The sequence below is a fragment of the Photobacterium sp. GB-36 genome (genome assembly GCF_003026135.1).
GTDB lineage: Bacteria > Pseudomonadota > Gammaproteobacteria > Enterobacterales > Vibrionaceae > Photobacterium.
Map to the genome: position 1 here is coordinate 1 of NZ_PYNY01000029.1, position 46,977 is coordinate 46,977.

Sequence of the window (46,977 nt, forward strand, 5' to 3'; positions counted from 1 at the left end):
GGGTTATTTCTTAGTTTATACTTATCATGAACGAAATTATTAATTATTTTTTCTTTTTTTGTTTCATTAAATTCATTTAATATAGAAATATCATTTTTTACATTCGAGTTTACTTTTGCCATAAACTCGTCAAAACCATCTATTTCAACTAAGAATACTTTATCGTTAGCTTGTATTAATTTAGAAAGCTTTTCACTTATTTGATCTCCTTTCCTAACACACCAATATATACCATTTTCAAAAAAATCAGTTTCGCTATCATTAAGCAAACTTTGTATACATTCCATAACTGAATTGTCATTTCCAGCATAACCTAAAACAATTAGACCGAAGTCTTTAGAAAACTCTCTAAATTTCGCTTCAGTGTTTTTTGTTAGTGACTCAGTCTCATTGTTAGTAGACTTAATTCCATCATAAAGGTAATCACCGTGCAATTTTATAATTTTAGGTCGTTCCGTATGAGTAGATAGACTTTTCACCGATGAATCATGTGCACATAATATTGGTCTATCCTGACCAAATTGGTAAAAAGAGTCATTTATTAAGTCATCAAAATTTGTTGTATAAATTGTATCAAAATACTTATTATTTTTATCACATAAAGAAACCAGATAAGCATATCCAATAGAAGGAACCTTACCATCTACCTGTGACTGTATAAACTTCCTTCTCTGGACAGGTAAATGATATATTTTCTCAAAAAAAGATGAATACTCATTATCAGATTTATACCAACTAGTTTGACTCTTAAGGTGATCTTTTAATTTTTGTTCTCTATATTCTTGATCTTCAAATGTAAGTTTAAAGTATTCTTTTTTCCAGTTTTCTACTAAGTCCACTCCTGTACCAATATCTGAAGTTACTGAGCAACCAGCACCAAGGAGTAAACTATAATTAGGAATTCTATCACTAATTTTGTTTTTTATAAAAAATATTAATTCAGATTCACTTTTTATTTTACTTTTTTTAAAAATTTCCATTTTATTTTTCTTTAATTATATTGAAAATTAACTTTGGTATTAAAAAACCAACAACCAATATTCTATCATTAATAGTGATAATCAATGTAATATATCATGCACATTGTAAACACACTTTTAATTATTTCTTGAATTAATATCACTATCAATTCTTGAACGCTCGATAAACTTTATTATTGAATAAATTAGATTATCTCTACTGACTCTTGATTGCTTACCCATTCCAAGGGTTATCGCAAATTGATTTAATGACTCAATACTTGGGAAAAACTCTCTATTACTTAAATGTATAGAAATATCTTCAATTGTCATAGTTTTTATATTATCTTCATTAAGAAGATGAAGTGTAAGTTCTTTTTTTATAGATTTTGTTTTTTTTATTTCTGAAATTATATCTTCATTATATTTTTTTACACTTTTAGCTTCAGTATGTTGTGAAGATACATTTTCATAATTACTCTCACACATAGTAATTATGTCATTTAATGCATAAATAACATCTTTGTCTTTATAAAAAGACATTATTTTTGCGCTTAATTCAAAAATTTGCATTAATTCTTTAGACTTCATAATCAGCCTCGTATTTTAGCAAGTAATTCGTCAACAATATCATAAAGATAATCAGCTTGTTTCTCTGCATTTTGCTTTGACTTAGGTAGAGATTCATAGCTGTAAACAGTCATATTATTATTCGCAGCTACAGAGATACCATCACCATCGGTTATATAATTTTCAAATACTAAATTTTTATGTTGTGAGTTAACACTATTAATTGTATCTTCATGAGTAGATTTTGGGCTACCGCGGTACTCATCAACCATGTTAAAAATTATCCCTAATATTTCAGCATCAGAGTAGTCTATTTTTGCTCCTGAATAAGAAATCATCCGCTTAAAATTATCATTTAATTTTTCCATTTCTGATTTTATCATTGATATACCTACAGTAGATAAAAAATCTGGAATAGCGGGAATTAGATAATGATTACTTGCAAAAAATGAATTCTGAGTCACTAAATTGATATTTGGCGGGCAGTCTAATATAATGTAGTCATAATCATTCTCTACTTGTTTAATTGCATTATATATAATAGAAACTTTATCTAACTCAAATTTAGTTTCCTCTTGATGTGTAGTACCACTCTTTCTTTCCCTTGCTAACCGCATATCAACCAAAACTAAGTCTGAATGTGAAGGGAGAATATCAACATTCAACCACACCTTATTTGGTCTTGAAGTTATCGGTTGGGAGATAATCACATCAGATGTTGATATTTCTTTACCTTCAAAATAACTTTCAAATATATTTTTTAACGTTAAATGCCCCTTCTTGTATACTTTATCAACGTAATTATTAACACCTAAAGCTAAATATGACAAATTACATTGGGGATCTAGATCTATGAGTAAAACTTTCGGCCTTTGCTTTTGCTTAAGCATTAAGCCAACCCCAAGATGTAGACTTAACGTAGACTTACCAACACCACCTTTCCAGTTAATCATACTTATTATTTCTGCAGCCATTCTATTCTTATCTCCAATAAATAGACAAAATCCAAATAAGATTCCTAAAAGGATTAAATAAACAATAACATCGAGCTGTAATATTATTGTGAGCATATAACATTACATAATAAACTAGACACAAAGAAAAGAAATATCACTTTTTTTGTAAAAAAAATCATACACACCTCATGATCTTTAATTTTGAGTAATTAAGCTATTGGGTTTGTTATCAGCACTGAAAATAAACTCAAAAAAAATACATTACTATATATACAATTTTCGATAACTGTATCTACTTGCTTCACAACCCAATAACAGGTAGAAATACGCCCAGCGATTTTCATCTTACATAGGTTGTTTACAGCATGATCGATACACCTGAAAAAGAACGCACTGCGTCTAGTTCACCAGCGTCTTCACCATTAACAACATCGTCCAAAGCCGAGCAATATGCCGAGTTAGTGCATAGCCGTCGTTCGGTACGTAAATATGATGCAGACAGTGCTTTTGATCATGAAGCAGTAACCCGTGCACTTAACCTCGCAACCTTGTCTCCTAACAGTTCAAACATGCAATTGTGGCAATTTCATCGTGTTGTCAGTGATGATAAACGCGAGCAGCTGGCAAAGCTGTGTATGGGGCAAAATGCGGCAAAAACGGCACGCGAGTTAATTGTTATCACTACTACGCCTTATAAGTGGAAACAACGTGCGAAAATGAATGCGGCACAAATTCGTGATGCTTTTAATGGTCGTGAAGATGCAACATCTAAACGCGCTGTTAAATACTATGAAAAGCTGATCCCGTTTTTATATCGTAACGATCGCTTTGGCATTATGGGCGCTATTCGTAAGGTAATTGTGGCATATTTAGGGCGTAAGAAGCCGATGGTACGTGAAGTGAGCAAAGCGGATTTACGTGTGTGTTTACATAAAAGCACATCCCTTGCGGCAATGACCTTTATGACGGCAATGCGCGCGGAAGGTTACGATACCTGCCCAATGGAAGGTTTTGATTCTAAGCGCGTTAAACAACTGCTTGGTTTAAACCCTAAAGCTGAAATCACTATGATTATTGGTTGTGGCACTCGTACTGAAGACGGCATTTATGGCGACCGCCATCGGGTAGACAACAGCGAAGTGATTATTAAGCACTGATCCCCTTACCTAGCAATATGGCGGAACGAATCAGTCTTCCGCCAGTTCTCCCCACCTTTTGCTCTCTCATCACAAGGTAATTTGTTACTTACCACAATAAATACCACCTACCGGCATGGGTATACATATTGGTGATCCCTTATGTGGGGTTAAGCTACAAGCCGACAGAAATAAAAAAGGTATTAGTAGTAATAGTTTCATAGTTAATGCGCGCTTTTTGTAATTGAATGGTGTTTTATCTAAAACTACTTCATTTAAAAAGCACTTGAATATAGCGCATAAACATCTTGTTACAGTTACGCGCTAATTCAATCTGCAAGTCAGCCTAGGTACAGAAAACAAAGTCACAACAGGCGTTTGTTATTTAAACGGCGTGAGATCGATACCTTCTATTTCACACACGGCTTTAATGGTTGGGTTATCACAAAGGTTCGTTAAGTACTTTGCAAGATATGGAAATGTCAGTGGTGATTGTTTTATTGGTAACGACCACTCTGCCAACATAAACAAGAAGTAGTCACAGGCGGTTAGGCTGTCACCAAGCAAATATGTATTGTGTTTAAGTTGGTTATTAATAATAGAGAGTGCATCGGCAATTCTGTCATCTTGCGCGGCCACAACATTCGGGATCGTCGCGGCATCATTGGTATGGCGGTGTGGGTAATACCGTACCATTAATTCAGCTTGTAAGGTGTTATTTAGAAACGCTAACCATTGATAAAACATCGGGCGTAAAGGGCTGCCAATTGCTGGCATTAACCCAGACTGTGGATGGAGTTCGCAAAGATGAATACATATAGCAGAGCTTTCAAAGATCGCTTGCTCCCCTATCACCAATGTTGGTATGCGTCCTGCTGGATTGAGTTTCAGGTAGTCGGCTGACTTCTGAACGTTGGACTTTTTATCCACCAGCAATAGTTGGTAATCCGCTTTTACATGATGAAGTAAAAAATGCGGCGCTAAACTCGCGTTATTGGGGTAATAGTAAAGCTTGAACAATCTTGGCTCCTTGCCTGTAAAACAGATCAATCATTCGTTTTAAAAATCACACATCTATCTTACTAAATAAAGCATGAATTTAATGAAACGATCGATTTATAACCCGTTGTAACCCGTGAGATAAATCGCATTTCTGTGTAGCTGTCATAAACATAGCAACTTGATTGCATCTCATTAAGGGCATTTATCGATGAAAAACAGATTGGATAATGTCTTGTTTACACATTCATTCACACGAAGATCATACCCATGGCCTGTTGAGTGAGTATAAGGTTCGATATTTGAGTTTAGAATGTTGCCAACAAAAGCGATGTTGCGCTTACTCTTCTCTTCATTGATGACGCATCGTGCTGAAAAATTCAGGCATAAAAAACGTGCTGTCACTGGCACGGCACGGCACGGCACGGCACGGCACGGCACGTTTTATCATTCTTACTTCAAACGTTAGCTCAATGTATTTATTTCCAGTTCGGATTTTGTAGCAACGCTTGTTGTAGTAGCCCTTTCATGTTGTCATCAGGATTACCAATAAATTGATAACTCGCGTATTCACTTGGCTTGGTAATAGCACCACTGGTATCTTTAACATGTACTATCATGGAATATGCTTTGTTGTCTTTACCCGTTAGGGTGATCATAAAGTTACCGGCACAATCATGCGGCTTACAATAAGAAACGGCTTTGTAAGTTTCATTGCCATCTACAATATTATCTAGCGGCGCTGTCACTTTATTTTCTGATACCCATTTAGGGATTTTTTGCGTTTCTGGCGCGACAGATTGGGTTTGCTCTACAACGGTTTCAGTTGTGGCGACAGTTTGCGTTTGATCGTTTGGCGATTGCTCTTTAGGTGCTTGGTCATTACAACCTGCAAGTAACAAAACAATGGAGGTGGCTAGTAATAGCTTTTTCATTTTATTCAGTCCTAAATTTGAGTACCGCTCAAATCATTTTACGCCTGCGGCACTAATACTTTTACAAGATAACGCTTATTAGGCTCACACCCTATCCAATATAAGAGCAAAAAGTATCTAAATTTTGGCAAACATTATTAAACAAGCAAAATACTGACGTTACACTTACATATGTGTGTGTTTTTCACTCAATTACTTGAATTAACATACCTTCTTTACCGTAATTAAGTTAAGGTATCAGCAATTAAATAAAAGAAGCGACGATATGCAGGTTATTACAGAACAACTAATTACTTTAAAAAACGCTTGGATGGCAAGCCATATTACTGATGCTGAGTTTCCAACACCGCTAAGTGTAAAGGGATTAGAACTGTATCAACTATCTCAAACTGATTTAACTACGCATTGCATCGATACTTCGTTACCGACACCCGAACCCTCTTTATCTTTCTACCCGGTTGATTGCCACCCTCTTACTATTCGCTATTCTTTAGTTCGTGCCTCTCAATGGGAAAATGAACAAGAAAAAGAAGCGGTTATTGAGTATTTAACTCAAATTATGTTTGAGCCTAATGCAGAAGCGACGCTTTATGTTGGCTTTTTCAAAGGTAAACCGGCCGCTTGTGGCATGATTTATACTCATGCAGAAGATGGTGAGCAATATAGCCTGGTGTCTGACGTGTATGCATTGCCATTACCGAACCAGCAGCAATTAATTACAGATATGGAAGATTACCTTATCCATTCTGCGCAGCAATTCTCGCAAGCTGTCATTATCCAAAAATAAAAATGATTACGAAGCTAATAATCAGCTTCGTAATTTAGCCCTTTCTTCAACAACTAACCTGTTGTTTTTGACGAACCTTCAATCTCTGCCATACTAAATTACAGACTTTAATTCCTTTATTACGTGTTTAAAGTCTGTATCTAGAATACATCGGAGAAGAGTATGAAAGGGATCATTTTTACTGAATTTCTCGATATTGTTGAACGTACTTTCGATCTAGAAGTGTGCCAGTCAATGCTAGATATGGCTGACGACCCAGGTGTTTATACCTCTGTCGGTAGCTATGAGCACCAACGGTTAGTCAAGCTGATTATTTGTTTACATAAGGTTACCGGCGTTTCCGCTGAAAGCCTTCAACAAACCTTCGGTCGCGCTGTTTTCCCTCGCTTACTCACTTTATTACCAAATCATGACTTTACCGATTCCAACACCTTCGATTTTATTCGCAGTGTGGAGTCATACATACATCAAGAAGTCAAAAAGCTTTACCCGGATACAACTCCCCCTCGCTTTGAATTCTCTAATGAAACAGAAACCACCCTGACAATGGATTATTATTCAGCGCGATGCATGGGTTATGTCTGTTTGGGGTTATTAGAAGGATGTGCCGATTATTTTAAGCAACATCTTGCTATCGAACTGGTACCAACAACAAGCAAAAACAGTGTCCGCTTTCATTTGTCATTGAGTGATAATTAATGATCGATCCTGAAAAACATATTGCTTTATTAAAACAAAAACTCCAACGCGAACATGCATCAAGATTAGCCGCTGAAAAGTTATTAGAAGCGAAAAGTCATGAGCTTTATAATGCAAATCAAATGCTTAATGATTCGTACGAAAAATTACAAATGCAGGCGAAGTTTGATTCTGAGCTTTTAACTTATCAGAACAAAATGGAAAACTTGTTACTTCTTTATGCCCGATTATTCTTAAAGCACAGTGCGACGAGGGAAAGTATTCAACAATTGTTAGACAGCCTCGTTGATGGTAATTACATATCAGGTTGTCATATCACCATTTACCCTGCCGATAATATTAATATATCAGGGAGCTACTCCAGCGGCCGTTTACAGCAATGGACACCTCCAGCTGAGCTAGAATCGACCCATTCATTATGGGATAAAGGCGGCCATACTCTTTGGATAAATATTGTTAATAACAGAGGGCAAATAGGTATATTAGCCGTCAGAATCATATGTACCGATGACCGATTGCCAGCGATTCAAAAACATATGGCGCTGTTTGGTGAGTTATTTCGATCCGCTATTGGTAGGCAAATAACGTTTAATCAAGCTATTGATGCTAAAAAACGGGCAGAAGATTCAGAGCGTTCAACCCGTGATTTTCTCGCTATGATCAACCATGAATTACGGACACCACTTAATGGGCTGCTTGGTGCTGCGGAATTACTGCAAGATACACCGCTTAATAACGACCAACAGAAATTGTTAACCACATTGAATCATTCAGGTGAATTGCTACGGGCGATCATTAATGACTTACTCGATTACAGCAAAATAAATGCAGGTATGTTGGAGCTGATTGAAAAACCCTTTGATTGCCATTTATTAGCAGTAAAATTGGAAGATATTTTTACCCATCGTTCCCACGAAAAAAGATTAGATTTTAACATTTATTACTCCCATGACTTACCAAGATTTTTCATTGGTGATGAAGATAGGATTAAGCAAATATTTGTTAATTTGATCTCTAATGCGATTAAATTCACCCCTGCAGGTTTTGTGCACGCTAAGTTCTGGTGGCAAAACAAACAGCTACAATTTACGGTAAAAGACAGCGGTTGTGGTATTGATCACTCAAACCAACACAAGTTATTCAAACCTTTTAGCCAAGTGGATAATACCAGCAAACGAAGCCATGAAGGCACAGGGCTAGGTTTAGTGATCTGCAAACAGCTATGTGAACAAATGGGTGGCTCTATCCGCGTTGAAAGCTCGCTCGGGCGTGGTGCATGTTTTAATGTTTCCTTACCCTTACCCACAAGTGATCATACTCATTTTAATGCCAAAGTGAGACAACCGCATAAAACGCCAATTAAGCATTTAAAAGTGTTAGTGGTTGAAGATTTAAAGACCAATCAAATGATCATTAAGCTGATGCTAAACAAAATCCAAATTGAACCAACCATTGTCGATAACGGACAAAAAGCATTAGATATATTAAATGCGGAATCCTTTGATGTGGTGTTTATGGATTGCAGAATGCCGATTATGGATGGCTACACCGCAACTAGAGAATTACGAAAGCAAGACTATTCCAAACCCATTATTGCCTTAACCGCCGGTACAACGAGCGCTGAACGTGAAGCCTGTATTCAAGCGGGTATGAATGACATTTTATGTAAACCTTATTTGGCTTCCGAGCTTCATGATATTTTAACCATTTGGGGCAGTGTGATTGAATAATCCTCTCTCTATTACGGTTTAAAAAATCACATCGCTAAAAAGTAAAAAAGGCCACTGACGTGACCTTTTCGTATTTTAATCAATGTGCGTTTATCGTCACTAGCTGGCCTTTATCTCAGCCGTTTTCGACACATCTACAGGCGTTTCAGCCTTCGTTTTATCACTCTTCGCCTGCTTCTGCACGGCAGGATCTAGGGTCGGTTTAACTAACACGTAATCCATGATTTTACGAGCAAGTGGTGCGGCGTTACGTCCCCATCCACCGTGTTCTAAAATAACGGATACCAGTACTTTAGGATCATGTAACGGTGCATAGCCAGTAAACAATGCATGGTCACGTAAATGCTCCGCAACTTCATTCGCATCGTAGTTTTGAGTATCAGACATGGTATAAACCTGACTAGTACCAGTTTTACCAGCAGCTTCATACGCTAAGTTTTTAAACTCTTTACGTGCCGTCCCTTTCGTCGTCACTAAGTGCATGCCTTCTTGTGCAATTTTCCAATCTTTTAATGGCACAGGCTCGACTTTTGGAAAGTCTTTAAATTTCACAATATCTTCTTTCTTGCCATCAAGAATCGCATATAGCAAGTGAGGGCGATGAACGACACCAGAATTTGCCACTACCGAGGTTGCTTTGGCTATTTGCATCGGTGTTGCTGTCCAGTAACCCTGACCTATACCAATAGGGATGGTGTCACCTTGGTACCAAGGTTGTTTGGTATGTGCGAGCTTCCATTGGCGAGTCGGCATATTACCGGATGTCTCTTCTTTAATATCAATACCGGTGAGTTCGCCGTAACCAAATTTGTTCATCCATGTCGATAATCGGTCAATGCCCATGTCATAAGCCACTTGGTAGAAGAAAGTATCTACTGATTGTTCAATCGCTTTATATACATCAACGTTACCGTGTCCCCAACGAACATCATCACGGAATTTACGACTTTTGGAATTAGGAATTCGCCACCAACCCGGGTTATTACGTACTGTGTTAGGTGTGATAACCCCTGTCGCTAATGCCGCAACCGCAATTTGTGGTTTAACCGTTGAACCCGGAGGATATACCCCTAATGTGGTTCGGTTTACCAACGGGTGCGCAGGACTATTCAATAATTTGCTGTACTCTTTGGACGTAATACCATGCACAAACAAGTTAGGATCATAACTAGGACTTGATACCATCGCTAGTACGCCGTCGTCCTGTGGGTTTAATACCACAATCGCACCACGACGAGTTTTCGTCACCATTTTACCTGTTTTGGGATCTTTGACTTCTTCCGTTAATAGCTTGTTGGCGAACAACTGCAAATTAAGATCGATCGTCAACTTAATATCTTTACCCGAAATAGGCGGAACATATTCTAAGGTACGAATAATACGACCACGGTTATTCACTTCGACTTTTTCATAACCAGATTGACCATGAAGTAAATCTTCATAGTAGCGTTCAACACCGAGCTTTCCGATCGTACGCGTGGCCTTATAGTTATTATAAATACCCTGTTCTTTTAATGACTTAATATCACGATCGTTGATTTTAGCCACATAGCCTAACGTATGTGTTAATGCTGAGCCATAAGGGTAATAGCGCTCTAAATGTGCATCAACATCAACACCTGGGTAATGAAATTCATTAACGGAAAACTCTGCAACTTGCTTTTCCGTCATCTGATCAATTAATGTCACCGGCATAAACGGACGGGTGTGTTTCTTATCCTTCATAAAAGAGTCTATTTCATCATCCGTTACACCCAGTAAGGTTTTTAAACTGTCGAGTGTTTCAGTGAGGTGTGCGACTTTTTCTGGAATAATTTCTAAAGAATAGACCGGTATATTCTCTGCGAGAATAACGCCATTTCGATCGTAAATACGGCCTCGATTCGGTGCCACTGGGATAATTTTAATGCGGTTATCATTCGAACGAGCAGTATATTCGCTGTAATCTTGCACTTCTAAGTGATACAAATTACCGATTAACACAAACGATAAAATGATAATCCCAATAAACCCTGCCAGCGCTCGACGCTTAAATAGCGACACTTCAGCTTGGTGATCACGAAATTGACTTCTTTCTTTCTTCATAGATGCTTATGAGATCTCAATGGCCATATGTGCCGTCGTTAACAAAGAATTGTACTTATACCCAATCCGTATAATGCGTGATCTCTCGCTAGAATGTAATAACTGGTTGCCTGTTTGACGATAATTTAACCTCAGTTATCGCGATATAATGTGTTTGAGGAGTTTACAAGCCCTCTACGACCATTAAAATGACCACCTTCTCTCTCTATAGGTTTTACCATGACCCTTTCTCGCTCCGCTGACAGCGTGGTTGTTCTCGATTTCGAAACGACTGGTTTATCTCCCAATCAAGGCGATCGCGCTATCGAAATTGGTGCTGTTAAATTAGTTAATGGCGAAGTTGTTGATCAATTCCAACAGCTCATGAATCCTGGTTTTCGTGTCAGTAGCTTTATTGAAGGTTACACGGGGATCAGCAATAACATGTTACGCACTGCACCACCGTGTAATGAGGTAATGGATGCCTTTGCTGATTTCATTGGTGATGCCAACCTTGTGGCGCATAATGCCTCTTTTGATCAGCGTTTTTTAGACGCAGAGCTGGCGGATATTGGCCGGCACTATACAGGTGCATTTGCCTGTTCAATGCTGATTGCACGACGTTTATATCAAGATGCACCGAATCATAAATTAGGCACGTTAGTGGATTACAAACACATTGAGCACAATGGTGTATTTCACCGCGCGTTAGCCGATTCTGAAATGACAGCTCGTTTATGGTTAGTCATGCTTGAAGATATTAAGCGACAATATCATCTTCACTCTGTCTCTTTTGAATTAATGATAAAACTAGCAAAAACACCAAAAGCCAAAATCGATACCTTATTTCACCGTTACGCTTAACAATAAGTCGTATATTCAACGTAACAAGTATGCTAAAACAGCTATACAGTTTTTAATAACTTCACTGAGAGTTCGATTTTGCAACAGTCAGATGCTGAACATTTCCCCCAAGTGCCTATCGCTCAGTCGGAGATCAAAATCGCAAGTTTTAATTTGTTGAATTATCTTGCTCCCCCTAATGCTTATTATGATTTTGAAAATATTTATAGCTATGAACAATGGCATAAAAAACAGCATTGGCTAACTTCGATTTTAGATGCCCAACAACCGGATATTATTGGTTTTCAAGAAGTGTTTAGCGCAGAGGATTTGCAAGTATTATTGCGCGATATTGGCTATCCCTATTTTGCAGTCGTTGATGAACCTAAGGTAGAAGGCGATTTTATTTATCGTAGCCCCGTTGTCGCCATTGCTTCTAAATTTCCCATCACTGAAGTTATCGCTGTTGAAGCCGATAAAGAAGCGGCACAATTACTAGGCTGGACTGAGTTTTCATTTAGTCGCAAGCCACTGCGGGCGACGGTTGATATGCCTCATATTGGCGCAACAGACTGCTATGTCACTCATTTAAAATCCAAGCGTTCTCTATTTGATGATCCACTACCTGAGACAATTGCGAAATCAGGCAGTGCGCTTTCTTCTTTTCTTGGTCAACGTTTAGGGAATTGGGGTTCATCCATGCTACGGGGCACTGAAGCGGCATTACTGCAACTTGCAATGGTGAAGCGACGTGAGCAAACCAGTCATCCGATGGTGCTGTGTGGCGATTATAACGATGTTATTTCGAGTAGTTGTTTAGAAGAGTTAACGGCAAGTCGTGTTTATGGGATGTCAGAAAGTGACACTGAGCGCTTAATTAACTTCTATTGCCTTTACGATGGTTGGCAGCTTTATACTCAAGTCAATCCACAAGATGAAGAAGCAACTCGCCCTTCTACCCATTACTTTAATGGCAAAGGATCGGTATTAGACTACATTCTGTTATCACAGGAGTTCAATGCGAGTTATTTAGGCTCATTATTTGAAGTTAGCCATTATCACACTGAAGATAAGCATTTGGTCAATTCAAGCTTTGATATTGACGGCTACAGTACTGATCACGCTATCCCTATTGTGACCTTATCACTGCGCTCCTAGTAAAAAGCTAACTTTCGGTTCGCTGATAACGGCTTATAACCACGGTTTGCTAAAATAAGCAGATAAAAAAACGACTGATATACCGTTTTTGTAAAAGGTATTTATCAGTCGTTTTTATTTAACGTGTTAAACGTTATTACGCTGTCGCTTTTGGTGCACGACTACGCTGTGGAGAGCGACGACGACCATCTGATTTCGGCTTTTCATCGTTGAAACGACGACGAGGCTTATCACCATTTGATTGTGGTTTCGCATCTGTGTTACGTGGCTTACGTGCAGGTCTTGCACCTTGCTCTGAACGCTTCTCGTTGTTTGTAGCATCAGTAGACTGACCCTGTGGACGACGAGAGGCAGGTTTACGCTTTGCGCCACCGTTATTATTGTTTGCGCTACGCTTTTCACCTGTCGCTGCACCTTCACGCGCCACAAACGTTTTCTGCTTTTTAGGCTTCTTCGGTTTAATCGGGCGTGTATCTAGCTTAGATTGTGGCAATGCGTTAGTCGGTTTAAAACCTTCAATAATTTCACGTTCAAACACTTGCTGTGTTAAACGCTCAATTGCAGCAAGATCTTTTGCTTCTTCTGCCGACACTAATGAAATCGCTTCACCAACGCAACCTGCACGACCAGTACGACCAATACGGTGTACATAGTCTTCTGCTACGTGCGGTAAATCAAAGTTAACAACTTGTGGTAGTTGTTCAATATCTAAGCCACGGGCTGCAATATCTGTCGCAACGAGTACACGAATATCACCAGACTTAAAGTTAGCAAGTGCCTTAGTACGCGCACCTTGGCTCTTATTACCATGGATTGCGGCTGCAGAAATTCCACGACTTTCTAAATGGGTAGCAAGCTTATTAGCACCGTGCTTGGTTTTAGTGAAAACAAGCACTTGTTTCCAATTACGCTCATTAAGTAGCTTAGTTAATAAGTTAGGTTTTTTCTTTTGATCAACAGGGCAAATCCACTGCTTCACAGTACGTGCTGTTTGGTTACGTGGGTTAACATCAATCTCTACTGGATTATTCACTAAGCCTTTTGCAAGCTCGCGAATTTCATCAGAAAAGGTTGCTGAAAATAGTAAATTTTGACGCTCTTTGGGTAGTAACGCTAAAATTTTACGGATATCACGGATAAAGCCCATATCTAACATACGGTCAGCTTCATCAAGAACCAAAATTTCAACATCACGGAATTTCACAGCATTCTGGCTATGAAGATCCATTAAACGCCCTGGTGTTGCCACCAATACGTCAGCACCTTTACGCATACGCAGCATTTGTGGGTTTACTTTAACGCCACCAAAAACAACGGCAGAGCTTAAACGTAAGTTTTTACCATAAGTCGCAACACTCTCCCCTACTTGAGCGGCTAGCTCACGTGTTGGGGTTAATACAAGTGCGCGTACGTGATTTGAACGAGCAGGTCGACCATTCGCTAAACGTTCTAGCAAAGGTAAGGTAAAGCCTGCTGTTTTGCCTGTACCAGTTTGGGCCGCCGCCATTACATCTTTACCCGAAAGGATAGCTGGGATCGCTTGCTCTTGGATCGGTGATGGTTTTTCGTAGCCTTGCTTTGCAACAGCTTCAAGAATTGGGGCAGATAGGCCTAAAGAGGCAAAACTCATAGCATCTCTCTTTTATATAAAACGCCAATTTGGCGATAGTAGTGGCTAATTTAAGCCAGCTATTGAACAAACGTGCTGTTCAATGAGAATAAAACAGGGAAGGTAATGCTTACCTTCCCTGTTGAAAATTTACTGATAAATACGTAGTTATGAAACCGTTGTTTCTGTACTCATAGTTTCAGTTTCTGATGGTGAAATGGTTTCTTCGGCAGACACTTGTTGTGCTGCTTCAGCGTCTAACTTGGCACGTTCCGCTTTAGAGATGTAGCGAGGCTTATTACTTTTATGTAACTTAGCATTCGCCTTTTTCATTCTCTTTTTAAGCGTTTCGTTAATTTTCTTTTTTCTATTCATAATCGCGCCAGCTGATATTTTCATCATTTTTAAACAAGGCGCTGATTGTAATGGTTCAGCGCTGAATAACAAGCTTTATCCATCAACAGGCCTCGAAAACCATCTCAATATCGGACAAATGGTTTCAAAATCTTAGCTATGCTAATCGTTAAAAGGCATATAAAAGGTTTTATAACAATGAAAAAGCCACAAACAGTCACGCTATTTTTGTTTGATAATTTTCAACTGCTTGATGCTTTTGGACCGTTACAAATGTTCGGCTTGTTACCGGACCTTTATCACGCTCAAACAATCTCTGTTGATGGAAAAACAATCTTAAGCCAACAACATATATCGATTACACCGCAACTCAGTTTTAATGATTCGTTCGGCTCTGATATTTTGCTCATTCCCGGTGGCAGTGGGATTAAATCGGTAATTAACAATCCCACGGTGTTGTTTTGGTTGAAACGCATTGCGCCTAAACAAAAATTAATCTGCTCTGTTTGCACAGGCTCAGCATTATTAGCAAATGCGGGATTACTCAACTATTGCCAAGCAACAACAAATAAAAAGCAGTTTCATTGGGTTAAAAAGCTTGGACATCATGTAGATTGGCAATCGTCAGCCCGATGGGTGCGAGACAGCAATATCTTTACTGCCTCAGGCTGTTCGTCAGGTTTAGACATGGCATTAGCGGTTATTGCCTACCAATTTGGTGACAATGTTGCACGAAAAGTCGCTGTTGAAGCAGAATATTTGTGGCAAAACGATCCTGACGATGATCCTTTTGCTCCGCTACATATTGTTAAATAGTTTCCTATTCCCACATAACATAACTTTTTTCATTTACTGCTGATTCTAATAAGGTAATCAACGGCATAGCACGTACTGATAAAGAAATTTCTGGCTCAAATTCAGCGTCATCTAAATCGGCATCAAGCGGGTTTGGCTCTATTGCGGGATCAGCAGTAATGCCACTCTGCTTATTCTCTTGTTTAGCTTTATTAATACCATCTTTTAGGTTTGTTAGCGCTTGTGCGATATCTTCTTCTCGAATAGCACCAGGGACTGTTTCGCAAAACCCCATCATATGAATCAATTGCTGTGCGATATCACCAAACATTGTAATATCGTTACTTCCTTTACTATGAAATGTAATTAACATAACTCACCTATCCTTTTTTATTCATATAGCTATTAGACCATTATATTCTGTTAGGGTTTCTGATCGTAATGGCAATTTAATTTTCCACGGTCTTTTTTGCCAAGAAAGTAACCAATAAAGCCACCAGCGATAGCACCAAATAAATGGCTTTCAAAGCTCACCAAATAATTAAATGGGAAGACACCCCAAATCATCGAGCTAAAATAAACCAGCACTAAAAATGTAATAATTAATGACATGATACTTCTTAAGACTAAACCATAGATAAGCAAGTAGCCCCAAATGCCATAAATGATCCCACTTAATCCGACATGGTAACTGATACGTCCAAACAACCAGACACTGATACTGCCAAATAACCAGCACAACAAAATGACATTAATTAACCGAGCAACACCATTAATCCCCACCCCAAGAGCCAATAGTGTGAAAGAAGTAAGATTAAAAATTAAATGAGACCAACTGCCGTGGATAAAAGGATAAAACGCAATGTTGCTAAGATGGCTAACGTGACGAGGTAATAAACCGTAGCTATTTAATACGCCATTAAAACTATGATTGATAATAAAAGCAACAAACGAAATCCCCCAAAAGAATAGAATGACAAAAAAGACATCTCGCCACTTCTTTTTAAAGTCAGACATAAAAATACACCACGGATTATAAAACATTCATGTAACGTAACATTATCCCTACTATTATAGCTAACTATCTTATGTCTGATTGATAGTCTAAAAACAATACATCTCCCCATACAGACACTTAAAGCATCAAATGGATAATAAACAGATTATTTTTAACAACGATAAAGCCCGCAACACGTAGTTACGGGCAAACAGTGAATACCGCTTTATACGATGACGTTAATTTACTGCATGTACGCTCAATTCTGCATTAGTAAAACCTAATGAATTAAGTTCATCAGCATCAAAATTCGATGCGACCTCTACATTACCAGCACGTTGAGTCGTAACATTATCTTTTAATGATAGAGAATTTTTGTCTATAGGCTGCGCTTTACCAATATCCATAGTGCCAGCATATTGAGACTCGGCAGAAAAATCACCAGAGACAAAAGAATGGAAAGGACGCAAACTCATACCAAGGGCAGATTGAATATTACCCAGTCCGATTTCATTTATCGCCCAGCTCAAATCCCACCACTGTACTTCATTTGGAATATATCGATGTTCCCATTGATAAGGAATATTCGCGGGCTTATCACTGCCACGTCCCACGGTAAACGTATAACTTCTATATGGTCTTTTTTCTGGATGTGTATGCCACGCATTACCTCCCCAGCGTAGAAATCCATTGAAATTGACGTCGTAACTTATATCTGCATTAAACTGGTAAGGGTAAGCAATAGATGAGAGATATAAATCGACACGGACCGGTATAATTGAGTGAGGTGGCACCGTTGGTTGTGCTTCTAACGAAACTTGCTCACTGGTTGATTCGCCTTTAGATTGTGAAAAGTTTTTATTTGCCTCAATGCTAATATTTAGCCTTGTCGTTCCGACGAGTGGCCAATTGAAAGCATCTTCAGTTGTTACTCTTGCAGAAAACCCGTAATTATCAGTTTTTGACCACGTTGTTGATTCATCCAACTTTAAGCTAACGGAAATTTTCTGATCTTGATCACTGTCGTTTCTCGCTAACGCGGTAATGGTTTTTACTAGTTTTTTGTCCGACTCAGTGACATCGCCATGCCAGAAACTGTCATCATCTAAACGATAGGCAAAATTATTTACTGTGATTTTAGTCTTTTCATCACACCGATAACCGGTACACGTTCCAATATCATTTCCTTGGATAACCCAGTCATCACCGATATGTTGAATGTTCATATCTTCGCCAGCGTATTGAGCATGATTGCCACCAACCCATGCATAACCCAGATAATCAGCAAGTTGGCTTAAAGGCCGAATAAAATTATCTTGGTCATGTAATAGTGCATATTGAACATCGATTTCATCACCTTCTGGTAGCTCAAGTGCAGTGTAGTTAGGAATTTCTGTGTGGTTTTCATCAGGATAACAAAAAGTGTTGGGAGGGCTAGTTCCTGCGGGTTGTTGTTTTATCAAACCTTTGTAACCCGGTCCCATAACGACCCATAGACCTTTTAGCGAGACGATTTGCCAGTCATCCATAAAAGGAAGAAGAGATTTTACATGCTCCCCAGCTTCATAATGGTCAAGAGGATGGTAGCCTGCTCGGCAAATATTTGAACCTAAGTGATCCAGTACAATTTGATCAGGGTACACCTTCTGTGCATATACACGACTTGTTAAGGTTGGAAGGACAGTAGCTAACAATATACTTATGTAGATACTTCGCATGAACAATCCTCATATATATTAATTTGATGATGCACTCAAAGTAGAGCTATGCCAGTTTTCCATATTAATAAATTTAGTAACAATGAAATTACTTGAAATTTTATGACTATAATTTTCAACATGTTATAAGTGACTTGTAATTTGATAAATCAGTCTTTTTTAAAAAACTTTATCGTAATAAACTGAATTTTGATTAAGATAATTTTTTAACGTTTAATTCCAAAATTTTGTAATTAGGATAATCGTTTAATAAACTTACCCTTGGTTTATTTATCAACGCATTCATTTCAAGATCTGTATTAATGCTATGACCTTTATTGATTGTTACAAGTAGTGTGGAAATTAAAATGACAAATAAAAGAAAAGAGCAAACTAAAGGCCGATATCTCTTTCCATGATTGCTTTGCCGTGTATAGTCAGTTGAGAAATCCTTATTTTTTTCGCTTTTCTCTATCAATATTTCAGCATTAAGCACTACATCAAATAACACGCCTTCAATTAAACGGTATCCAACTTTAGGTACTGTCACTATGGGTGATTCCTTAATACCTAACTTTATCAGTGAAAGTCTAATTTTGCTGATACTTTTCGCTAATGATGTCTCTCCAATACATTCACTGCCCCAGGCAAATTGAATAATATCTTTCTTTGGGACAACATTTGGAGAGTGTTTAAGCAAGAGATAAAGAATCTGTGAATCTCGATATCCTATTTTTAATATTTTTTTACGATTAGAAAGCGTATTTTTTATAGGGTTATATAATACCATGTTACTCCCCCGTAACTTAATCAATAAAGAGAAGATAGATGTATATTTTATAATTGATAATTAGCATATATAAATAGAGCTGAGTGTGATCCAGCTTAAACTTTATCTATCTCATTAATTTAAAGAAAGCAAAGGCATTACTAGAAATTCAGCATTTATATATTTGTAAGGGAAGATTTATAATTAGATATAATTGTTAATAAAGATGAACAGTAATGGGCAGTTAACAAGAATTAATGCCACTTCATAATATATAGCCTGTAGATAAAATAGAGCTTATAGAAGCTATCTATTATTTAATCTAAAACAACAAACATAGTGTTCTTCCCTTTATTTCTCATCGAGCCATCTCTTTAATTAGCTGTAGAGTCTACAGCTAATTTTTAATGCTTTCCTAATATCTGAAAATACACCATAGATGCATTCAACGTTATAAAGCACATCATTCAGAGATTAATAACCAAAAGCAGTCGCTACCTGTAACCAATTCTGTTGTGTTCGCTGATCGTGTTCTACTGAAGGTAAAAACTCAAGAACATGGATTATTGATGCGTTTCCGCCTGAACGACAATCCATACTATGCTGGTTTAATTCTGTATGAAACAACGGCATATTATTTTGTGTGTCCACACACCAATTGCCTACAAGTTTACCGCTGTGCTGTAAACAGTAGCTTGTTACTAGGTGTTGAAATTGTCGTTGATGATTATCGTTAGAATCACAAACGATATTTTCATAATTCGCATAGCCCAATACTGGATGATAAACCGTAATTCCCTGTTGCTGTGTTTGTGATGATTCGTAACTATCAACCGTTTCAATAAAACTTGTTGTTGACTCTAATGGTTTTGAAACGATTTCAGCTTGTATCATCAGTGGACCAAATAAAAACACACCGTACAGAACGCTTAATATCAAACTCTTCATACACACCGACCTATCGCTTATTGGTATACATAGTTTCAATCAATAACTACCCTATCACTTTATATTGTTATAGCAGATATATTTATAAACGTTTAAATTTAAAGATATTTTCCATTTTTAGATAGCGAAAACATTGTCAATAAATCTGTACATCACAAAAGCCGCTATAATTACAACATCCCTTTCAGTCATATTTATTGCCAATAAGACAACTAGGTCGTATCAATTATGATACAGTGCTCATATTGATATCACATATATTTGTTTGGAGTCGATATATGGAAGATAAAACACTCATTGCAGATACTCATGGCATTCTTGAAGCCTTCATCGAAAATGGATTACATCGTACATACCCTATTTATTGTCAATTCCCTCATTGTGAAAGCTTGATAGAAAAGCACCAATACGATGAAAGCTATGATATTGAATTTAATGATGGTTATCGCCATTACAATGAGAAATGATTTTAATTCTGGCTTTTATAAATCTAGATTGGGTATAAAAAAGATATAAAAAAACCGATGTGTAGAAACATCGGTTTTTATTAATATACAAGTTGTTACGCTTGGCGGCGCTTTTGTACATCTGACGCTAATTGACGAAGTACTTTTTCAGTATCTTCCCAACCAATACAGGCATCTGTAATACTTTGACCGTAAGTCGGTTCAACACCATCAACAATATCCTGACGACCTTCAACAAGGTGACTTTCAATCATCACACCAAAGATAGATTTGTTACCACTCGCAATTTGCTCACCAACATCTTGTGATACTAGCGGCTGACGATCAAATTTTTTCAAGCTATTTGCATGACTAAAATCGATCATCACTTTAGAACGGTGACCAGCACCTTCAAGTTGATCTGTCACTGCTTTAACGTGCTCAGCACTATAATTTGGCTCTTTACCACCACGAAGGATAATATGGCAATCTTCATTGCCTGCCGTTGATACAATCGCAGAGTGACCGTATTTAGTCACAGATAAAAAGTGGTGAGGCGCACTTGCCGAACCTATCGCATCTGTTGCAATTTTGATATTGCCATCTGTGCCGTTTTTAAAACCTACTGGGCATGACAAACCTGACGCAAGTTCACGGTGAACCTGAGATTCTGTTGTACGCGCACCAATTGCTCCCCAACTGATCAAATCTCCCATGTACTGAGGTGTGATCATGTCAAGGAATTCGCCTGCTGTTGGGAGGCCTAATTCAGCTAAATCAAGAAGTAGTTTACGACCAATGCGTAAGCCATCATTTAATTGGAAGCTGTTATCCATGTAAGGGTCATTAATCAACCCTTTCCAACCTACAGTTGTACGCGGCTTTTCAAAATAAACGCGCATAACAATTTCTAAATCAGCGTTAAGCTCATCACGTAGTGTTTTTAGCTTTTTACCGTACTCTATTGCTGCATCAGTATCATGTATAGAACAAGGTCCAACAATCACAAGAAGACGGTCATCTTCGTCATTTAAGATATTATGAATGGCATTTCGAGCTTGATATACTGTTTCTGAAGCTGTTTCTGAAGCTGAAAATTTTTCCAGTATTGCAACTGGTGGTAATAGTTCTTTGATCTCGCTAATGCGGACATCATCTGTTTTATGCATGCTTATACTTCCCGTATCGCTACACTACGTCTATGTCGGTCAATCGATGTAGTGTACTTATCTCCAAATAGTCATTTCTTAACTTATCGCCTTAACCCCTTTTGTGCAATGGGTTATGGCTGTAAAGTCGACATTTTTTAACCATTTCACTTCATTAATCGTAATAATACGTATTATGTGCCATAACAAAATAATTACACCCACCCTAATTACCTCACAAAGCAAATACTTTTATGATATAGATCGCTATTAAGTTGATAAATAAATGGGTAATAATCACTCACATAGACATAGATTATTTATTTAAATGATGACTTCTAAAAATTAAAAGTTCATTGTTATATAGTATTGAAATGATTAATTATTTTTAATAGGTACAAGCTATTACATCAATACATTGGTATTTATCATGTATTATGAAAAGCTACTAATTTATGAGTCGAGGTACGTCTTGTTGGCTAAAGACGAAATAATAGCATTCCAGCATGTGAACAAATGGTATGGCGATTTCCATGCATTAAAAGACATCAACCTAACCATTCATAAAGGTGAACGGTTGGTCATTTGTGGCCCTTCCGGTTCAGGAAAATCTACGCTTATCCGCTGTATTAATGGGCTTGAGCAATATGATTCAGGCGAAATTAGAGTAAGAAATCACTTATTAGATCCTAACAACCTAAAAGCCGTTCGTGGCAAAGTTGGTATGGTCTTTCAGCACTTTAATCTTTTTCCTCATATGACGGTATTAGATAATTTAACCCTTGCTCCCCGACGCACATTGGGTATGTCAAAAACAGATGCTGAAGCGTTAGCGAATCAATATCTAGAACGTGTGCATATCGGGCATCAGGCGAATAAATACCCAGGGCAATTATCAGGAGGGCAACAACAGCGTGTAGCGATTGCTCGTTCTCTTTGTATGAAGCCTGATATTCTTTTGTTTGATGAACCCACTTCCGCGCTAGATCCTGAAATGATCCATGAAGTACTTGATGTCATGAAAGAATTAGCAGATGAAGGCATTACAATGGTATGCGTAACCCATGAGATGGGATTTGCTCGCAAAGTAGCAGATCGGGTTGTATTTATGGATGAAGGTGAAATTGTTGAAATTGCACCGCCCGCAATTTTATTCGATCAGCCACAAAGCCTACGTACTCAGGCGTTTCTTAAAAAAATTCTAAGTTACTGAGGTAAATATGATAGCGAAACCTCAGTCACCTTCAACAATAGTAAGAATACTGAAACCAGTACTCAGTGGTTTACTGCAAATTTCCGTCATTACTTTCGCCATTATATGGTTACTCAATAGTGGTGCTGATGCAATGAACTACAACTGGCAATGGTACCGTATTCCTCAATATTTGTTTTTTAAAGAAGACGGAGAATGGTTTTCTGCAGAGCTTATTGATGGCCTACTTGTCACCCTCAAAATTTCAGCCATTAGCCTGATTTTTACAATCATATTTGGCTTGGTAACCGCACTGTTACGCGTATCTCATTCTATTATCGGTCGTGGTCTTGCACGGGGGTATATTGAACTCATTCGTAACACACCGCTACTCGTACAAATTTATCTACTGTACTTTGTTTTTGGTCCGGTATTAGGGTTAGAACGTTTTACAACAGCAGTGCTGGCATTATCTTTATTTCAAGGAGCATACACTGCAGAAATCTTCCGCTCTGGCTTAATCAATATACCTAAAGGTCAATTTGAAGCAGCTGAAAGCCTTGGGTTAAGTAAAATAGATAGTTATCGCTATATTATTTTGCCGCAAATGTTACGTCGAGTTTTACCACCATTAACCAATGAGGCCGTTTCTTTGGTTAAAAACTCTTCTATAGTCAGTATCATGGCTATATTTGATCTAACAACACAAGGACGGGATATTGTTGCTGATACCGCCATGCCATTTGAAGTTTGGTTTACTATTGCGGCAATGTATTTATGTATAACGTTAGTTTTATCTGCTTTTGCAACACTGCTAGAGTACAAACTTGCAACACCTAATCATTGATGATTTTTAACGATATGGAGAAAAATATAATGAAGCGTTTTTTGGCGGTTTTATTTACCGCACTCACTCTTTTTTTCACCACAAGCCATGCTTTTGCTGCTGATAAAAGTACCCTTGAACAAATTAAAGAACGAGGCACATTACGCGTAGGTTTATCAACATTTGTACCTTGGGCAATGCGTGATAAACAAGGTGAACTCATTGGCTTTGAAGTCGATGTCGCTAAACGTGTCGCTAAAGATGCGGGTGTAAAAGTAGAGTTTATACCTACAGCATGGGACGGTATTATCCCAGCCCTGCTAGCAGGTAAATTTGATGTTATCATTGGCGGAATGTCGATAACACCACAACGAAATCTGAGTGTTCTTTTTACAACACCCTACTCTCATTCAGGTGTTCAACTTGCCGCCAATAAAGAGTTAGCTGGCGATAAGCTCTCCATTGCTGATTACAATAAACGTAGCGTAACGCTAGCTGTGCGTCGCGGTGCTGTAACAGTACAAACGGCGAAGAAATATTTCCCGAAAGCGAAATTACGTCAATTCGATGATGAAGCACAAGCATTCCAAGAAGTTTTAAATGGCAATGCGCAAGCTGTATTAGCATCAACACCAAAACCAGAGCAAATGGCTCTGCAATACAAAGATAAGCTATTTCTACCATTTAAAGAGCGTCTAAGCCAAGGTTCTGAAGGTTTTGCTATCCGCCAAGGTGATTTCAACTTGTTAAACTTCTTTGATAACTGGATTTTACTTCGAACTCAAGATGGTTGGTTACAAGAGCGTTATAACTATTGGTTCACCACAGTTGATTGGCAGAACCAGGTAAAAGAAGGTCAATAAATTAATGTCTTCTTGCTCAACTGCAAAGAAAACACTCTCGCAGCCAGAAAAAATTCTGGCTGCTAAGTTTTCATTAAAAAAACTTAAACCACTTGATTACATTCTCTTAGTGATAATGAGCTGTTTCATCGGGTGGTTATATTATCGTTCATCTGTTGGCATTAATTACCACTGGCAATGGCATAAAGCCTTTGATTTGGTTTTTACCCCTGGCCAAAACGGAGAGCTTCCTTATTTCTTTCAAGGTATTATCAGTACTATTCGATTAAGTTTGTGGGGTATGCTGTTTGCTGCGGTATTCGGGCTGCTTTTAGCTTTAGGGCGTCGTTCTTCTTTTATCTTTTTCCGTCTGCCAGCTAATGCTTATATTCAATTAGTCAGAAATATCCCGCCACTGGTTTTTGTTTTCATTTTCTATTTCTTTATATCTAGCCAATTAGTTCCATTGCTAGGACTCGATAATCTATTTCGTAATTACCATGGTAACGAGAATCTTCTGCAAGATATCCTCTTTGGTAATAGTCAGTTATGGGAAAACCTTTTTTCTGGCATTCTATGCGTTGGTTTAATAGCTGCTGCTTATATCGCTGAAGTCATTCGCTCTGGGCTTGATGCAATAGATAAAGGACAATGGGAAGCAACCAGCTCTCTTGGGCTTTCTCGTCTTGATGGTTTCCGCTTTGTTATTTTCCCGCAAGCAATCGCAGGCATAGTACCAGCACTGGCTGGTCAATTTATCTCAATAGTGAAAGATTCATCAATTATTTCATTGATCTCTATACAGGAGATAACCTTCGTCGGCAGTGAAATGGCGAACTCATCGGGGTTAATCTTTGAAATTTGGTTACTTGTTGGCGCTGTCTACTTAATTTTATGCCTATCTTTATCTCTTTTATTCACCCAATTAGAGAAACGTAGCTTACGTCATCTTCAGCGTTAGATATGACAAATAAGCCCTGAATACATCTTGAATGAATATATCATTGTATTCAGGCTTATTTGACTCACAACTTCATCTATTAAGATCAATGTATTATCAGCATTTACTTGTATATGCTCTTGTTTGTTTAATGCCAATTTTTGTCGCTATTTCGGATAACGAATAATTAAAAAATAATGATAAATACAATCTTCTAACTATAGAGTTCTTACGAAAAATAAGCATACCTTTAAGCTGTCGTGCTGTTTAGTATTCATTTGTCGTTTTATATCAACAGTAAAACCTCGTTAGTAATTATTGTTACTAAGTAGTAATAATGATTTGTATAAATATCACTTGGTGAAACGTATTCTTTGACACTAAAATGCGCATCTCTTTTTTAATGATAGATAATCGTAATGTTTAAACTATTAACTTCTATGCCACCTTTTTTAGCTTTATCTATTGCCATTGTGTTTGAAGTGATCGCAACATCTTTCATTCCTAAAGCCGAGCAATTTACTAAACTCGTTCCAAGTGCGGTTGTACTTGTCGGTTACGCTGTCGCTTTTTTTCTCTTATCTGTCACCGTTAAAACCATGCCTGTTGGTATTGTTTATGCGATTTGGAGTGGCGCTGGTATTGTCCTCGTTGCAACGATTAGCTTTTTTATTTATGGGCAGCGCTTAGATTTACCCGCAATTGTAGGTATTGGTTTTATTATTGTTGGTGTTTTAATTGTTAACCTATTGTCGAAAACCGTCGGCCATTAATAAATCACTTCAATAAAAAAGGCAGTAATCATTGCGTATGATTACTGCCTTTTTACTTATCCACTTTATCGAATCATACAGTGTATGTTCGTAGCCTCGCCATATGGTATACATTGGCATACTCGCCATTACGAAACGCAAAGTTTTTCGCCTCGCCTTCAATTTCAAAACCATGTTTTTGATAAAGCTTCATTGCAGCAATGTTGTCTGTATACACTTCTAACTCGATACGTTGAACATTGAGCCATTTATCTGCCAACATCAATGCCGACTGTAACAATTGCCCACCAACACCTCTACCTTGAAATGTCTCTTTCACCCCCATACCAAAGCTCGCAACGTGCCTGCGCCTTGGGTTATCACAAACCGACAGTCCAATTTCAGTTCTCTTGAATCAAATTTCTTATCATTAGTTATAAAATCATAATAGATTCATTGCTTTAACTAAAATTTTACTGACAACTTTTTTTGACAACATTTCGACAACTTGTTAATGTATTGTTAATCCTTTTTTAAGAGGAAATATACGTGAATACAACAATTCTGAAACAGTTATCGCTTTTATCTCAAGCATTATCTAAGCCACTTCACACACAATTATTGAACTATTTAGAGAGGCGCTACCCAAAATACGAAAGCTTTAAAAACTTGCAATTATTGAATGTTTATGCGGCTTTTATTTTCTCTCAAGGCAAGCTTAACTATAGCGGCATTGAGATACTTAATGATGAAAATACGTTTAAAGCTCATACAGATCAGTTTATTGGTTTTTTTTATTGCGAATCTAACAACCTATCTCTCGCTTCTAAAAGAAATTTGGCGTTTCGTCTTCACCGTATGATGTGCGACCTTGCGAAAGCAAATCATATCCATATTACGCCTCAATCTATTGGTGTCGAAAAGATAAACGATTACGTACAGCACTGCATTGAAAGCTATCAATCCCTTGAGCGTAATGAAGAAAAACTCACGTATTTAAACGGCTGGTCGGTGACATCACAAGAGCGTAAAGCAGTTCTTGTCGATCTTGATTTTCTTTATGTGAAATACAAACAAGCTTTTACCGACAAAATTCATGATACCCTCAACCGGTATGGCTTAACCCAAAAAACAAAATCTCTAAGAGGTAATCTATTTAAAATTAAATCTTTGCTTGAAACGACCTCGACGCTTGATATGAAAGCAACGGTGGAAAGTTTTGAGTTATTGCTCAGTGAAAAGTATGTGCAATCGACATTCTATAAAGCGTACCAATTGCAATTTTCTGAATGTCTGGTTAAGGGCAATGACCCAGTATACTTTAATAAAGCATTTAATGACTCACTTGATATTTATACCTCTGTGTTTATCAACACAAAGCTTTATCCTGCACCATTAAAAGCGTTTATAGCCCCTATAATTTTAAACGTTAAAAATCCGCCTAGCTTCTCAACAGGCGGTAAAACCAGTGAGTTAGAGAAAATGCGATGGTTTGCTGATATCCCTTTGCACATCAAAGATGAGCAAGCCATTGCGGTGATAGAGGCTCGTATTGAACGAGACATAAATATATTGAAAACGGTATTCACCACGCATTTTAATCAATTAAAACAGCGACAAGAGCGAAATAAACGCTTTATCGATAAAGGTATAGTGAAGCCTATTAAGGGGAATTCTGGTCCTCGTAAAGGCAGCAATACAGGTAGTAAAGCTTATGCTATTGGCGAACACCACTTAGATAACACCATTGCAACGTTCTATAAGTATGGCATTAGTGGCTATAAGGGTTATCAGTACGGAGTGTTTCTAGGGTTCGAGGGGAAAAACGAACAGCTAATCGAAGAGCTAAACCTATCAACGAATGCCACGCTGTTTACTTTAACTGCCTTACTTGTCATTGAGCACCCGAAAATCACCCCGTCTTGGCTGCAAAAGCTGCAATTGTTCAATGAAAACGGTAAGTTAACAGGTTATAAAAAAGTCGGTGAGCAGTTTATCTTAACCAGTGAGAAAGCGCGTAGAGGACGAAATTTAGCGCAGCAGGATGTCATACTCAATGAGTTTTCTAAATCCATCGTGGACTTTATCGTTCAACACACACAAATAGCCCGACAGCATTTAAAAGCGATTGGTGATCCTAATTGGAAGTTTTTGTTATTAACATGCACATTAAATAAGGCTGTGAATCCAAGTGTTCAAAGTCAATTATACAACCCCTTGCCACTTGTCAGAAAACGACTAAATGATAAAGCAGCGTTGCCACTTGAATATGATGTATCAGCACAAGAACTCGATATCATCGCCAGCATCACCACGCACAGGACAATTCGTCGTCATCGTGGACTGCAAATCTATCTCAAAACGCGCTCACAAAGTGCCGTGGCTGACGCGCTTGGTCATAAAGAAGTAAATCAAGATTTACTTGATACCTACCTACCTAAACCTTTAATGGACTTCTTTACCGAACGTGTTATCAGGCAGTTCCAAAAGGCAATCATTTTTGAGGCAATGAAAAAATCACCTTATTTGCTGGATGCTGTCAATATGACATATCAAGAGTTAGAGGAGTTTTTGGAAAATCATGGCTTAAATGACCTCCCAGATTTAAACGCAGCCACGTTTGATAAAGCCGCCTCACAACAAGCTGAACAAAGTATTTTCGATAGCGTGGTGTTGACTGTCACCGTGCCAATATTTCAGTTGTTGATGAGCATTAAAACAATCATTGATAACGACAATGATGCATCCCGTTTTAATGAGTTAGTCCAACATTGGTATCAATCAGCAACCTATCTCTTTAAATGCATTGAAATGCCTGGCTTTGATGATGACGACATCTTGGACATGTACGAAGAGGCGAAAAAATCACCTCTAGACCACACCATCATAGAGGGAGTGCTTTCATGCTAACCGCGGTAGATAATCTCGCTTATCTTGAAAAATTGACCAATGATATCGTGAACAACCCTGAAAAACTTAATGGGATGCACGTAAACACGCTTTCTCAATTAACCAACTATGCAGTTGCAACGGATGATTTTCGCGTCCTTGCTTTACTGACAGAAATTCACACGGGCATTCCAATGGAATCTGACTCGTTGCCCGAATGGTGGTTATCAAATTTTCATGACGACATTTCAAAAATACATTTTAAGCACCAAAAAAAGGTGAAAGAAATCCGCTGGTGTGACATCACTTTAGATGATAATGAGCCGCTAACCAGTGAAAAACACCAACCCTTACTTAATGCCTTTAAACACTGGCTAATCGCGTGTGATAACCCGTTAGATAATGGCGGTAAGTTAACAAGCTCTAAAAGCGCTGCGAGGAAATATAGTCATATTTTGACGCTCATTAATACCATTTTACTCAATGGTCAGGCGTTAAAGTTATCGCAATATCATTTAGAAAAAGTCAGCGAAGCATTTTGGCTCAATGTGCTATTAACTATCGGAGAACATGCAGGCTCAATTAGTACCGCTTTATACCAAACCCATGATCGCATTAAGGCGTTACTGGATAACGTTGAAATTTCTATAGAGGAAGTCAACGCATTTAAAGCAAAATACCCCTATGTGACCCGTGACATTGCCAGCGATGAAAACACTCTCAACCTTAACGATAGAGTCAAAGCCTGCTGTTGGCTACATCAGCAACGATATTATGCAAATAAAACACGCGACAAATTTGGTCATCGTAATCCTCAAGGCAACAACACCATTCTCACGGCAAAACTTTTTGAGGGAAAAATCCTGACCGGTACAATTCAACTCTCCCCTTTTCCTGAGTTGGCATTAAAGCCCACCCCACTTATGTCTGAGTATCAAGCTGTTCCAAATCAAGATAAGGGCAATGGATGCTCAGCAAAGGATATTCAACCATGGCATCATGCTATTCAACTGATAAACACCAATATCGATAAACACGATGTCAGCACATTTTCCCCTGTGACCAGCAAGGTATCCGTTGATGCGGTACAAAGCTTAACGACACTGCGTAACCAAGGACGTACCCGCACCTTACCGCCTGAGTTTGTGTTTGATTTATTTAGAAATAGCTATGAGCTATTGGAAGATTTCTGCCCTGCACCTGATACAAAAGAGGTGAATTTTTTCGACAACCTACTTGATGTATTAACAACAGTCCACTCAAAATCGACTGCTGCGTTCTCCAACACTCACCGCCCTTACCCTAGTTCAAAGGCATTTAATGAGGCACTTCACCGTGATTTACCACAAACTGAACTCGGACATTTTCTTAAATTTAATGCGATCGATTTAATCCATCCTGATTTTAAGCAAAAAGGCATAACACAATTAGAGGGACTACCTGCAAGTGCTGAAAATCGTCATACTCGGATTCGTCATAACGAATCCATGCTTGAGATTTTCACTGTACTACAGGGCGCAATTCAATTAGTGCTTGGCGCAACTATAGCAAGACGACAAGGTGAAATGGTTCAACTGAAACCTTTCGGCAACCTTGTTTTTAATAGCAGGAAGGGGCAACGCACAACGGATGCCAGCCCCTATATTGAAGACAGTGATAACTGGCACTTACGCTTTAAAGCCAAGAAAACAGGGGTAAAAGGGGAAAACATAACCATCGATAGACCGGTACCTTTATCTGTTGCCCGATTTGTGTACCAGCTCGAACAGTTTAATCGGCAAGCGATTGAGCGCGGTATCGCGACAAAAAACGCTCTCGCTTTATTTAATCACATTGATACGCAAACCTTTCAACTGAATAAGCGTAATAGTAATGGGTTTAATGATGCATTTGATGCGCTGTGTGATTATTTTGAAACCGCAATCGTGGAAATGGATAATGGTGAGTATCGTCGTCACTACGTGAGACAGCACCAGTTAAGACGCTTCTTTGCTTTGGTGTTCTTCTGGTCAAAAAACTATGAAAACATGGAAGCACTGCGCTGGATGCTTGCTCATTCCGATTTAGAGCACTTACACAATTACATTACCGAGTCAGATACAGGTGGCGTACTTAACAGTGCTAAAGCGAGTGTTATCGTACAAAGTGTTATCAGTGATAAATCACAGATTAACAACCTTGATGAAGTCGAACACTTACGTAAAATCCTAGCCAAACGACTGACAGGTAATGCTAACAAAGCACTGCATATTCGCACGCTGGATGATGCTATCTATGATTATGGCGATGAAAGTGAACACAGCACAATCCCCCACATATCACAACTTCAAACCGAGCAAGACCTTGAGAACGAAGTATTAATGTTACTCGAAAGCGATATTATCAGCCTAAATCCAGAGTTTTTTACAATCAAAGATGAAAACGGAGAAGACATCAAAACTTTCAACCTTATATTAAAAATTAATGAGTTAGAGGCTGAATAATGAATCAAGAGAAAAACCAACTCAAAGTCATAAAAACACGGGACTTTCTACAAGAAATCATTCGCTCACCGAAAACGTTCCAAGAAGATACCGCATTAGTCAAGCAATTGAAGTCGCAAGGTGGACTGGCAAAATTTGAGTGCAGTGAACGTAATATTGAACCATGCAGCTTAAATACCTTTAAAACCAATGCTGACGAGGTGATTCGTGGAGGCTTTGATGCAATCGATGCGCTAAGAAAAAACGCTGTAAACGCGCTTGAGTTTGAAATTAAGGGCAAAAAGTCACGCAAAGGTAGCCTGAACACACAAGCTGGACAAAAGAACCGTATTGCTGAGCAAAAAAAGGAAATTGAAGCGTTACAGCGAGAAAATATGTTATTGACTGCCTTGCTGCGCGAAGCCCGTTCAAAAATGAAAACATTAGCATCACACAAAGGCACAGAGGAAGCGCGTTGGGAAGCCTATCTGGATGCTAACCACCAAATCCAAAACGTGAGCGATTTATATTTTGATGGTGAGATATGATAACTAACACGCTAAAGGATATGGAGTTTTGGCTACATATAGGTGTACCGAGTCACGCTAGGAAGATAAACCCTATTGATGTACCATTCCTAAGTTATTCCAACTATAAACCATGCCTAGAAGCCAATGCTTATATGCATCATTTAGTCGTTCAGAAGCACCTTAAAGCAACCAGCATTAGAACGTATGCAGCTAAAATCGTCCATTTAATTCGATTTATCGAAACGCAGCCAATGTTGAGTCGATTTAGTCAACTGACAGACAGTTCGTTTACGCTTTTTATCCAGAATCTAACATTGGAAGTGAAGCCCAATGGTGAGCCTAAACGTTCATCAACTGAGGTCGCCAAAATCGGTGAAACGTGCATTCAGTTTCTTCAATTTGTTCAGTCATTCCATGACTTAACGCACTTCATCGGACAAGATGAAGTCAATGCCATTACCGTACTAGAGAAAAGGCACTCAATCTTGATTGAGGGACGAAAAGATAAAAAAGAAGTCATCACCATCACGCATACTTCATTGCCAAAAAAAGGGGCTGTTAAAAGTCGCCATCCTGTTAGCAAAGAAGATGCGCTCAAAATTTGGCAATACATCAACACTCAGAAAAAAGACCTGTCTTTTTTCACAGACCCCAAAGCCAAACGACTGGCAAAACGAGAGCAATACGATAAGCGAATACGGGATAAAGCCATCTATGTGTCAATGGAAATGCTTGGTGGTCGTGTGAGTGAGTTACATTCGCTGAGGTATAGCGATTACCTTGCAGCGAGAGAAACGGGAAAACTCAAAATAAAAACCAGCAAGAAGCGTAATGATGAAGATAGTCATCGTTACTTACCTGTCGATCACATACTTTTAGAGCAAATAGCTAACTATACCGATGTGAGAAAACGGGTGATGAAAAAGTTTGGCGTTAAGCACGACTACCTCTTTATTTCTTTAACTAACGGTAAACCTTTTAACGCTAAATCTTGGACAAAATACATCAAACAATGGGCTGACGAACTAGGGATTACAGGTCAAGTATCACCGCACTTATGGCGACATGCGCGTTTAACTAACTGGATGATAGATCGGATTCTTGCGTCAAAAGAAATCAACAGTAAAGACGACTTTAGAAAGAACGTGCTTCACACCATGCAATTTAAGAAAGAGCTACAGCAAATTTCAGGTCATGAATTAATCAGCTCTCTTGATACGTACCTTGACCTTGCTTGGGAGTCTCTGCATGGCTATACCAAGGTTTACAATGCAGCCTCACTCAAAACTACTGTAGAGAGCATGGAACGAGAAATAGAGTATATTGAGGCGCAAATAGAACGTAAAGAAATAACGCCTGTACAAGCGATTCAGAATATAAAATCGGTTATGACTGCCTTTAAGAAAGACATTAGTGAAAGTCTTGAAGTAAATTGAAGCCACTTCAGGGAGACTAATGACCACGAGAGAGAACTACCCAACTACTTTCAAGCTTTCTGGTAACCCCCCCTTCATACGACTTCACGTAACAAGGACAGAAGTGAGTCAGTCAAGAATGAGCTTATTCTTAACAAAAATGAGTTACGAATTTCAAAAAATATAATATCTTGGATAACCTCAGCGACTACAAATACATTCAAATTCCCTACAAACCAGTAACCAACGTTACTCATTTACTACGGCGTCGTTGATCAAAAAAAGTTTGAACGAGTTCTAGTTCTAACTCTGTGTGTGGCCTAATCACAACTATTCTAGTTGAGAATTCACTAGATAAATTAGCGAAAAATACCGTTATGACAATCTAGTTGGAAACTTGAATATAAATAGGAGCTAAAAATCGCCCCTAAATACAATCAACTTACCCCTCATTTTGAGAAATCTATAAATAAGAATAAGCATTATCTATTAATTTAAATTTTTTATTTACGGATTACTCAATAGGATATTGTTAATTACACCGCTATCATATGGGTATCGACTAGCATCTAACGCAGTTAATATCTTCATATCTTCATCTAATTTTTTCAAGTCAATGTTTGCTTCCTTTAAGACACAAGAAATCCTTTCAAGCTCAATCTTATTAGTAATAAATATTTGGATTAAGCGCCATACCTCTACAATATCATTACTAACTTTGGAGAATATCTCATTAATTGTAGGAGAACTACACTCAGTAAAAAGAGAATCGTTTTCAGACAAGCCTTCCCATATAATCCTTCTAACGACTAAGTGAGTAAAAATAGCATTAATCTCTTCCCTATCAATGAAGTAATTAATCTCTCTCATCTCATTACAGGCTTCTAATAATTCTTGATACAATAACCTTCCCGAATTATTAGATATTTTATTTGATTCATCATATAAATAATCTAAAATCCCTATTCCCAAATATAAAAATGATAACAAGATTTTATTAGCTGTAGTACTTTCAGTATACATATCATGATTATCATCAGTCGGATATCCTATCTCAACAATGTCTTTCACTGACTGTAAATTAATCCATGTATTTCTCCAAATTTCATCTGGATTACTCTGTTGAGATATTGGGTATGAAAAAGAATACGCTGACATAGGGATACTATTTTTTTGATTCATAAACATAGTAATATTGCTTTTAAGTGTATTGCTTTTTATCTCTTCCCAAGATTCAATACTAATCTCCCAAGGTTCAACAAATATATTTACATTAATACTTATGTCATAACCCTTCCATAAATAACGAGATAATAGAGCTTTATAGCACCACTCCTCCCAGCTTACTAAATCAACAGGAGGCAGAGACCATAGCCTTCTTGCTGACTCCTGTAATACTCTTCCAATTTCATCAATTATGACGCTATCTAAATATGATGAAGAAAATAAGTCAGATTCATTACCTTCTTTTTGAATTAGTATATTTCTCATTAGCCATATAGACCAACGCAGTAGAAGTGATGTCGAATCATCTCGTTTACTTAGTAAAAGGACAACAGCTTTAACTAGCTTAGCAATATAATCTTTGGTCTCGATTATCAGTTTTTGTTCAGGGTTATATCGTGGTATGGATTCAGATGCATTATTTATACTTCTATACGCAGAAACAAGTAACAATGGGAGAATTGAAGATTTACACCAACTACCATCCTCATTAAAAGTTGATGGTGCAGATATTGCTATGTCAGCCCATGATTCATATTTTATATCTAGACCGACAGTCCACAAAAGTGACTCAATGAAAAATGGATTAGGGCAGGATGATATTAGCTCAATGAACTTCCGTTTATCTAATTGAAATAGAACTCTAAATATAATTTTCTCTTCTTCGTAGGCAAGCTCACTATTTCTAAGACCCCACCATAATTGTTCTAATTTATTTTCTTCCCTATTCCAATATGCAATATTATTATTTCTTGCTTGATTAATACGGTCAAATTTAGAAGGCAGGTTATTACTTGATAAAGCACCAAACGCATTTACGGCTAAAGCAATAAATGAACACTCTTTACAATAATGATTATCTATCCCATACATAATAATATCGAATAAATAGTTTTCTATATACCAAGAGTTATGTGATACCTGTTTTACATACTCCCAATTAGCTAAAGTCGGATCACTTGATAAAGAGAGAGAACAGACATAACCAATCATGAGATCTTGATATTCTTCTTGTCTATTCAGATTTAAAGCTTCTGATATTTTATATGCTTCTACTCTCAACACCTCAGTTGTCGCAACTTTCTTCTCAATACAAGAAAATAAAACCTTTAACTCTTCAGAAAATTCTCTAAGTTCATGGAGTTCAACACTAAGATCTAAATTATCATTATTATATGTTTGATTTTCAATGTACTGCTTTTCCCTTGGCCATTTAATTGTCATTGTTTTTTTTACCTATTATAGTGTCGCCCTGCCATGCAAGTTCAAAAAATTCAATTGCCCCATGTTTCTCAGCATCCCACCCACGGGTTACAGCACTTACTTGAGAGTGAAAGCCACCTACGGTTGCTCCAAAGTGCCATAGTTCATCATCAATAACAGCAAACCTATCATGTATATAATTGAAGTGGGTTAGTAGGGTGAACTGTATATTTATTTGGCACTTATTACTTGCGGTTCTATCTACATTTATCATCTCCGCAAGTTCATCAAACTGTTTATTTATATCGTCATTAATTATTGAATCTTTGTTATTACAACTAGTTAATATACGAATATCTCTAGCATCCATTGAGTCATTATAAAACCAGTTTTTTATTTTATCTAAACGACTTTGCTTAGGCTCTTTATCTTTATCTGGATTGAAAAAGTATGCATCAATAATGAAAATACGTTTCTTGGCTTTTGATATCTCAAAAGAAAATGTATTCAAATGATTTACATCTTTAGAGCTATTCCGAACTTGTATAGCCTGCATATCTGGGAATTTACTCAAATCTCCATTACTTTTATCCCCATAGCCTTTTTGAGCAGCCCACAACATTTCATTTTTTAGTTTATCAACTGGAATGGGCGGAGTAGTAACCTTGACTCCAAAACTAGGTCTCATTATTCGCCCACCATTAGCTTTTTTGTTTATTGTAATAGCTATCAAAACTCTCTGATTTTTTGTGAATCCTTGAAAGTTCTTCAAGAATAGAGTCTGGATCAGGAAGTTTTATTATCATTGATGCACGATCACCAAGAGTATTAAGGGAATTCCCCATAAACCAGACCTCGTCATCAACAACTAAGAATCTATCGTGTAGTTCAGGCTTTTTACCTGGTAAAACATTAACTTTTAAGTTAATTTCATTTCTTATTTTTATTAACTGGTTCTTAAAGTCATTGATAACATCAATACTTTTAAATGCTAGCCCTGATGTAAAAATTTCAATCCCTACAGAATCAGAATTAACGGCTAATAAAAACTGTGGCATTTGAAGTATGCCAAAATATGGATCTGCAATAATAACTCTTGCTTTAGCTCGCCCAATTTTAGATTGAATAAATTTTATGGCCTCAATCCTGCTGTCTTTTCCAAACCACTTTTGATCAGCCTTCTCTCCATTTATCTTGTTATCTCGCAATGCTGAAGCCTTTCCAACTCGGAAATTTACATTAACTGGAACTTGATCTTTACCGATTGTACGACTTTGTAATGGGCTTACTTTGTTAACCCTATATTGCGTTTCGGGTGCATTTGATGACTCACCTATTGGAACCCTGACTTCTCTAACCTCATTTACAATATTCATACCAAAGTTAATGCTTCTCATAAAGCCAGAGGCTGGAAGTGACGTTAAGACTCCGTGTATAGGATGAGTAACTACATATCCATATTTCCCCATACATGTGCCTTTCTTAATATTAACGATCCCGTTATGGGGAATATCAATTGTCTCAAAACTGGTTAATAAGCTTGATTGCTCATCAAAAGTAGTTAATTTTAATCCATCTAATGTTTTTCCTGGTCTAGGTACAAAACGATAAAATATTTGCTCTTCGTTTGACTTGGAAATGAGAAAGTTTTCTACATTCTTAATAATCGGGTCCAAAACAATAAGAGCAAAACTTCCAAGGTATTCAGGATATTTTTTAAGATTTATATTTAGACGTTTGTTTATAAAGTTTACAGCTTCATCATTGTCTAAAAAAGATTTAAACCCTAGCTGAGAACCAAATCGGCGATGAACCCTTGCCGAAGTGTTGCCAACAAAAGGGGAAGGATGTGTCATGCGCTCTCCATAAAAGAGAGAGTTTTTAAGAGGTAATCCTAATAAAGGCCACACTGGATCATCTATAAGGCTATCAACCAAAATTGGAGAGCCATCTACCGAAATTCTGTCTTCTTCCATAGATGGAATTGGTGTTTTTGGGCTAGTGTCGAGGCTTCTATACCAATTAATTGCTTCCTTGGCCGTCATTACCAATCTTCTATAATATAAATTTTCAATTTTCTTTCTTATTGGGAAAGTCTCTACACCAGACATTGGAGCAGGTTTATTTCTACCTTTGGGCAAGAGCTTTATCGTAGAAAAAACTGGAAAGCTCTCCTGCTTACCCCTCACTGAAATTGTAGCCAAGCGTACTTCAGCCCACTCAAAGTCTTCTAAAAATTGTAATTCACCTATACTCATGAGCACCAGAACTTAATATATATGGTTGATAATATTAAAATATATTATAAAACTTATTAGGGTTAGAGTGTAGTTAATATGTAACGTTTAACTAACATTGATTACGTTCTTAAGATTTCACCTGAATAATCGTTTTGGTTGATTGAGTTCAACTCACCGTTATATAAGTGAGAATGGAACTGAGAATGATGTACCGTGTAATTTCATTGTGACCTTCAACAAAACTACGATACCTCCGTTTCAGCTATCCATTCTGTCTTTAGATATCTAAGAAAGTGAAGTGCTATAGTAATTTGGCAATCAAACTCGAGTACTATCTGACTATAATTCCACATTTACAGAATTAATAAAACTTTCGGATGGTACCCAAAAGCCAACTATAACTCAGGAATCATCGGGTATAACCCAAGTATTCCTCTTGAGGTGTTCTTCGTTCACTCCAACGTCCGGTGTATCCGTCAGGTCTTTGCCTCACCTCAGAGTGAGTTAATACTAGTCTTCGTTTGGCACGCGATACTCCCACAAAGAAGGCGCAGCGATTTGCACCCTGATCACCAAAAAAAATCTCATTTTCAATTGCCATCATGATCACGGAATCGAATTCAAGGCCTTTGCTTTTGTGGATGGTTAGAATCCTGACGGCCTGGTCATCGGAAAATCGGCTCAGTGCACCCAATAAGTCCTCTTCAATTTCCCTTAATTCATTTATACGGGCATGAGTTTCGGCTGCCACTTCTTTAAGCCGCACTTTCGACTCGTAATCTGGTGATAATGATGTAACAACCTTAAGACCGACGAAAGTCAGAAAGTTTAGAACACTCTCCCACCAAGAATAATACCTATCTCCTTCAGCATTCTCCTGAACAATTTCTCGCCTTTGTTGCTGAATGAACTGACCAAAAGATTGCTTAACACTAGATTGGGTATCTTCATCCTCAAATGGTGTCAGAAGCTTAGACAAGCTTCCCCAAGCGTCAGGGCAACGCCCCCCGTAGAGGCATTGAAGGTAATCAACGATGAGTCGGGCTAATGGCTCTGTAGTGATATCTTGCATCTGCTGTTCATTGCGATAAGGGATTCCTCGAGCCTCAAATGCGTCCATAAGTGGAGCTGCGTACAGATCGAGTTGCTTGGAGACTAATATGGCAATTTCTGAGGTGGGCAGGCGTTCATCCCTGATCCACTGTAATACCGTATCAGCTATCCATTCAGCTTCATTACTACAAGTGTCAAAACTCAACGAATGCATTTCGCCTTCATTACCGGCTAGTTGAGCATCTGGCATTACAGATATGGGATCCAGAGTACGAATTATCTCGTTCTGTAGGCGAAGTAACACAGGCTGAGATCGAAAGTTTCGATACATGTTCAGTGGCCTTGCCCCAAAATCTCTGGAAAATTGCAAGAAAATTCCCTCAAGTGCTCCTGCCCACCCCATAATCTTTTGCTTTGTATCACCAACAGCTGTAAGACGAGTACCTGTTCCAAGGAATGCTACTTTGACCAACTCATACTGCAAGTTGGTACAGTCCTGAAATTCATCAAGAAACACGTCGCTATATGTCTGCCTTATTGCGTTTCTGGCAATTTCTGAACTTTGAAGAATTTTGATTGCTAAGGGGACTAAGTCAAGAAACAAAATCTGCTGATGAGGAATTTTTGTCTCACCAATTGTATACCCAGCAGTAAGCGCATCATCACCTGAAAGTACTACCCTGAATCTATCAATAATGCGTTTAGCAAATGCATGAAAAGTGTAGCTATCGAAACGAGAACCAAGCTCAGTGCCACAACGCCGCTTCACTCTTTCTCTTAAATTTTTGCTAGCGTCTACCTTGAATGAAATAGCAAGAATTCGTTTAGGGTATCTTGATACACCAGTGCGCAGCAAAAAATCAGCCCTTTGCGCTAGCATCTCTGTTTTCCCTGCTCCAGGTCCTGCAGTAAGAGCTAGTGATTGGTTCTGCTCTGTTGCAGCAATTTGAGCATTCGGTTCTAGCTGTAACCCATCAGACGGACGCCAAGAATCAATTGATATCACTCTGGTATAGCCTCAAGACGTGTTTTGATACTGTCCGCTAAACGAACCAAGGAGTCAGGCATGCTATCGAGCAAGTCGCTATCAGATAGTTTAGCGAAGGCTTCGATATGTGATGCGGGTTTGCTACCTAGTTTAAACAGTTGGTGATAAGTGCCAAAAAGCCTTAACTCATCGGCTGTGTATTGTTCAGAGTTGAAGTGACTTTTACCTAAAACAGCTTTAATCGTAGACTCTTCAGGTTCTTCCTCTTGCACACCGTAGGCTTCAGGGTATGAAATTAGCATCGCAAAATCTAAGTCCATCGGAGATGAATAAAATACTCCTTTTGACTCCAACTCTTGGAAAACACTTATGGTCCCATTGTTGAAAAAGTGGTGTGTTCTTATTGGGATCTTAGGCTCGTTCCACTTCGGTATAGGGGAGAAAACATCTGATAGTTTATTTGTATCGGAATACTTGGCGAGTTGCTCAGAGGCGTACTTAATTCTTCCCCAGCCTGCTTGATAGCGAGCTACATCAAGGTCCAACAGAGTTAGGTACGGTATTTCCAATGCTGATAGAAGTCGCCAGAAATGGTTCACATGTCGTCCACCCAGTGGGGCTACAGTAATCGCAGACTCATCAACAGGTATACCTTTCGCTGCTAGAAGTCTAGGAAGAACAATTTCTTCGCTGTCACCTTCGCCGAGTACGACTAAGCGAGAGAAGTATATTTCTGGAAAGGCTTGTATTGCTTGCCGGACAAATTTGTGTGCCTCATCAGTTGTAGGAGGCATTTGAATATGCTTCACCTGAGTGTTACGAGCAGAGTTAAGTCGAAGGTAACGAATATCTTCAGGCTTGATACGACGTAGCATCGACGGTGCGTGAGTGGCTATCAGCGCTTGAGCATCGCCACCTTTCGTCATTTCTACGAGCGCATTAACTATGCGGCCAAGATAGTAAGGCGAGAGGCTGTTTTCGGGCTCTTCTAGTGCAACGATAGTAAAAACTGGTGGCTTAAGTTTTTCTACGTCAAACGCAGTATCCTCACCGCAGAGGGTGGCCTTGTTTACTGTTTGAGATGATAACACTAAGGAGAGGTAAAGCATTGATTTTTGTCCATCGCTAAGGCGAGAGAAATCGATGAACCCCTCATCATGTCCTGGTCCGAAAGAAATCGACGTATGTCGCAACAAAGCTTCTATTTCTGATGCGACAAATGTAACCTTGGGGTCTTTAAAGAAGTTGCCTTTATGCAGTTTGTTCCACGTATTTGTAAGACCTTGGCTTAGAGCCGCAATAGATGGATTACCAACCAAACTATCGCTTATCTCTCCTGTTAGCCTTGAGATGGTTTCTCGTTCATTATCCCACTGAATAGAGCGTAACATTCTGCCCAAAATAGCATTAGAGCCGTATGTAACGTGCTCCGCAGGATCGCGCCTAGCTGGAAGATAATGAACATGGATGTGATTGCGCTCGCCACGTGGAACTTTCGCACTACTTAGTGGTGAGCCATCTGAGTTTACTTCTAGCACATAATCAAGTGTTTCTTCGATATCACCATCAATCCCCATCGTCGCAGTAAGGCGGTATCGTACTCGCGGAAGGCCATCAGGATCGTCTAACCTCATATGACCAAAGTGCGGAGCTACAGTGCTATTATCATTGCCCTCTACAAGTTCAGGAAAAATGAATTCAGATTCGATCCAAAGCATGCGTTCTTCAGGAGCTTCTTCCTCCCCTAAAGGTACGTGAAAGTCTGAGCGCTGAATTCTACGCATGGAAGGGTTGAAACCGAACATGCGACTCAGAGCCAATAGCGCAGCTGTTTTGCCTGAACCATTTGGACCAATTAAATAGGTCATGTCATCGAGTGTAAGAGTGGTTGGTTCTGGCCCGAATGATTGAAAATTCGATAGCCGGACAAAACTAAGCTTCATAATCAGTCCCATTAAAATCTTGTATGGATCAATTAGTAGTAAACGTCCTATCGATTTAGATAGGTCTTTCCTCCTAAACTCATAACGCTATTTAGACGGCTAACCGTCGCGTCTGATGTTCTATTCGCATAATGCAACTCTTACATCATTTTAATTTATAATCAATAGGTTAGCGGTTAAGTTGTGAGCTTAGATTGTTCATTGACGTTTATTTTCTTTATGTTCTGAATTCGGATAATTTTTGGTAGGTCAAACGAACTTTAACTAGTCCTTCTAGTTACTGTTACAGCCCACAATGTATTTGTAAGTATTCGTACTTTAAATACTTTTTGACTAACAATTTAGGCAATGATACATGCATTTTGTATGGAAAATTATGACATTATCAACATTTTCTAATATTAATCTCACCATTTGAAGGATTTACAAACCAACTGACCACTAATTATCCAATAGTCTTGAGTTAATTATTAAAATTAATCCAAAACCAAGTTAATGCGTATTTGATCTAACTTATAATGTGGCATAAATGAGTCAGTGAAGAGCTCACTGACTCTGTGATCACCAATCGATTCTGTCGTACCTTAACTACCAAGCGACTATTTCGTTCATTTAGTTGCCCACAAAATTAAACAGCCTAGTAAACACTTTGTATTAAGATTAACGGTGATACTTTAATTAAGAAAAAGCAGCAATCACTCGCTCTCTATATTGCCCTAATTTGATATGTTCAGATTCTACATATATCATTTCGCTACTACTGTTAGTACTATTTGACACTTCGTCTTCCCAATCAATTAAAATTGAAGAACAGACACTATCTGTAGTCGTACTACTTTCAGTTGCTTTTACATTCGTGTTACTAATGATGTCTTCGACAGGCTGCTCAACATCGATATACAAACAAGATTCTGGTATATCTTGCTCTATACGCTCAGCAAACTCGACCAAGTTTCTTTCAGCAAATGTATAAAGCCATGCATCTTGATTAACGCTATTCGTTACACGCAAAATACGCCCCAAGACCTGTCTAAAATATAACTCAGTTTTAACAGCACTTATGTGACAACAAACTTGAAGTCTTGGTATATCAGTACCTTCACTAATCATTCCCACACTGACTATCCATTGTGTTTTATCATTTCTAAAACGTTGAATTTCTTCCATTGGAGATTGATGGTGATAAGTAACGATAGAAACAGTTTGCTTAAGTTCAACATCTAACAACTTTTGTATCCATTTAGCGTGTGATACTGAAGCTGCAACAATCAGCCCTGCTGCATTCGGTGTTCTTTTTCTAATCTCGCAGAGCTTTATACAAGCCGACTTTAATATATAGATAACAGCAGCCTGATTATGGATAATCGATTGATATGACGCTTTTGTATGTTGAAGTAAGTCAGCAATTGATGAAAATGAGTGACTAGATTCATCTTTAATCGATAAACCTTCATTATCAACCAATACTATCTTAGGCCGACGACAAACATTATCGTTAACCGCTTGATTTAATGTATATTGATAATCACAAACGAGCATTCCTTCAGGATCAGAATATTCCGCCATTGCTATGGGTAAACGATCAGAGCGCCAAGGCGTACCTGATAGCGCTAATGTATATTTAGCTAGTCGCTGTACTTTACATACGACTTGCTCTCCCCATGAATTACTTTTCCCATCTTCGTCAAACGAACAGTGATGGATTTCATCAAACACGACAAAAATTCGATATTTCTTTAACGTTTCCCAAAAGGAATCATCAAGATATTTGATGCTTTGGTATGTGTACGATGCTCCTAAAGTTCCTAAGCCCCCACTAAACGCGCATGATAAATAAATTGAAAATGTCGCTTTGATCCCCTCTGCTACTGCAGAAGAAGGCGAAAAACAGAGTACTAAGTCTATTTCATCATTATCCAATAATGATTTGGCGACATCCGCGGCCATGATTGTCTTTCCAGCACCTGGAGTCGCTTGGCAAAAGAAGTGAGAATGTCCATTTATATATTTCTCTAACGCTTTATTTGCACATTCCGACTGCCAAAACCTCAGCATAGGGACACCTTATTATTTTTCACCTGCAAACGATTTGTTAACGCATTTACTTTCCCCAAAAGTTTAGCGGAACGTTCTTTAGCTGTATCAAAAAGCGGGATCAATATTTCCTCATCATAAGGGAAACGATTAAGTAACGATTGGTATTCTTCTACTTCACCCAATGTAATTGCGAGCTCAGCCTCACATTCCTTTTTTTCTTGAACTAGGATTTCGATAATGTTGCCAACACAATTTGGTGATTTTACTTTTTCATCACTTTTTGGCGCAAAAGATTGAGCTCGAAATTTATCTGTTATTGAGTAACGTTTATCTCTTCTTTTGCCTAAAGATGTTAGCCATCCATTTTTTTCAAACGATAGAAGTTGTCTATAGACATATTGCCTTGCTTCTTCTTTATCAGTAAACGACACATCTTGACTCAGTAGCGCATCTCTAAGCTCTATCACCGAAAAATCATCCATCTTTCTTTCAATCAATAGGTTAAACATATGAGAATTTATTTTGATGATTGTATTCATGTGTAAATTTAGACCAATAAAAACTTAGGATTGCTAAGTATACAAAAATCAGTAAAACTTAGACAATCTAAGTTATCTATAGGTTTAAAAGAAATGTCTAAGTGGAATACAACAACCCCATTCCAGCGAGGCTCAAAGCTGCGCGTAAAAAAGCAAAAATCACCCAGAAGGATTTAGGGGTGAAGATTGGTATGGAAGAAAGCTCCGCAAGCGGCCGAATGAATCACTATGAAAAAGGGCGTCATGTACCAGATATTGGTACTTTGAAGCGTATGGCAGAAGAGCTAGGTGTTCCACTGCATTATTTCTTCTGTGAGAATGAATTAAGTGCAGAACTTGTGTGCGCCATTGAAAAACTGAGTGATGAAGATAAAGCTGCGTTACTTGAAAAGTTGTGTTCCTCTAATTAAAAGGATATTTATAGGATATTTAAAATATGAATTTAATGAATAGATTATGAGAAAAGATACAGTTAATAAAGTTGCCTCGACTGCATTATCTAACTTTGTAAGAAATACATCACCAGAAGAAAAAGAGAAAATATTCAAAAAAATTCTGGCAGTAGTTTGTGATACTCAAAATAAAACTATCGCTGAAGCCAAAAAACTCTCAAGCCGGAATAGTTAATGCGAGAGTACCATCTCATCAAACCTAAGTAAGAAGTATCTATATTAGGTTTGTATTTTGAGCTTAGTGTTAAAAAGTCTTAGTTACTTGAAGGTAATACACTTTGAAGGTATATAAACAAAGCACGTACAGTAAGGTTAGGCTGAACAACAAGCGACCCAAGACATAAGCTAGCCATGGAAGCTAGCTCGATGTTGGACAGAAACGTGTTAGTAGGTTTGTTCTATTTTGGCTGATAGATATTAGGAAAAGTAAGGGTAACGCCCAATTAACGTGTGAGCAACGCAATACCGAAGCTGCCTCATGCAAACTTAAACACTAAACGCAACGCATAGCAAAAATGCCAAGCGTTGCGAATTATTCTTAAACAATTTTTATATTTTTAGGCGACTTTAGCCTTAGGTGGCTTTTGAATGTGATCAAGAATTGAATGATACATACCCTTATAGTCATCTTCCACAACTTCGAACTCTACAACTTCAACGTTAAAGGATTCTAAGAGGTCCTTTTTCTCTAGCGGAATACCTTTACTGTCATAGAAGTAAACTTTGTTGTTAACTAAACCATCAGCATAAAATCGAGCACGTTTATTAAGCAACCACCAAATATCTGTTTCACTGTAATCTAACGAGAAACCGAGTATGTGAACATCGCCACTAAAGAAAAGATCGACCCATGATGTTTGACAGTATTCGTTTGAAGCTAACTTTTCAAGCATTGAATTAACGCAAACTGTATCACCACTAACCTTATGAAAGTACTTACCTTTTACGTAATTATCTAGTTTACTGACCGAACCGCAGTAATGGTCAAGACCGAGCATTATTGACTTTGGATGGTCAATTTCACCATGTATGTTCCATAGTAACTTTTCACCGCTAGCAGTTTTATAGCTACGCTTTCGGCGTAAACTATAAATGTCTTCAGTGCTCAATTTCTGTGGACTACAATCTATAGCCTGCTCGAAGGCATAGTCGTAATTAGTGGTGATATAGTCAGTAAAAGGCATCTCAGCTAGTAGTTCGAATATTTCATTGGAACCCTGTGACTTCATAGCATCTGCGATATGCTGCTTTAACTGCAACTCATCTGATTTTTCGCTTACCTCTGGTTTGTGCTTTTCCAAAAATATACGTTCGTAGACCATCGTATTTGGTAGATCCTGATGGTCGAATTGATTTTCATTCTTTAAATTGTTTAGTAAGTCATTCCAACTGACTGCATTATCCGAAATCCGATTCAGACCATTTCCAAAAAAGACTGTGTTTTTCATAACTTTCCCAAAAAATATAACGCCCAATTAAGGTGTGAAGCACGCGACCACGACACTTAATTTGACCACCGTAAACAATGAACTCAACCCAAACCAAAAATGCCAAGTGTGCTGAATCACTCTTAAATTATTTGTTGAACGAAGCCGCTGCGCGGCAGAGTGAAAGCCCATAAGCTCGACTACGGTAAATATACCTTTAAAAAAGGAATATTTATCATGAACAAAGCACAGCAACATCGTTCAGATTATCTTTATGAACAACACCTTACCCATCTCACCTTGCAAGGTAAACGCCCCGCTACGATTGATGCTTATAGTCGTGCTCTACGTCGCATTACCCATCAACTGGATAAATCGCCAGACACGTTAACTACCGACGACCTGAAACGGTATTTTACACAAC

The 46,977-nt window shown here is 38.1% G+C and carries 42 protein-coding genes and 1 pseudogene; 20 read left to right on the forward strand and 23 right to left on the reverse strand.

Annotation, left to right across the window (positions count from 1 at the left end):
* The 3 genes from C9J46_RS18630 to C9J46_RS18640 form a co-directional block, all read right to left on the reverse strand.
* On the reverse strand, nt 1–980 hold a 980-nt coding region (locus C9J46_RS18630; RefSeq protein WP_199190654.1), incomplete at its 3' end, for an SIR2 family protein.
* A 117-nt stretch (nt 981–1,097) separates the two neighbouring features.
* Nucleotides 1,098–1,550: a hypothetical protein gene (locus tag C9J46_RS18635; protein WP_107291351.1), complete on the reverse strand. Its 453-nt coding sequence runs from the start codon at nt 1,548–1,550 to the stop codon at nt 1,098–1,100.
* A 2-nt stretch (nt 1,551–1,552) separates the two neighbouring features.
* A complete protein-coding gene (locus tag C9J46_RS18640; protein ID WP_107291370.1) occupies nt 1,553–2,503 on the reverse strand; it encodes a ParA family protein in 951 nt (316 codons plus the stop codon).
* Nucleotides 2,504–2,850: 347 nt separating this feature from the next.
* On the opposite strand from C9J46_RS18640, the gene C9J46_RS18645 reads away from it, so the two are divergent.
* Nucleotides 2,851–3,642: a nitroreductase family protein gene (locus C9J46_RS18645; protein ID WP_107291352.1), complete on the forward strand. Its 792-nt coding sequence runs from the start codon at nt 2,851–2,853 to the stop codon at nt 3,640–3,642.
* Nucleotides 3,643–4,002: 360 nt separating this feature from the next.
* On the opposite strand, the gene C9J46_RS18650 is transcribed toward C9J46_RS18645, so the two are convergent.
* Both C9J46_RS18650 and C9J46_RS18655 read right to left on the reverse strand, forming a co-directional pair.
* Entirely contained in the window at nt 4,003–4,641 is a 639-nt protein-coding gene (locus C9J46_RS18650) for a glutathione S-transferase family protein (protein WP_107247275.1), read from the reverse strand.
* Between the two features lie 458 nt (nt 4,642–5,099).
* Nucleotides 5,100–5,555: an Ivy family c-type lysozyme inhibitor gene (locus tag C9J46_RS18655; protein WP_107291353.1), complete on the reverse strand. Its 456-nt coding sequence runs from the start codon at nt 5,553–5,555 to the stop codon at nt 5,100–5,102.
* 265 nt (nt 5,556–5,820) lie between these two features.
* On the opposite strand from C9J46_RS18655, the gene C9J46_RS18660 reads away from it, so the two are divergent.
* The 3 genes from C9J46_RS18660 (at nt 5,821) to C9J46_RS18670 (ending at nt 8,771) form a co-directional block, all read left to right on the forward strand.
* Nucleotides 5,821–6,342, forward strand: coding sequence for a hypothetical protein (locus tag C9J46_RS18660; RefSeq protein ID WP_107206887.1), 522 nt, complete (start codon nt 5,821–5,823; stop codon nt 6,340–6,342).
* A 162-nt stretch (nt 6,343–6,504) separates the two neighbouring features.
* On the forward strand, nt 6,505–7,041 hold the full coding sequence (locus C9J46_RS18665) for a heme NO-binding domain-containing protein (RefSeq protein WP_107247274.1): 537 nt from the start codon (nt 6,505–6,507) through the stop codon (nt 7,039–7,041).
* On the forward strand, nt 7,041–8,771 hold the full coding sequence (locus C9J46_RS18670; RefSeq protein WP_107206885.1) for an ATP-binding protein: 1,731 nt from the start codon (nt 7,041–7,043) through the stop codon (nt 8,769–8,771). Before C9J46_RS18665 ends, C9J46_RS18670 begins: the two co-directional genes overlap by 1 nt.
* A gap of 99 nt (nt 8,772–8,870) precedes the next feature.
* On the opposite strand, the gene mrdA is transcribed toward C9J46_RS18670, so the two are convergent.
* Nucleotides 8,871–10,856, reverse strand: a complete 1,986-nt coding sequence (mrdA, locus tag C9J46_RS18675) for a penicillin-binding protein 2 (protein ID WP_107206884.1) — start codon at nt 10,854–10,856, stop codon at nt 8,871–8,873.
* Nucleotides 10,857–11,075: 219 nt separating this feature from the next.
* Between mrdA and C9J46_RS18680 the strand changes: the two genes are divergently transcribed.
* Together C9J46_RS18680 and C9J46_RS18685 are read left to right on the forward strand one after the other, a co-directional pair.
* Nucleotides 11,076–11,699, forward strand: coding sequence for a PolC-type DNA polymerase III (locus tag C9J46_RS18680; protein ID WP_107247273.1), 624 nt, complete (start codon nt 11,076–11,078; stop codon nt 11,697–11,699).
* Between the two features lie 78 nt (nt 11,700–11,777).
* Complete coding sequence (locus C9J46_RS18685; RefSeq protein WP_107291354.1) at nt 11,778–12,836, forward strand: endonuclease/exonuclease/phosphatase family protein; 1,059 nt, start codon at nt 11,778–11,780, stop codon at nt 12,834–12,836.
* A gap of 136 nt (nt 12,837–12,972) precedes the next feature.
* Here C9J46_RS18685 and C9J46_RS18690 read toward each other — a convergent pair whose 3' ends face one another.
* Together C9J46_RS18690 and C9J46_RS18695 are read right to left on the reverse strand one after the other, a co-directional pair.
* Nucleotides 12,973–14,466, reverse strand: a complete 1,494-nt coding sequence (locus tag C9J46_RS18690) for a DEAD/DEAH box helicase (protein ID WP_107291355.1) — start codon at nt 14,464–14,466, stop codon at nt 12,973–12,975.
* A 147-nt stretch (nt 14,467–14,613) separates the two neighbouring features.
* Complete coding sequence (locus tag C9J46_RS18695; protein WP_039871979.1) at nt 14,614–14,820, reverse strand: DUF2986 domain-containing protein; 207 nt, start codon at nt 14,818–14,820, stop codon at nt 14,614–14,616.
* 177 nt (nt 14,821–14,997) lie between these two features.
* On the opposite strand from C9J46_RS18695, the gene C9J46_RS18700 reads away from it, so the two are divergent.
* Entirely contained in the window at nt 14,998–15,615 is a 618-nt protein-coding gene (locus C9J46_RS18700) for a DJ-1/PfpI family protein (protein WP_107287826.1), read from the forward strand.
* Nucleotides 15,616–15,619: 4 nt separating this feature from the next.
* Here C9J46_RS18700 and C9J46_RS18705 read toward each other — a convergent pair whose 3' ends face one another.
* The 5 genes and pseudogenes from C9J46_RS18705 to C9J46_RS18725 all read right to left on the reverse strand — a co-directional run bounded on the left by C9J46_RS18705 (nt 15,620) and on the right by C9J46_RS18725 (nt 20,005).
* Entirely contained in the window at nt 15,620–15,967 is a 348-nt protein-coding gene (locus C9J46_RS18705; protein WP_107206879.1) for a DUF1840 domain-containing protein, read from the reverse strand.
* Between the two features lie 50 nt (nt 15,968–16,017).
* Nucleotides 16,018–16,611: a rhomboid family intramembrane serine protease gene (locus tag C9J46_RS18710; protein ID WP_107206878.1), complete on the reverse strand. Its 594-nt coding sequence runs from the start codon at nt 16,609–16,611 to the stop codon at nt 16,018–16,020.
* Between the two features lie 219 nt (nt 16,612–16,830).
* Nucleotides 16,831–18,309: an aerolysin family beta-barrel pore-forming toxin gene (locus tag C9J46_RS18715; protein ID WP_107291356.1), complete on the reverse strand. Its 1,479-nt coding sequence runs from the start codon at nt 18,307–18,309 to the stop codon at nt 16,831–16,833.
* A 490-nt stretch (nt 18,310–18,799) separates the two neighbouring features.
* Nucleotides 18,800–19,078 (reverse strand): annotated as a pseudogene (locus C9J46_RS21965) (transcriptional regulator); the annotation flags it as partial.
* A 453-nt stretch (nt 19,079–19,531) separates the two neighbouring features.
* Nucleotides 19,532–20,005 carry a hypothetical protein gene (locus C9J46_RS18725; protein ID WP_107206875.1) on the reverse strand — a complete coding sequence of 158 codons (474 nt, stop codon included), beginning with the start codon at nt 20,003–20,005 and terminating at the stop codon, nt 19,532–19,534.
* 278 nt (nt 20,006–20,283) lie between these two features.
* Between C9J46_RS18725 and C9J46_RS18730 the strand changes: the two genes are divergently transcribed.
* Entirely contained in the window at nt 20,284–20,472 is a 189-nt protein-coding gene (locus tag C9J46_RS18730; RefSeq protein WP_045082326.1) for a hypothetical protein, read from the forward strand.
* Nucleotides 20,473–20,567: 95 nt separating this feature from the next.
* Here C9J46_RS18730 and aroG read toward each other — a convergent pair whose 3' ends face one another.
* Nucleotides 20,568–21,620: a 3-deoxy-7-phosphoheptulonate synthase AroG gene (gene aroG / locus C9J46_RS18735; protein ID WP_107206874.1), complete on the reverse strand. Its 1,053-nt coding sequence runs from the start codon at nt 21,618–21,620 to the stop codon at nt 20,568–20,570.
* A 451-nt stretch (nt 21,621–22,071) separates the two neighbouring features.
* Between aroG and C9J46_RS18740 the strand changes: the two genes are divergently transcribed.
* The 5 genes from C9J46_RS18740 (at nt 22,072) to C9J46_RS18760 (ending at nt 26,172) form a co-directional block, all read left to right on the forward strand.
* Nucleotides 22,072–22,812, forward strand: coding sequence for an amino acid ABC transporter ATP-binding protein (locus C9J46_RS18740; RefSeq protein ID WP_369917496.1), 741 nt, complete (start codon nt 22,072–22,074; stop codon nt 22,810–22,812).
* A 7-nt stretch (nt 22,813–22,819) separates the two neighbouring features.
* Complete coding sequence (locus tag C9J46_RS18745; protein WP_107206872.1) at nt 22,820–23,638, forward strand: amino acid ABC transporter permease; 819 nt, start codon at nt 22,820–22,822, stop codon at nt 23,636–23,638.
* 29 nt (nt 23,639–23,667) lie between these two features.
* Nucleotides 23,668–24,480, forward strand: a complete 813-nt coding sequence (locus C9J46_RS18750) for a transporter substrate-binding domain-containing protein (protein ID WP_107206871.1) — start codon at nt 23,668–23,670, stop codon at nt 24,478–24,480.
* A gap of 4 nt (nt 24,481–24,484) precedes the next feature.
* Nucleotides 24,485–25,420, forward strand: coding sequence for an amino acid ABC transporter permease (locus C9J46_RS18755; protein WP_107206870.1), 936 nt, complete (start codon nt 24,485–24,487; stop codon nt 25,418–25,420).
* A gap of 419 nt (nt 25,421–25,839) precedes the next feature.
* Entirely contained in the window at nt 25,840–26,172 is a 333-nt protein-coding gene (locus C9J46_RS18760; RefSeq protein WP_199187113.1) for an SMR family transporter, read from the forward strand.
* 73 nt (nt 26,173–26,245) lie between these two features.
* On the opposite strand, the gene C9J46_RS18765 is transcribed toward C9J46_RS18760, so the two are convergent.
* Nucleotides 26,246–26,551, reverse strand: a complete 306-nt coding sequence (locus C9J46_RS18765; protein ID WP_199190656.1) for a GNAT family N-acetyltransferase — start codon at nt 26,549–26,551, stop codon at nt 26,246–26,248.
* A 149-nt stretch (nt 26,552–26,700) separates the two neighbouring features.
* On the opposite strand from C9J46_RS18765, the gene C9J46_RS18770 reads away from it, so the two are divergent.
* From C9J46_RS18770 to C9J46_RS18785, 4 genes are read left to right on the forward strand one after another with little or no spacing between them, the layout of a single operon-like run.
* Complete coding sequence (locus C9J46_RS18770; protein WP_107291359.1) at nt 26,701–29,061, forward strand: hypothetical protein; 2,361 nt, start codon at nt 26,701–26,703, stop codon at nt 29,059–29,061.
* Entirely contained in the window at nt 29,055–31,523 is a 2,469-nt protein-coding gene (locus C9J46_RS18775; RefSeq protein WP_107291360.1) for an integrase, read from the forward strand. Before C9J46_RS18770 ends, C9J46_RS18775 begins: the two co-directional genes overlap by 7 nt.
* On the forward strand, nt 31,523–32,050 hold the full coding sequence (locus tag C9J46_RS18780; protein WP_107291361.1) for a hypothetical protein: 528 nt from the start codon (nt 31,523–31,525) through the stop codon (nt 32,048–32,050). Before C9J46_RS18775 ends, C9J46_RS18780 begins: the two co-directional genes overlap by 1 nt.
* The gene (locus C9J46_RS18785) at nt 32,047–33,468 is read left to right on the forward strand and encodes a tyrosine-type recombinase/integrase (RefSeq protein WP_107291362.1); all 1,422 of its coding nucleotides are present in this window, start codon (nt 32,047–32,049) and stop codon (nt 33,466–33,468) included. Before C9J46_RS18780 ends, C9J46_RS18785 begins: the two co-directional genes overlap by 4 nt.
* A 486-nt stretch (nt 33,469–33,954) precedes the next feature.
* On the opposite strand, the gene C9J46_RS18790 is transcribed toward C9J46_RS18785, so the two are convergent.
* The 7 genes from C9J46_RS18790 to C9J46_RS18820 all read right to left on the reverse strand — a co-directional run bounded on the left by C9J46_RS18790 (nt 33,955) and on the right by C9J46_RS18820 (nt 44,674).
* The gene (locus C9J46_RS18790) at nt 33,955–35,895 is read right to left on the reverse strand and encodes a hypothetical protein (protein WP_107291363.1); all 1,941 of its coding nucleotides are present in this window, start codon (nt 35,893–35,895) and stop codon (nt 33,955–33,957) included.
* On the reverse strand, nt 35,885–36,562 hold the full coding sequence (locus tag C9J46_RS18795) for a hypothetical protein (protein ID WP_146144672.1): 678 nt from the start codon (nt 36,560–36,562) through the stop codon (nt 35,885–35,887). The genes C9J46_RS18790 and C9J46_RS18795 overlap by 11 nt, the downstream gene beginning before the upstream one ends.
* Before the next feature lie 13 nt (nt 36,563–36,575).
* Entirely contained in the window at nt 36,576–38,132 is a 1,557-nt protein-coding gene (locus tag C9J46_RS18800; RefSeq protein WP_107291365.1) for a VPA1262 family N-terminal domain-containing protein, read from the reverse strand.
* Between the two features lie 391 nt (nt 38,133–38,523).
* Nucleotides 38,524–40,173, reverse strand: a complete 1,650-nt coding sequence (locus C9J46_RS18805) for a UvrD-helicase domain-containing protein (RefSeq protein ID WP_107291366.1) — start codon at nt 40,171–40,173, stop codon at nt 38,524–38,526.
* Nucleotides 40,170–42,110 carry an ATP-dependent endonuclease gene (locus tag C9J46_RS18810; RefSeq protein WP_370444990.1) on the reverse strand — a complete coding sequence of 647 codons (1,941 nt, stop codon included), beginning with the start codon at nt 42,108–42,110 and terminating at the stop codon, nt 40,170–40,172. Before C9J46_RS18810 ends, C9J46_RS18805 begins: the two co-directional genes overlap by 4 nt.
* A gap of 666 nt (nt 42,111–42,776) precedes the next feature.
* Nucleotides 42,777–44,153, reverse strand: a complete 1,377-nt coding sequence (locus tag C9J46_RS18815) for a DEAD/DEAH box helicase (RefSeq protein WP_107291367.1) — start codon at nt 44,151–44,153, stop codon at nt 42,777–42,779.
* A complete protein-coding gene (locus tag C9J46_RS18820) occupies nt 44,147–44,674 on the reverse strand; it encodes a hypothetical protein (RefSeq protein ID WP_107291368.1) in 528 nt (175 codons plus the stop codon). The genes C9J46_RS18815 and C9J46_RS18820 overlap by 7 nt, the downstream gene beginning before the upstream one ends.
* Before the next feature lie 101 nt (nt 44,675–44,775).
* On the opposite strand from C9J46_RS18820, the gene C9J46_RS18825 reads away from it, so the two are divergent.
* Together C9J46_RS18825 and C9J46_RS21565 are read left to right on the forward strand one after the other, a co-directional pair.
* Entirely contained in the window at nt 44,776–45,084 is a 309-nt protein-coding gene (locus tag C9J46_RS18825) for a helix-turn-helix domain-containing protein (RefSeq protein WP_107229542.1), read from the forward strand.
* Between the two features lie 46 nt (nt 45,085–45,130).
* Nucleotides 45,131–45,301 (forward strand): hypothetical protein, encoded by a 171-nt coding sequence (locus C9J46_RS21565; protein ID WP_158259622.1) that lies wholly within the window; start codon nt 45,131–45,133, stop codon nt 45,299–45,301.
* Nucleotides 45,302–45,683: 382 nt separating this feature from the next.
* On the opposite strand, the gene C9J46_RS18830 is transcribed toward C9J46_RS21565, so the two are convergent.
* Nucleotides 45,684–46,574: an SIR2 family protein gene (locus C9J46_RS18830; RefSeq protein WP_107291369.1), complete on the reverse strand. Its 891-nt coding sequence runs from the start codon at nt 46,572–46,574 to the stop codon at nt 45,684–45,686.
* Nucleotides 46,575–46,790: 216 nt separating this feature from the next.
* Here C9J46_RS18830 and C9J46_RS18835 point away from each other — a divergent pair.
* The coding region (locus C9J46_RS18835) for a phage integrase N-terminal SAM-like domain-containing protein (protein ID WP_199190655.1) at nt 46,791–46,977 on the forward strand (187 nt) is incomplete at its 3' end.

Bases quoted from the DNA above. Each gene is read 5' to 3' on its own strand.
- C9J46_RS18695 (WP_039871979.1), bottom strand. From the start codon at position 14,820: ATGAATAGAAAAAAGAAAATTAACGAAACGCTTAAAAAGAGAATGAAA.
- C9J46_RS18830 (WP_107291369.1), bottom strand. From the start codon at position 46,574: ATGAAAAACACAGTCTTTTTTGGAAATGGTCTGAATCGGATTTCGGAT.
- C9J46_RS18710 (WP_107206878.1), bottom strand. From the start codon at position 16,611: ATGTCTGACTTTAAAAAGAAGTGGCGAGATGTCTTTTTTGTCATTCTA.
- aroG (WP_107206874.1), bottom strand. From the start codon at position 21,620: ATGCATAAAACAGATGATGTCCGCATTAGCGAGATCAAAGAACTATTA.
- C9J46_RS18715 (WP_107291356.1), bottom strand. From the start codon at position 18,309: ATGCGAAGTATCTACATAAGTATATTGTTAGCTACTGTCCTTCCAACC.
- C9J46_RS18815 (WP_107291367.1), bottom strand. From the start codon at position 44,153: ATGCTGAGGTTTTGGCAGTCGGAATGTGCAAATAAAGCGTTAGAGAAA.
- C9J46_RS18820 (WP_107291368.1), bottom strand. From the start codon at position 44,674: ATGAATACAATCATCAAAATAAATTCTCATATGTTTAACCTATTGATT.
- C9J46_RS18800 (WP_107291365.1), bottom strand. From the start codon at position 38,132: ATGAGTATAGGTGAATTACAATTTTTAGAAGACTTTGAGTGGGCTGAA.
- C9J46_RS18780 (WP_107291361.1), top strand. From the start codon at position 31,523: ATGAATCAAGAGAAAAACCAACTCAAAGTCATAAAAACACGGGACTTT.
- C9J46_RS18700 (WP_107287826.1), top strand. From the start codon at position 14,998: ATGAAAAAGCCACAAACAGTCACGCTATTTTTGTTTGATAATTTTCAA.
- C9J46_RS18690 (WP_107291355.1), bottom strand. From the start codon at position 14,466: ATGAGTTTTGCCTCTTTAGGCCTATCTGCCCCAATTCTTGAAGCTGTT.
- mrdA (WP_107206884.1), bottom strand. From the start codon at position 10,856: ATGAAGAAAGAAAGAAGTCAATTTCGTGATCACCAAGCTGAAGTGTCG.
- C9J46_RS18645 (WP_107291352.1), top strand. From the start codon at position 2,851: ATGATCGATACACCTGAAAAAGAACGCACTGCGTCTAGTTCACCAGCG.
- C9J46_RS18790 (WP_107291363.1), bottom strand. From the start codon at position 35,895: ATGACAATTAAATGGCCAAGGGAAAAGCAGTACATTGAAAATCAAACA.
- C9J46_RS18730 (WP_045082326.1), top strand. From the start codon at position 20,284: ATGGAAGATAAAACACTCATTGCAGATACTCATGGCATTCTTGAAGCC.
- C9J46_RS18665 (WP_107247274.1), top strand. From the start codon at position 6,505: ATGAAAGGGATCATTTTTACTGAATTTCTCGATATTGTTGAACGTACT.
- C9J46_RS18635 (WP_107291351.1), bottom strand. From the start codon at position 1,550: ATGAAGTCTAAAGAATTAATGCAAATTTTTGAATTAAGCGCAAAAATA.
- C9J46_RS18775 (WP_107291360.1), top strand. From the start codon at position 29,055: ATGCTAACCGCGGTAGATAATCTCGCTTATCTTGAAAAATTGACCAAT.
- C9J46_RS18680 (WP_107247273.1), top strand. From the start codon at position 11,076: ATGACCCTTTCTCGCTCCGCTGACAGCGTGGTTGTTCTCGATTTCGAA.
- C9J46_RS18810 (WP_370444990.1), bottom strand. From the start codon at position 42,110: ATGGGACTGATTATGAAGCTTAGTTTTGTCCGGCTATCGAATTTTCAA.
- C9J46_RS18640 (WP_107291370.1), bottom strand. From the start codon at position 2,503: ATGGCTGCAGAAATAATAAGTATGATTAACTGGAAAGGTGGTGTTGGT.
- C9J46_RS18670 (WP_107206885.1), top strand. From the start codon at position 7,041: ATGATCGATCCTGAAAAACATATTGCTTTATTAAAACAAAAACTCCAA.
- C9J46_RS18705 (WP_107206879.1), bottom strand. From the start codon at position 15,967: ATGTTAATTACATTTCATAGTAAAGGAAGTAACGATATTACAATGTTT.
- C9J46_RS18750 (WP_107206871.1), top strand. From the start codon at position 23,668: ATGAAGCGTTTTTTGGCGGTTTTATTTACCGCACTCACTCTTTTTTTC.
- C9J46_RS18745 (WP_107206872.1), top strand. From the start codon at position 22,820: ATGATAGCGAAACCTCAGTCACCTTCAACAATAGTAAGAATACTGAAA.
- C9J46_RS18660 (WP_107206887.1), top strand. From the start codon at position 5,821: ATGCAGGTTATTACAGAACAACTAATTACTTTAAAAAACGCTTGGATG.
- C9J46_RS18755 (WP_107206870.1), top strand. From the start codon at position 24,485: ATGTCTTCTTGCTCAACTGCAAAGAAAACACTCTCGCAGCCAGAAAAA.
- C9J46_RS18795 (WP_146144672.1), bottom strand. From the start codon at position 36,562: ATGAGACCTAGTTTTGGAGTCAAGGTTACTACTCCGCCCATTCCAGTT.
- C9J46_RS18760 (WP_199187113.1), top strand. From the start codon at position 25,840: ATGCCACCTTTTTTAGCTTTATCTATTGCCATTGTGTTTGAAGTGATC.
- C9J46_RS18655 (WP_107291353.1), bottom strand. From the start codon at position 5,555: ATGAAAAAGCTATTACTAGCCACCTCCATTGTTTTGTTACTTGCAGGT.
- C9J46_RS21565 (WP_158259622.1), top strand. From the start codon at position 45,131: ATGAGAAAAGATACAGTTAATAAAGTTGCCTCGACTGCATTATCTAAC.
- C9J46_RS18785 (WP_107291362.1), top strand. From the start codon at position 32,047: ATGATAACTAACACGCTAAAGGATATGGAGTTTTGGCTACATATAGGT.
- C9J46_RS18725 (WP_107206875.1), bottom strand. From the start codon at position 20,005: ATGAAGAGTTTGATATTAAGCGTTCTGTACGGTGTGTTTTTATTTGGT.